General features: G+C 64.1%; 41 protein-coding genes (1 of these 41 running past the window's edge). 24 read left to right on the top strand and 17 right to left on the bottom strand.

The genetic code is table 11. From position 1 onward, the window contains the following. The first annotated feature begins 491 nt into the window (after positions 1 to 491). From HPY44_19155 to HPY44_19190, 8 genes are all read left to right on the top strand, one after another. Positions 492 to 2,423, top strand: a complete 1,932-nt coding sequence (locus HPY44_19155) for a hypothetical protein (GenBank protein ID NSW58130.1) — start codon at positions 492 to 494, stop codon at positions 2,421 to 2,423. Positions 2,424 to 2,799: 376 nt separating this feature from the next. Next, the gene (locus HPY44_19160) at positions 2,800 to 4,248 is read left to right on the top strand and encodes a glycosyltransferase family 39 protein (protein NSW58131.1); all 1,449 of its coding nucleotides are present in this window, start codon (positions 2,800 to 2,802) and stop codon (positions 4,246 to 4,248) included. 490 nt (positions 4,249 to 4,738) lie between these two features. After that, positions 4,739 to 5,734, top strand: a complete 996-nt coding sequence (locus HPY44_19165) for a zinc ribbon domain-containing protein (protein NSW58132.1) — start codon at positions 4,739 to 4,741, stop codon at positions 5,732 to 5,734. Between the two features lie 39 nt (positions 5,735 to 5,773). After that, positions 5,774 to 6,472 (top strand): YggS family pyridoxal phosphate-dependent enzyme, encoded by a 699-nt coding sequence (locus HPY44_19170; GenBank protein NSW58133.1) that lies wholly within the window; start codon positions 5,774 to 5,776, stop codon positions 6,470 to 6,472. A 138-nt stretch (positions 6,473 to 6,610) separates the two neighbouring features. Further along, positions 6,611 to 7,078: a cell division protein SepF gene (locus HPY44_19175; protein ID NSW58134.1), complete on the top strand. Its 468-nt coding sequence runs from the start codon at positions 6,611 to 6,613 to the stop codon at positions 7,076 to 7,078. 41 nt (positions 7,079 to 7,119) lie between these two features. Then, positions 7,120 to 7,935: a pyrroline-5-carboxylate reductase gene (gene proC / locus HPY44_19180; GenBank protein NSW58135.1), complete on the top strand. Its 816-nt coding sequence runs from the start codon at positions 7,120 to 7,122 to the stop codon at positions 7,933 to 7,935. Positions 7,936 to 8,007: 72 nt separating this feature from the next. Further along, positions 8,008 to 9,456 (top strand): CPBP family intramembrane metalloprotease, encoded by a 1,449-nt coding sequence (locus HPY44_19185; protein NSW58136.1) that lies wholly within the window; start codon positions 8,008 to 8,010, stop codon positions 9,454 to 9,456. Positions 9,457 to 9,490: 34 nt separating this feature from the next. Continuing rightward, complete coding sequence (locus HPY44_19190) at positions 9,491 to 9,754, top strand: YggU family protein (GenBank protein NSW58137.1); 264 nt, start codon at positions 9,491 to 9,493, stop codon at positions 9,752 to 9,754. Here HPY44_19190 and HPY44_19195 read toward each other — a convergent pair whose 3' ends face one another. The 10 genes from HPY44_19195 to HPY44_19240 form a co-directional block, all read right to left on the bottom strand. Then, positions 9,755 to 13,486 carry a PQQ-binding-like beta-propeller repeat protein gene (locus tag HPY44_19195; GenBank protein ID NSW58138.1) on the bottom strand — a complete coding sequence of 1,244 codons (3,732 nt, stop codon included), beginning with the start codon at positions 13,484 to 13,486 and terminating at the stop codon, positions 9,755 to 9,757. 33 nt (positions 13,487 to 13,519) lie between these two features. Next, the gene (locus tag HPY44_19200; protein NSW58139.1) at positions 13,520 to 15,115 is read right to left on the bottom strand and encodes a family 10 glycosylhydrolase; all 1,596 of its coding nucleotides are present in this window, start codon (positions 15,113 to 15,115) and stop codon (positions 13,520 to 13,522) included. A 99-nt stretch (positions 15,116 to 15,214) separates the two neighbouring features. Then, positions 15,215 to 15,904, bottom strand: coding sequence for a DNA alkylation repair protein (locus HPY44_19205; protein ID NSW58140.1), 690 nt, complete (start codon positions 15,902 to 15,904; stop codon positions 15,215 to 15,217). Further along, positions 15,901 to 18,285, bottom strand: a complete 2,385-nt coding sequence (locus HPY44_19210) for an FAD-dependent oxidoreductase (protein NSW58141.1) — start codon at positions 18,283 to 18,285, stop codon at positions 15,901 to 15,903. The genes HPY44_19205 and HPY44_19210 overlap by 4 nt, the downstream gene beginning before the upstream one ends. 51 nt (positions 18,286 to 18,336) lie before the next feature. Continuing rightward, on the bottom strand, positions 18,337 to 19,344 hold the full coding sequence (locus HPY44_19215; protein ID NSW58142.1) for a hypothetical protein: 1,008 nt from the start codon (positions 19,342 to 19,344) through the stop codon (positions 18,337 to 18,339). A gap of 198 nt (positions 19,345 to 19,542) precedes the next feature. Beyond that, a complete protein-coding gene (locus tag HPY44_19220; GenBank protein ID NSW58143.1) occupies positions 19,543 to 20,391 on the bottom strand; it encodes a family 43 glycosylhydrolase in 849 nt (282 codons plus the stop codon). Positions 20,392 to 20,415: 24 nt separating this feature from the next. Next, complete coding sequence (lepA, locus tag HPY44_19225) at positions 20,416 to 22,215, bottom strand: elongation factor 4 (protein ID NSW58144.1); 1,800 nt, start codon at positions 22,213 to 22,215, stop codon at positions 20,416 to 20,418. Between the two features lie 317 nt (positions 22,216 to 22,532). After that, positions 22,533 to 23,849, bottom strand: a complete 1,317-nt coding sequence (locus HPY44_19230; protein NSW58145.1) for an aspartate aminotransferase family protein — start codon at positions 23,847 to 23,849, stop codon at positions 22,533 to 22,535. A 223-nt stretch (positions 23,850 to 24,072) separates the two neighbouring features. Continuing rightward, complete coding sequence (locus HPY44_19235) at positions 24,073 to 25,098, bottom strand: C-terminal binding protein (protein NSW58146.1); 1,026 nt, start codon at positions 25,096 to 25,098, stop codon at positions 24,073 to 24,075. A 90-nt stretch (positions 25,099 to 25,188) separates the two neighbouring features. Beyond that, complete coding sequence (locus tag HPY44_19240; protein NSW58147.1) at positions 25,189 to 26,505, bottom strand: sulfatase-like hydrolase/transferase; 1,317 nt, start codon at positions 26,503 to 26,505, stop codon at positions 25,189 to 25,191. Positions 26,506 to 26,647: 142 nt separating this feature from the next. On the opposite strand from HPY44_19240, the gene HPY44_19245 reads away from it, so the two are divergent. Beyond that, positions 26,648 to 30,652 (top strand): hypothetical protein, encoded by a 4,005-nt coding sequence (locus HPY44_19245; protein ID NSW58148.1) that lies wholly within the window; start codon positions 26,648 to 26,650, stop codon positions 30,650 to 30,652. Between the two features lie 20 nt (positions 30,653 to 30,672). On the opposite strand, the gene HPY44_19250 is transcribed toward HPY44_19245, so the two are convergent. Beyond that, positions 30,673 to 32,085, bottom strand: a complete 1,413-nt coding sequence (locus tag HPY44_19250; protein ID NSW58149.1) for a hypothetical protein — start codon at positions 32,083 to 32,085, stop codon at positions 30,673 to 30,675. Positions 32,086 to 32,644: 559 nt separating this feature from the next. Here HPY44_19250 and ispH point away from each other — a divergent pair. Together ispH and HPY44_19260 are read left to right on the top strand one after the other, a co-directional pair. After that, the gene (gene ispH, locus HPY44_19255) at positions 32,645 to 33,490 is read left to right on the top strand and encodes a 4-hydroxy-3-methylbut-2-enyl diphosphate reductase (GenBank protein ID NSW58150.1); all 846 of its coding nucleotides are present in this window, start codon (positions 32,645 to 32,647) and stop codon (positions 33,488 to 33,490) included. A 227-nt stretch (positions 33,491 to 33,717) separates the two neighbouring features. Next, positions 33,718 to 34,059 (top strand): hypothetical protein, encoded by a 342-nt coding sequence (locus HPY44_19260; protein ID NSW58151.1) that lies wholly within the window; start codon positions 33,718 to 33,720, stop codon positions 34,057 to 34,059. Here HPY44_19260 and HPY44_19265 read toward each other — a convergent pair. Then, entirely contained in the window at positions 33,974 to 34,381 is a 408-nt protein-coding gene (locus HPY44_19265; protein ID NSW58152.1) for a DUF2235 domain-containing protein, read from the bottom strand. The genes HPY44_19260 and HPY44_19265 overlap by 86 nt on opposite strands. A gap of 639 nt (positions 34,382 to 35,020) precedes the next feature. Between HPY44_19265 and HPY44_19270 the strand changes: the two genes are divergently transcribed. Continuing rightward, complete coding sequence (locus HPY44_19270; protein NSW58153.1) at positions 35,021 to 37,537, top strand: leucine--tRNA ligase; 2,517 nt, start codon at positions 35,021 to 35,023, stop codon at positions 37,535 to 37,537. 198 nt (positions 37,538 to 37,735) lie between these two features. On the opposite strand, the gene HPY44_19275 is transcribed toward HPY44_19270, so the two are convergent. From HPY44_19275 to HPY44_19285, 3 genes are all read right to left on the bottom strand, one after another. Further along, positions 37,736 to 39,667 (bottom strand): carbohydrate binding domain-containing protein, encoded by a 1,932-nt coding sequence (locus HPY44_19275; GenBank protein ID NSW58154.1) that lies wholly within the window; start codon positions 39,665 to 39,667, stop codon positions 37,736 to 37,738. A gap of 234 nt (positions 39,668 to 39,901) precedes the next feature. Then, a complete protein-coding gene (locus HPY44_19280) occupies positions 39,902 to 40,816 on the bottom strand; it encodes an NAD-dependent epimerase/dehydratase family protein (GenBank protein ID NSW58155.1) in 915 nt (304 codons plus the stop codon). Beyond that, positions 40,813 to 41,742 (bottom strand): epoxyqueuosine reductase, encoded by a 930-nt coding sequence (locus HPY44_19285; GenBank protein NSW58156.1) that lies wholly within the window; start codon positions 41,740 to 41,742, stop codon positions 40,813 to 40,815. The genes HPY44_19280 and HPY44_19285 overlap by 4 nt, the downstream gene beginning before the upstream one ends. Before the next feature lie 549 nt (positions 41,743 to 42,291). Here HPY44_19285 and HPY44_19290 point away from each other — a divergent pair. From HPY44_19290 to HPY44_19305, 4 genes are all read left to right on the top strand, one after another. Next, positions 42,292 to 43,329 carry an N-acetyl-gamma-glutamyl-phosphate reductase gene (locus HPY44_19290; protein ID NSW58157.1) on the top strand — a complete coding sequence of 346 codons (1,038 nt, stop codon included), beginning with the start codon at positions 42,292 to 42,294 and terminating at the stop codon, positions 43,327 to 43,329. A gap of 39 nt (positions 43,330 to 43,368) precedes the next feature. Continuing rightward, positions 43,369 to 44,574, top strand: coding sequence for a bifunctional glutamate N-acetyltransferase/amino-acid acetyltransferase ArgJ (argJ, locus tag HPY44_19295; GenBank protein ID NSW58158.1), 1,206 nt, complete (start codon positions 43,369 to 43,371; stop codon positions 44,572 to 44,574). Between the two features lie 36 nt (positions 44,575 to 44,610). Then, entirely contained in the window at positions 44,611 to 45,495 is an 885-nt protein-coding gene (gene argB / locus HPY44_19300) for an acetylglutamate kinase (protein NSW58159.1), read from the top strand. Between the two features lie 197 nt (positions 45,496 to 45,692). Continuing rightward, complete coding sequence (locus HPY44_19305) at positions 45,693 to 46,889, top strand: aspartate aminotransferase family protein (GenBank protein ID NSW58160.1); 1,197 nt, start codon at positions 45,693 to 45,695, stop codon at positions 46,887 to 46,889. A gap of 135 nt (positions 46,890 to 47,024) precedes the next feature. Here HPY44_19305 and HPY44_19310 read toward each other — a convergent pair whose 3' ends face one another. Then, positions 47,025 to 47,552 carry an outer membrane beta-barrel protein gene (locus tag HPY44_19310; GenBank protein NSW58161.1) on the bottom strand — a complete coding sequence of 176 codons (528 nt, stop codon included), beginning with the start codon at positions 47,550 to 47,552 and terminating at the stop codon, positions 47,025 to 47,027. 124 nt (positions 47,553 to 47,676) lie between these two features. Then, positions 47,677 to 48,429, bottom strand: coding sequence for a YjbH domain-containing protein (locus tag HPY44_19315; protein ID NSW58162.1), 753 nt, complete (start codon positions 48,427 to 48,429; stop codon positions 47,677 to 47,679). A gap of 660 nt (positions 48,430 to 49,089) precedes the next feature. On the opposite strand from HPY44_19315, the gene HPY44_19320 reads away from it, so the two are divergent. From HPY44_19320 to HPY44_19355, 8 genes are all read left to right on the top strand, one after another. Then, entirely contained in the window at positions 49,090 to 50,682 is a 1,593-nt protein-coding gene (locus tag HPY44_19320) for an AAA family ATPase (protein NSW58163.1), read from the top strand. Continuing rightward, positions 50,679 to 51,308: a dTMP kinase gene (locus HPY44_19325; protein NSW58164.1), complete on the top strand. Its 630-nt coding sequence runs from the start codon at positions 50,679 to 50,681 to the stop codon at positions 51,306 to 51,308. The genes HPY44_19320 and HPY44_19325 overlap by 4 nt, the downstream gene beginning before the upstream one ends. Before the next feature lie 165 nt (positions 51,309 to 51,473). Next, positions 51,474 to 52,601, top strand: a complete 1,128-nt coding sequence (gene holB / locus HPY44_19330) for a DNA polymerase III subunit delta' (GenBank protein NSW58165.1) — start codon at positions 51,474 to 51,476, stop codon at positions 52,599 to 52,601. Between the two features lie 27 nt (positions 52,602 to 52,628). Beyond that, positions 52,629 to 52,946 carry a hypothetical protein gene (locus tag HPY44_19335; GenBank protein NSW58166.1) on the top strand — a complete coding sequence of 106 codons (318 nt, stop codon included), beginning with the start codon at positions 52,629 to 52,631 and terminating at the stop codon, positions 52,944 to 52,946. A gap of 207 nt (positions 52,947 to 53,153) precedes the next feature. After that, positions 53,154 to 55,562 carry an endonuclease MutS2 gene (locus HPY44_19340; protein NSW58167.1) on the top strand — a complete coding sequence of 803 codons (2,409 nt, stop codon included), beginning with the start codon at positions 53,154 to 53,156 and terminating at the stop codon, positions 55,560 to 55,562. 345 nt (positions 55,563 to 55,907) lie between these two features. Further along, positions 55,908 to 56,393: an IS200/IS605 family transposase gene (gene tnpA / locus HPY44_19345; GenBank protein ID NSW58168.1), complete on the top strand. Its 486-nt coding sequence runs from the start codon at positions 55,908 to 55,910 to the stop codon at positions 56,391 to 56,393. A gap of 318 nt (positions 56,394 to 56,711) precedes the next feature. Continuing rightward, positions 56,712 to 57,245, top strand: coding sequence for a ferredoxin (locus tag HPY44_19350; protein ID NSW58169.1), 534 nt, complete (start codon positions 56,712 to 56,714; stop codon positions 57,243 to 57,245). A 31-nt stretch (positions 57,246 to 57,276) separates the two neighbouring features. Then, positions 57,277 to 57,671, top strand: the 5' portion of a protein-coding gene (locus HPY44_19355) for a hypothetical protein (GenBank protein ID NSW58170.1). 595 nt of this gene lie beyond the right edge of the window; only the first 395 of its 990 coding nucleotides appear in the window; it begins with the start codon at positions 57,277 to 57,279; its stop codon lies off the right edge, out of view.

The raw sequence follows: 57,671 nt of genomic DNA on the forward strand, positions 1-57,671 counted from the left end.
CGCGCGGCGAACTATCCGGGATGGAACTACTCATGAGCGTAAAAGAGCGTGACTGTCTGAAGATCGTTTCGCAGTTGGCAGGACCCGGCGGTGGTGCCGGCAAGTTGACCCAGGCCCAGGCCGCGGTCAACTGCTGGCCAGCTCGCGCCTTAGTTGAACTGCTCTGAGCGCCAGGCATATTCCAGGCTCGCGGCCTATTGGTGCCAAGCTCTGGCGGCACCGGCTCGTGGCAGTTCTCGGTTCCGAACGTAGCGATCCTTACCGAGCAGTTCAACGGGATGAACGCCCGGCACGCAGAAGGCTAAATGAGGTTTCATTGGCGCCTCGCATTACCCACTCCTCGGCACTAATTGCGCCTGGGGCAGCAGGAGACTGGGGACCGGGAGCCGAATCTGTGTACCGTATGGGGGGCTGTACATGCTGGGTGGGGATGCTACCCGTTTCACACGGGAAACCCAGGTCGAGCCTGCTCGACCCACGAGGTGGTCGCCATGAGACACAACCGCCCCCTCCTCATGCCCCCGCTTGCTCTGTTGGTTGCGCTCGGACTGGCGGCAGATGTCTGCCACGCGCAGCAGACCCCGTCGCAGGCCGCCGGTCTCACCCTCCAGGCACTCACCGCCGAGGACCTTGACGCCATGGAGCGACATACGGGGTACCGCGTCGGGGTCCAGGTGGTCGCCGTGGCTCCGGGAAGCCCGGCCTCTGTGGGGCTGCGGGCCAATGATGTGATTTTCCTCGTGGGCGAAAGCCCGGTGGCTTCTCCCGAGGCGGTAGACCAGGCGCTTGTCGGCAGAACCGGCGAGATCATCATTGGCGGCATCCGCATGGGCGCGGACGGGAACGGAGAAGTGTTCGAAGCCCGTATCAACCTGTCTGTTCAGGCCGCTGTACCGCAGCAAGCAGCGCCCGCGTCAGACCCTCAGACCCAGGAGAAGCTGCGGGCGCTGGATGCGGCAAGGGCTGCGGGGATACTGTCCGATGCTGAGTACGCCCAGAAGCGGGCGGCCCTCATGAATGAGGCCGGCCCAGCGCCCGGCACGGTTCTTGTGACAGCCCCGGCGGACGGCCTGCTGACATATGCAGACCCGCAGGGCCGCTTCTATCTCCGTTACCCCCCAAGCTTCCAGGCGAGACTACGTGAGGACAACAACGGGGTCGATCTTGTCCGAGGTCAGGCCACCGGCTCGGTCTTCGCCTTCGCCGGGCAGGGCACGCCGCAGGAACTGCTGGCGGCTTTTCACGGGTCCGTGCGGCAGCAGACGCGGGACTACAGGGAACTCACCCAGGGCGAAGTGCCGGTGGGGGCCTTGCAGGGAGTCATGGTGGAGTACACAGGAATCAGCCCCAACGGCGTTGCGAGCCATGCGACTATGACGGCAGCGGTTGGGCAGGGCTTTGGTTACCTGTTCATGCTCACAGGACCCGAGGCGGACTTCGCTGCGTGTCGCGCAGATTGGGACGCGGTCCTTCGGAACTTCAGCCAGCAGCCCCCCGCTCCACCCAACGCAACGCCGGCCACCGGACCGGGCGCCGCGCTCCCCCCCGTGCCCAGCGCCGATCCGCTCAACGCCTACCTGGACATGCTGGATTTCATGCGAACGCAGGCCTTCGGGCGCCCGGTGAATACGCCGCCGGCAGACAGGCAGCGGCTGGCCGCGCTCCTTGAACAGGCCGATGCCCAGGCCCGACAGAACGTCATGCAGGCACTGCAGACGGTGCCCCAGGTCTGGGCAGAGCTCCAGCAGAAGTGGAATGCCGCGGATGAAGCAGCGCGCGCGGAACAGCGGCAGCACTGGGCGAGACAGATGCTCCTGCCCACCTTCGTCTACCCGCCACCCCTGGACGTGGAGACTTTCCGGGGGCGTAATGACCGCGTGGTCTTTGAGCATCCGAAGGGTTGGGTCGTGGCACAGACCGAGGCGGAAGACACCCAGTACCTGTATCTTGGTCCCGGGGGCACCGAGACCACCTGGAACCAGGTGCTGGACCCCGCCAGCAGCCCGCCGGGAGCGCTCTTTGTCGTGATGCCGACACCTGCCGAGGTCGCGGGCGTCAATTACATAGACGCCGCTCGCATGGCGGCCCAGCAGTACGTGGCGACCGCAGGCGCCAACATGACTGAGATCAACGCAGCCGATCTGACTGGAGGAGCCATCGTCACCCTGCGCGGACGCTACCCCGGCCAGGCCGAAGACAAGTTCTATTGGGTGGGGGTGGTCAAGTACGGACCCGACTACATTCTTGCGGGGCGCCTCGGCGGGCCTGTTTCTCAGGCAGAATCCCTGGTGCCGGCCTTTTCGCACATGGTGATGACCATGGAGCTGAACCCGCCCGAGGGAGACGCCGGCTATGGCGGCGCGATGGTGGACTACTACACATCAAGACTGGGGAACATCGTCGTGTCGTCTTCGTGGCATTGAGGCGGCCCGACCCGGCGCGAGGGGAACGGCCTGTCACCCCCGTTCGGGGGCTCAAGGTGCATCGTGGGGCGGCAATCCAGGGGCTTCAGCACCCGGCTACAGGCTGTCGCCCGATCCGCGGGATGCGAGGCAACGGCGCGGGGCCATAAGGGGACGTTGAACCTGAATTCGGCTCCAGCAGGCACGCATCCCACGAAACCGATGCTCCTGGGGCCCTTGCGCTTGACACCTGCAACGCGTTCCCACTACCATTCCTCAACCTGAATCTTCGAGGGAGTGTGGTCCCCTGTTCGTTCTGCTCGATGCCCACGATTACCGGCGGGCGCGCTGGATCTTCGCTGCCTTCCTTTGCCTGTATGTAACCACTGGGCACTTCTTGCTCGATATCACCGACTGGGAGATCACCTTCGAGAACATGGAGGGCATTCTCCGGGGGGAACTGCATCTGGACACGGAGATGATGCCGGACTTCGGGGGGATGAGCTACGGCGTTGACGGCAAGGTCTACTCCCCGTTCGGAATCGCGCAACCGATCCTGGCAATGCCCTTCTACCTCGCGGGTCTGGCTGCGGCGAAAGTCGTCCCTCAACTCCCTGAGCGGATCGTGACGCGCACCGCGGTGATGTTCTTCAATCTCGTGCTGGGAGCCCTGACGTGCGCGGTTCTCTACCTGATACTCCGATCGCTGAGCCTGCGCCCTACGGCCGGGTACGCGGGTGCGCTGCTCTATGGTATCGCGAGCCCGGCGTGGCCTTACGCGCGAACCTTCTACGCCAATCCTCTGGCCGGGTTCCTGCTGCTGATGATCGTCTGGTATCTTTACCGGGCGCGGTGGGAAGGTAACCTCAGGGCGGCGCTCTGGGCCGGGGCTTTCGCGGGACTGAGTCTGCTGGTGCGGCACCAGTTCACCATCGTGGCGGCCCTGGGCGGCCTGATACTCCTCATCCCCCGGGAAAACACTCGGGCTGCGTGGGTTGCGGCTCTTCGTCTTGTGGCTGCCTACGCGCCGTCGGTGTCCTTGGCGATGATACTCTGGGGATGGCATAACGACGTCCGCTATGGAAGCTGGATGCGGATGGCAGGGTCGGACTGGCAGCGTATCGGGGATACCCCTATCTGGCGAGGTCTCGCCACGCTCTTCATTAGTCCAGGCAAAGGCCTCGTCTGGTATGCCCCCGTGGTGCTGCTGGCGCCCCTGGGGCTCAGCCTGCTGTGGCGCAGGCACCGGGGCTTCGCCGCCTGTTGTCTGGTGATGATCGGGGCGCTGGTCCTGCTCTATTCCAGCATCACCGTTCCGGGCGGCCACTGGTGCTGGGGGCCGCGGTTCATGGTGGATATCCTTGCGCTCCTCGGTGTTGCGGTCGCTGTGGCCTTCGATCGCTGGGCGAATTGGGCGCGTGGGACAAGAGTGGCGGTGGGTTTGCTCATCGGGGCAAGTGTCGCGGTGCAGCTTCTGGGCTGTTCAGTGAACGTGATGCATACCTATCGGCGCATCAATGATACCGGCGCTTCCCCGCAGCACCATGAGTTTGAGTGGCGCTATTCCCCGTTGGTGAACGCCGCCATCGCGCTGGCCACTGAAATGCGGTGGACACCGTTGGATCTGTCTGTCTTGAGGTCCGGCAGCCCTCCGAAAGACTTCCGCCGCGACCTGCGTAGAACCCTGGATTACTGGCCCGCACTGGCCTGGCGCGTCGGAGTGCCGTGGCCGGTGCTCCTACTGTTCCCCATTCAGTTGCTGGTGACGGGCCTGGCCTTCAGACAAGCAGGACGGGTAGTACGCGCGGGACCGGTCACTCCTCCCGCTCAGGGAGCGGAGGGATAGGCCCGGTGTGCCACGCGGGCTCAAGGAGCGGCAGCAGCCTCGACCGGGGAACTGTGTCGGCCAGTGCAAGGCACCGCGCCGCGATCCGTTGCTCAAAACGGCCACCGGCCGTCTGCCACAGACCGATTTGGATTGCGCCGGTCAGTCGGTGGACCGAATTGCCATAGATGGTGAATCTGAGAACCCATATTCGGTGAGCTGCCACCCGCCTGGGGCAGCTGGCACGGCACGACGAGGGCGACGGTATCCTCCGTCCACCCGGGGAGACCACCGCCCTGCCTGCCCACTGCAACCGGTGGGTTTTTTCTGCTCAATGGGTTGCCCTTGGAAGTCTTGTGTTGGACCTAGATGTGTGCTATTGTCTTGAAGGGAATCTTCGTAGTTAGCTGGCTCCAAACCGCTGCGGCCCCGATCAGTCGGTGGCCCGGCCAAAACAGCGTCCGCGGCTCTCACATCCAGCGCGCCCGCAGGCTTCGGAGGTCTGTTGACCGTGGCAGAGAACTCCAGCGAATTTGAGACCTTGTCCCAGGCCGGCACCGCATCTGCAACTGAATCCGGCATTTACTGCACGCGCTGCGGATATCACAACCCTCCGGGCCGCGGCGCTTGCGTCATGTGCCTCAACTTCCTCCTCGACCACTCCGCGGGGGCCAACTGCCCGTCTTGCGGCGCCAGGAACCCGTCGGGCTCCCGCTTCTGCTCGCGGTGCGGGGCCCTGATCGATGCGACTGCGATTGCCGTTTTCAGCCGGCCCGAACTCGCCGCCAAGGTCCTCGATGCGGTCGGAGACCTGGGCATCGCGGAAGGTGTCGGTGAAGAGGCCTACGGTGACGAAGAGGCTTACATCGGCGAAGCCGTCGACCAGTATGACGAAGAGCCCGGCGTCTTCGAGGAGCTCGAAGAATATGCCGAGCCGATGACAGTTGAGGGTGCTAAGCCGGAAGCGGTGGTCGTGCCCGACGAGAGTGTTCCCGGGCCGATGATCGAGACCCCGGAGCCGGCGGACGAGATCGCGCCGGACGAGGACTTTTTCGCATCCGCTCCTGCCATCGTGGACACGAGTGAGGATGATTTCGCTCCGCCGCCTCCGCCGGGAGTCGTGGCTGAAGAGGACGAGTTTGCTCCGCCGCCTCCGCCGGGAGTCGTGGCTGAAGAGGACGAGTTTGCTCCGCCGCCTCCGCCGGGAGTCGTGGCTGAAGAAGACGACTTTGCTCCTCCACCGCCACCGGGCGTGGTGGAAGCGGAGGAAGACGAATTCGCCCCGCCGCCTGCTCCCGGTCTGATCGAGGAAGAGGACGAGTTTGCGCCGCCGCCGCCACCGACTTTCGACGAGATCAGTGACGAGCTTCCTCCACCGCCTCCGCCGGCGATCGACGAGGAGTTGCCGCCCCTGGAGCCTCCCGCCGCCGCACAAGAAGCCGACTTCGGAGGCTGGGAGCTTGAGAGCGAAGAAGACGAGGAAGAGGACGATCAGTCGTCTTCATAGATTTTGCACTTAGCGGACCGATCGCGCGCAGGCATTGCGATGAACCAGATCGAGACGGCCTTTCGCCAGGTGAGAGAGCAGATCGACGAAGCAGCCCGGCGCGCGGGTCGTCTGCCCGAACAGGTGACGCTGGTAGCGGTCACGAAGACCCGGTCGATTGATGAAATCCGCGAGGTCGTTGCAGCGGGAGCAGCCGATCTAGGCGAGAACTATGTGCAGGAGATGGTTGCTAAGCACGAGGCTCTCGCGGACTTGTCCGGTGTCCGGTGGCATGCGATCGGCCATCTTCAGCGCAACAAGATACGACAGATCGCAAGCTTCTGCAGCCTGATCCACTCAGTGGACAGTACGCGGCTTGCCGACGAGATACAAGCCAGGGCAGCAGGGGCCGGGCGCACTCAGCCGGTCCTGCTTGAAGTGAACATAGCAGGAGAAGACACTAAGTTCGGTCTCGCGCCCGGCGACGTGGAAGCCGTGGCGCAGCATGTCAGTTCGCTCAATCATCTTGAGCTGCGCGGCCTCATGGGCATGACGCCATATGCAGCAGATCCGGAGGAATCCAGGCGGTATTTCCAGGCCCTGCGGGAGCTGTCGGAAAAGCTGGCGGCGAACCTGCCCCCCGGCAGCATGACGGACCTGTCCATGGGCATGACGCAGGACTTCCAGATCGCCGTGGAAGAGGGCGCTACCCTCGTTCGAGTGGGGACGGCGATCTTCGGCAAGCGCCAGGAGGCCTGAGGGCTGACTGGCCTTACAACCGGGGCACTCTTGGTCGCATGCAAGTCATCACAGTATGCCGGCTTCGGCCGGCGCTCGAAGCAAACATCACATACTATTTCGCTGCAGCACTCTGGTTTCGCCAGGAGGGACCCCACTGTGAGTCAGACCGTCTGGGAGCGCGCGCTCGATTTCTTCGGCCTTGGTCTGGACGATGGATACCACCGTCACTCCGCGATGCGGTCGGAGACCGTACACGAAGAGGAGCGAGACGAAGGCGTCTACCACCTCAATCCACCGCGCCAGTCAACCGTCGCGGCGACCGTGCCCCTGGTACGGGCCGAACCCCGCAATATTGATGAGGCCACTATCGTCGCCGACGAGATCAAGCGACAAATCCCCGTGATCCTGAACCTCGAGGGCACCAATCCCGAAGAGGCGCGGCGGATCCGAGATTTTCTCGCAGGCGTCACCTATGGCCTCAACGGTTTCATGAAGAAACTCGGGAACTGGGTCTATGCCTGCTCTCCTTTCGATATGCCCATCGAGCGCCTGATCCTGGACGGCTCGCGCATAGGCGAATCCAGGTACGAGGATGACGAGTACGAGGACGAAGACACGTACTGAGCGCCCGGAATTGGGGCGATGGGCTTGCATGAGGTGTGATTGTGGCTGATTTCGCTTTTCAGCTCGGCGTTGTGGGTGCGGGGAAAATGGGGGGCGCACTCATTCGGGCTCTGGTGGCGCGTGAACAGATCGATCCAGCCCGGATCATCGCTGTGGACGCCGCCCCGGCCGCCCTCGAGCAACTGGCGGCTGACTGCCCGGACGTGGTCACAACATCGGACCTCGCGCGGGTTGCCGCGGAAAGCGAAGTCTTCCTGATCGCTCTCAAGCCTCAGGTCTTCGCTGATGCTCTTCAGCCCGTGAAATTCGCCCGGCCGGCGGGGCAGACGGTCCTGTCCATCATGGCAGGCGTCTCCATGAGCCGGATCGTGGAGTACTTCGGGCCAGAGACGCCGGTCATTCGGTGCATGCCCAACGTGTGCTGCGAGGTGGCACAGGGCGCCTTCGGCTACTCGGCCAATGAATACGTGCCGGACGATCACCGGGCGCTGGTGGGCAGCTGGTTCAATGCAATCGGCGCCGCGGAAGAGCTTCCTGAGAATCTCCTGGATGCTGTGACCGGGCTTTCCGGCAGCGGCCCGGCTTTCGTCGCCACTTTCATCGAGGCTCTCGCGGACGGGGGCGTTGCAGCCGGTCTCCCACGCGCCGTTGCCCAGAGACTGGCGGCGCAGACGGTGCTCGGCGCGGCCTCATGGGTTATGGAAAAGGGCGGCCCCGCACAGCTCAAGGACACGGTCTGCTCACCTGCCGGGACAACCATCACCGGATTGCGCGCGCTGGAGGCCCGGGGACTGCGCTCGGCAACCATCGAGGCCGTCGTCGCCGCCGCCGAGCGCTCGCGCCAACTTGGAGGATGAGCCGCCGGCCGACGCGGCGTCGCGAGGCTTGAGTTCTGCTCGCCACACCAGCCTCTGCGTCTGGCGCACTTCATGCTCCCCAGCAGCCCCCTGCAGAATCGCCCCCTCCGTGCATTGGCGCGGCCGGACTTGCTGCGTCTGGCGCTGGTCGTGGGTTTCGTCGCCGCGATCTTCGGCGTGGTTCACGGCCTGTCCGGAGCGCGTCGCTGGTACGTTCCCACCGCTTCCGTTCCCCTCCAGGGCGATGTGCTCTATCGTGCTGGGATGCTTCTCAAGTCGGTGCCGCTCGGAACCCTTCGCAAGCTGGCGCTGGATCCCGAAGACATCCTTCATTCCGGCATCGGCGCGTATGAGCGCCTCGCTCTGCGGGAGGACTCCCCGAACGCCTCGGCCATGTACCGGCTTGCGATCATCTACTCAAAGCGCGGTTTCCCTGAGCACGGCAGCTCGCTGTTCGACCGGCTCGTTACGCTGGACGGACAGAATGCAGACCTGTACTTCGCGGTCTCCAGTGTCTATGAGACGCGCGCGGTCGGGCGGGGTGAGCTGCTCAAGGCTCGCGATGTCATCGCTCCGCGGCGCGACTGGATTACACGTCTGGCACTGGTCGACTGCCTGCGCCGCGCAGGGGATGACAAGGCTGCGCAAGAAGTGATGCAGGAGATTGACCGGCGCACCCGCAGTTTCGCCTGGATTCTGGGGGCTGTGGCCCTGACCTACGTCGCTGTGCTCGTTGCGGGCGTCGGCTTCCTTGCGGTGGTGGCATACCGCAAGCTCTTCACAATCCAACCCGAACATGAGTTGCCTACGCCCCAGGTCTACTGGACGGTTCTTGAGGCCGTCGAGGCGACCGCTGTGCTCATCGCGGGCATGGTTCTGGCCGGGCTGCTCTCCGGGATACTCCTGGAGAAGCTGGACCTCGACAATCGCGCGACTTGGGCGGTGCCGGTGGCCGCGATTCTAACTTACCTACTCTTCGCCGCACCCGCACTGATCCTGATATTCCGCCGCACCGCCCGGCACACTATCCGCCCTCTGCGTGCGCTGGGCTTCCGCGGCCGGTTCCAGCTGACGCTGGCAACCACGGGTCTGCGCGCTTACTGCATGTTCGTGGCCGGCGCGGCGCTGGCCGCACTCGCCGCACGATGGCTGGGTGTCAGTCCCCTCGCGGCGAGGTCGCCCATCGAACTGCTCCAGTCCGCCCGAGGCCTGCCGGACATCGTCGCCTACTTCATCCTTATCTGCGTGCTTGCTCCGCTGGTGGAGGAGACGATCTTCCGCGGATACGTGTACGCCGGGCTGCGCACGCGTTTCGCCACGCCGGCGGCGGCTGTCCTGAGCGCGGGAATGTTCGCTCTCGCGCACCTGAACATGGCCCCTTCCGGGATGGCGGCGGTCGCTCTCGTCGGCGTCCTGCTGGCGTATCTTTACGAAAACACCCGGTCGCTGTGGCCCGGTGTGATTGTCCACGCATTCCACAACATGCTGGCGTTCCTACTGATTCTTGGGGCGGGGATCTGACCCCCTGCCCGGCCGCCGTTCTGCGAGCAGAACAATGCCCACCGCAACCCTGAGACTGCGCGTGATTCCCCGGGCCCGCAAGGATGAGATCGCCGGCGAGCGCGATGGCGCCTTGGTGGTTCGCCTGAAGGCCCCGCCTGTGGAGGGTGCGGCCAACAAGGCGCTGCTGAAGTTCCTCGCTTCCAGGATCGGGGTCAGGCCCGGCGATCTGGAGATCGTTTCCGGGCACCAGTCGCGGGACAAGGTTGTCCGGGTTGAAGGGCTCAGCCAGAGCCAGGTCGACGCCGCCGTGCGCTGATCAGCCGCGGGGCTGCATGCACCGCACCGTCCCCGACCGGTCCACGAGATATAGCCGCCCCGGAGTTGCCGCGATCCCGTTGAAAACCGGCGGCGAGGACAGCCTGTATTCCGCCCGCTTCTCTCCTGTATTGGCCTGCAGTGCCCAGAGGACCCCGCCAAGCCGTCCCTCGAAGGCAGCCAGAGGGTCGTCAGCAGGGACAACATCCGGCGGGCCGGCGGCAAACAGGGTGTCGCCAGCTTTGGCCAGGGCTTGCACCCGGACAGGTGCCCGTAGCTGCCAGCGGCCGCCCGACGTCCCTGCGAACCTGAACGCGCGCCCAACTTTCCCGGTTACAGGCTCCGCAGCGACGGAAGTACCGTGGTTCTGGTGGCCCGAGACGTCTTTCGCGTCGCCCTCGAATGGGAAGTGGAGAACAAGGGTCGGGTCTTTCGGGCGCTCCCTGCCCGGGTCAGCGTACTCGGCTGCGATCTCCTCCGGCGACAGCGCCCGATGGTAGACGCGTACCTCGTCAATCAGGCCTCGAAATGCGAAAGGCGATTCGTACTCACCCACGCCGCTGCCCGCGTCCGCGCCGACTTCGCTCGCCTGACCGGGGGCGTTGCTGAGCAGCTTGCCCTGTGGCAGCGTGGCCGCGCATTGACCGTTCACCCAGACCTCAAGCTGTCCGCCTTCTCGCGCAACTCCCGCCAGGTGCGTCCAGCCGCTTCCGACTGGCTCCGGGGCGGTGACAGTGTATGCTATGTCAGCAACCCGGGTAACGAAACACGGCTTCCCGTCACGCAAGTAGAGGGCATATCCCCAGTTGAGCCCGCCGCGCGCGAAGACCGCACCGTCGGGGCCCTCGGCCTTCACCCAGGCCTCGACTGTGAGAGGCTTATTGGCCGGAGACAGGCTCGGCGAGTTCGCTACCGACACCTGCGAGTGAGAGTGCTTCGATGCAGCTTGCAGCAAGTAGCCTTCTTTTCCGGGGGTGAAATACACCTCGGGGTCCAGCATCTTCAGGGAGTCAAACATGCGCACCAGGTACAGCGTGTTCTGGTCGTGCACCATGATGCGGCCCCAGACCCCGGGCCCGAAGGACCAGAACGCCCGCTTGAAGTACGTGTCGTCCAGCATTCCACTGTGGGTGCGGATACGTTGCACGCCTCCGGTGGTGGGCTGCAGGTCCGGGCCGAAGGTCATGCCCCGCATGTACACCCGCACACCGTCGCCCTGCATGATGTCGGTGAGCGCGCCCTGCGCCGGGTTCAGATTGTCCTTGAACTCTTCGAAGGGCGTCTCAGGGCCGTCAAGGCGCCGCTCATGCACGGGCTGCCCGGTTCGAATGTCAACAGCCAGCACCCGGATGCCCCCATCAAGATGAGACGACCGGCCAGCGGCGACATACGCCAGTTCCCGTCCCTCCGGGTCCTGCTGTACCAGTACGCTCCCGTGCAGAGGCCATACCGATTCCAGTTGGCCGAAGACTCCGATGCGCCGATCCTCAGGGGCAAGTCGCAGCTTCCAGGCGAGCGCCCCGTCATCGGCGCGCAGGCAATACAGGTAACCGTCCGCGGACCCGAACAGGAGCAGGCCGTCGTGCCATGTCGGCGGCGAGTCAATGCGCGCGCCGGCCGCGAAAACCCACGCGCGCGAGCCATCGCGGGCATTCAGGGCGACCACATGGTGCTGATCTACCTGGGCGACGAATACCTTATCCGCAGCCACGACTGGCGCAGTGAGCTTCCCCCCAATCTCCGCCGTCCAGGCATCCACCAGGTCAGGCGGAACCTTCGCCTCGGTGGTCCCGGAGCGCATATTGTCGCCCCGGAAAGTAGGCCAGTCAGTCTCGTGGGCGGGTTGTTGCGCCGTCTGTGCCCAGTCATACGCCGGGCCGCGCTCGAGCCAGGGGCCCGGTTGTCCTGCGGGGGGGCGCAACGCCTGGGGTATCTCGGGAGCCAGGGCGTTGAAGCCGTTGAGCTTCTCTTCGATGTAACAGACACAAGGGTGCGGTGGGGCATAGTAGATGCCATTCGCCGGCATCATACCCAGGTGACAGGTCCCGCGCACCCAGTTGTTCACCGAGTGCCGGCCATTCTCCAGGTCCAGGAACTCCGAGCCGCGCCGGCTGGTGATGACGTACCGCGTCGTGGCTTTGTTGCGGTAGCAGCGGTGGTGATGCGGGGCCGAATACACGTTACCAGTGGCCACCTGCTTTTCGATCTTTCCCGTCCGGAGGTTATAGCCGTTCAGCATGAGCGGCCAATTATTGCGGGCGGTCTTGCCCTGGCTGAGGAAGGATACCTGCCCGAAATCAGTCCCCCACGTCCAGACCAGGCCGTCGATAACGAATACATCCTCCCACTGGAACCAGAGCCAGCCGATGTCGCGCTTCGGCGTTGACCAAAGTCGCTCCCCCGTATCCGCCGAGAGCGCGATCAACTGGTCCCGTCGTCCGTGGAGCACTACTTCGTCCTTGATAATTACCGTCCCCACGGTCGTTGCAGTGCTCTTGTCTTCCACCTGCGCTCGCCAGAGTTCCGTCCCGGTCGCGAAGTCCAGGCAGACCAGCTCTCGCCCGTCAATCAGACAGATGCGCCTGCCGTCCGTAGCCGGGTTGAGGGCCGGGTCAACAGGGGTCTCGGGCTCCTGGCGCCACGTGGGGAAGTATTCCATGCTCGAGCCACGGTAAGTCACCGCCGACTGCCACAAATGCTTGCCCGATTTCGCCTCAATCGCCACCAGTCTCAGCCGCCCGTCCTCGAACACCGACAGCAGCAGCACGCCGTCCTGATAGAGAATCTCCCGTGTGTCTTCAGTACCCGGGTATGTCTGAATGACTTGGCCCGTAACCGCATCCAGCTGGCTCACCGCCGCGTGGTAGCCGAGGGTCACATAGACACAGTCGTCCGCTGCCACAAGGCGCCAGGGCAGGTTCACCGGGAGATTATCCGGGCGGTCGGTGAACCAGGAGTCCTTCCACTCGCGCCACCCCCAGCCCTCGATTCGCACTCGCCATAGAAACATGCCGTTGAAGGCATCCAACGCCACTAGCGACCACTTGTCAGGCAGGTCGTGCTGGCCGGTGAGGCTGATCGGCGCCTCGTCCACGATGTAGAACAGGCGGCCTTTGGCCGTGACGACGGAACTCACGCTGGAGTCAGTGTCATGTGACCGAAGCCACAGGGGCCCGTTGAGCCACTGGTAGTGTTTCGGAGGGCCCACGACCGTATCTTCCGCGACCGGGTTGCCGTCTGCTCCGTGCAGGAAATGGGTCCACTCGTCGATCTCGGCGGGCCAGGGCTTCACCAGCTTCCGCCAGGTAGGGCCCTCGCGGATATATGCGACCCCATTGGGGGCCAGCACGCGCAGCATCTCGGCGTCCTCAGGGGGCTGAGTGGCTTCCACCACGATCAGGTTCACCAGATTCTCGGCGTAAGGCAGTCTGCCGCCCGACCATTCATCCACCGACACAGGCCCGTATAACCCGAGGTCTCGGATGTGCTCACGCGCGGCCCGGACCTTGGCAGCATCACGCTCGAGCCCCTGAACGATGTAGCTCTCCTTAGCTCTGAGGGCTGCGGTCAGCTCGCCGGTGCCACAGCCTACATGCACGATGACCCCGCCACGAATACCGGTCTCATTGAGGATTCGGACCGCCAGTTCTTCCGGCTGCGCAGCAGCGGTGCAGGCAAGCAGGAGGAGGTTCAGGCTCCAGGCCTTTCGCAAATCACACGCTAGCCGGGCCATGCGGTGCTCCTTCCGGGACGTCCCGCCTCGCCCCTATCTGTATTTGAGGTGGATTTCCAGCTTCTCCAGCGCGATATTCTGTGCGCAATAGGGTATCCGATGAATGATGTACACGTCGGCCCGATTCTGCCCCAGGTTGCAGGCGCCCGGCGGGATCCGGAAATCCACTCGCAGCAGTTTCTGGTCCGGGTCCACCGGATAGCGCCCGGTGCCGCCCGATGCAGGCTGGGGAGCGGGGGAGAAGATCTGCGGGTCCTTCCAGTCGTGGTCCACCGTCACCGTCTCCAGTTCCACCCCATTGAATCTTGCGCCAAACTGGTCGCCCTCGCGTGCGCCGAAGATTATCGTGCGCAGGATTAGCTCCTCGACTGAATCCGCAACGTCGCGCACCGGGTCGCAGATATGCACATCCAGCGGGGCGGCGGCCCCGTCGTTCCTCAGCTGCAGGGGCAGCGGCGAGAAGGCATTGCGGTTGAAGTACCCCTCGGCCCAGGGATACCCGCCGCGCCGCTCCACCGCGAACACCTTGTCCTCGCTTGCGAGGGTATGCGGGCTGCCGACCTCGCAATACGCCTGTCCCTGGGCGTGGTGTTGGCCCTCGTTGAACTCAGCGCGTCCCCAGCGGTTGGCGATGTACTCGTGGCACATTTCCGGAGACGCATTGGCCCAGTTGAAGGTGGCTACACTGTGGGCGCCGCGGGCCCACCAGTTCCCGAACACGCCGCGCAGGAACTCGATGCTCTGAAAACGGTATCCGTCGGTGGCGTGGTGGTCGTCAAAACACGGCTGCAGCTTCACATTGCAGCCCGCTGTGGCTCGTGAGAAGCCCTCGATGTCCACGTTCATCGACCGAGAACCCAGGGTGAGAATATCCACCAGTCCCTCCTGCGCCCAGGTCTCGACGTCAAACCCGTCCGCGCGGCAGCCGTCCAGCGTCTCCGGGATGCGCGTGGCCAGCAGGTATGGCCTGCCACGCTGGAGCGCGGCGTCCTGCAGCATCTGACGCACCATGCGGACGAACTCGGTCACCTCGCCGCGCAGCTCCCACTGGCGCCCAGGCGGCAGGCAGGGGATATGCCGCGCAAAGTCGAGCTGGAAGCCGTCAAAGTCGTACTTCCCCGCAAGCTCGCGCAGGATGGCCAACTGGTACTCGCGCAACTCGGGGCACGCGTAGTTCCACAGGCCCTGCCACCACCAGGTCTTGATGACCCAGTCGGGGTGCTCTCGCTTCACCGGGTTCACTTGATCCATCATCAGGCCCATGCCGGGCTCGAGTTCTTCGGTGGGTGCGAGATCGACTTCGCTCACCCGGTGGTTCCAGAAAGCCTCCAGACCGCGCGAGTGAGTAGCCCTCAGCAACTCTGCGACCCAGTCGATTCCTTGGTCCCACCAGAGCCTGATTCCAGGGTGCTCCATCCGCGGGAGCACTTCGCTGGGGTACATCGCCCAGCTTCCGGCGCCGATGTCCCAGCAGAGGGTGTCCACCTGCGAACCGGGCTGGTCGAAGTAAGCGAAGCGGAACTCCAGCCACTCTTCGAAGGGGGCTCCCAGTTGCCCGTGGGCGTCATACTGGACGAAGATACGCCGTCGGCGATTGACGGCATCGGAATGAGCGGCTGACAGGTTCACCGGTACCGCCTCCCCGGGGATGGGTGATGGCGTGCGAATCCACCACTCAATGGTGGATCTTCCACCACTGAGTGGTTGATTTGCACAGATCGGCTCTCACTACAGCCCCAACCGGCGGCGGACTGCCTCCGACTCAAGCTCGCGAATGGCGTCCCGCGCGATCCAGCGGGCACTGCGCGTGCCTTGGTCCAGGATGCGCCGGGCGCACTCAATAGCGGCCGCGTTGAGCGCCGCATTGCGCTTGCCCGTGTTGCGCAGGGCCCAGTTGACTGCCTTCCACACGAAGTTCCGCTCATCCCAGGCCTCGCGCTCCATGATGTCCAACCAGCCGACAAAGACCTCATCCCCGGCCGTCTTGTCATGCACCGTCAGTCCCGCGATGAGTGCGAAAGCGGAGCGCTTCACGAACTCCTCCGGCCTGCCCGACCACTCCACCACTTTGCCATACGCATGCGGGGTGCGGTCGAACAGGTTACCGCAGCACTGGTCGCAGATATCCCAGGAATCGAAGTCCTCAGCCCAGCGATCCATTTGCGCAGGGGTTACCTGGGCGGGGTCATCCACCATCGAGGCCATCATGCGCGCTTCGTGGATCTCCGTGTCCCACAGGGCGAGCGCCAGTTCGTGGTCGTTGCGGTATGCCCGGGCGATCTTGCGCTGGACCGGGACCCTCACGCCCAGCGCCCGGTCAGTCCTGATGCCGAACCGCGCCATGCCCTCCAGGTCCTTCGGGTTCGCATTTGCCCGCAGTTCGCCGAGGGCCGCTTCCAGCCGTTCCGCACAGGTCATGGCGTGTCACCCCCTGGGCCGAGCACTACGATTTCCCGCAGGCGCACGATGTTGTCGGTCATGTTGGGTCGGGTAAAGAGGACCCGCATCGTCTTTGTGGTCACCGGCTCGAACTCCAGGCGAGGATTGACCTGGAGGACCCCCGGACTTGTCGCCACCGTCCGCCAGCCATCGCCTTCAGGAACCTGGATTTCGAAGCCCTGGGGGACATACTGGAGCTGGTCGCCGGAACCTTCGTGGCTGTAGAAGTACAGGCCCACTTTGGATATCGTGCGCGGTTCGGGGAAGTCCAGTTGAAGCCAGTGCTGTTCCGGTCCATCACCTGACAGCCAACGGCTCAGCTGGTCGCGGGTGATGAGGCCGTCGATGGCCCCGTGTGGAGCATAGCCACCCTTGCCGAAGTTCGAATCCGCGGATGCGATGGTTCCACTCTCCGCAGAGGCCAGGTTCGGCGGCACAAAGGTGCCATAGTCTGGAAGGCCGCCCAGTTGTTCCAGCATGGCCCGCACCCGTTCCCCGGCAAGCCGGCGTGGGGGCACTCCCTCCAGGAGGCACAGGGCCGCAGCACACCCGGCGGCTTCCCCAAGGGACATGGTGGTGCCCATGACTCGGACCGATCCGTGGGCGACGTGATCCACGCTGACTGGACGCCCGGCGACAAGCAGGTTCTCCACCTGCAACGGCACCAGGCATCCGTAAGGGATGTCATAGGGCCTGCCCGGGCGCGCGCCCGAAGCGTCGCCCGTTCCGTCGGGGGAGTGAATGTCAATGGGGTAGAAGCCTCGCGCGATGGCGTCCGGAAAAACCGCGCCGGACAAAGCCTCCTCACCCGTGAGTGTGTACTCGCCGATGATTCGTCGGCTCTCTCTCACACCGATGAACTCGGCGGTGCTGGCGAGATAGCACTCTTCACACCCGGGCACGTATTCGCGGAAGAAGGGCACGAGGTCCAGCGCCTCCCGCAGGGCCTCCACGTGGGAATAGGTGAGGTCTTCCACCTTGAGCCCGTCCACTTCCGGCACGTTGATCATGTTCACATTCACCGCACCGTGGGCGCCTATGACTATGGGCTGGATCGCGGCTCCCCCGGCGAAAGTGGCCTTATAGTTGCCTTCGCTTCGGGCCTTGCGGATCATCTCGGGGATGTCCTTTACCACCGGCATCAGACGCGCGGTGTCCACATTGGCCAGCAGGAAGACCAGGGTCTGGGTCTGGGTCTCGTCATCGCGGCCGCGGCCAATCTCGAAATGGGCGCCCGACCATGCCGCGACATCCCCGTCGCCAGTGCAATCGATCACCATCTTCGCACGGATCGCCTGGGGCCCGGACTTGTTCTCCACGATGATGCCACGGCAAGCCCCATTTTCCACGATCGCGCCCACGGCGAGGCTGTAAAGCATGAGTTTCGCGCCGGATTGTCGCATCATGTCCAGGAGCACATACTTGATGACCTCGGGGTTCCAGGTTTGATCCGGGCCACCGGTTGCCTTCAGCCGGTCCACGAACTCTTTCGTGATGCCTTGGGTCAGCCCCAGGTTCATTGCGGGTGGAACCAGCCCGAGAGTGGCCATGCCGCCGAGAGAGCCGGATCGTTCCACCAGGAGGACATCGGCGCCCATTCTCGCAGCCGTCACCGCCGCCGCGACGCCGGCCAACCCGCCGCCCACCACCAGGACTTCAGGCGTGGCAATCACGGGCGCGTCCACACAGCGCCGGATGGTTTCACCCGTGGGCTCAGGCCGCACGACCTGCAGCGCTGCCTCCGTGCGCACCCGCGGGCGTTCCGGGGCAGTGCGGTTGCGCTCGTCTCCTGCCTCCCGGGCCGTTCTGATGGCCTCTGAATCGGTGCCGATCAGTCTCGGGTTGTCCACGATCACCTCCGCCGGCCGGGGGCGCGTGAGTACCGGGATTTGCAGGCCCATGCGCCGCACGTCAGACAGGTCCACCCCCGCAGCCGCTGCATTGGCCAGGGCAACCTCAACCGTGGTCCACTTTCCCGGCTCCAGTGTGGCTGGTCGGAGGTACTCCGTATCCCGGTTGCCCACCACGAGATTGATCTCCACCGCGTCAGCGCCGGGGTTGAGCAGGTCCACGGCGAGGGTCTGGTAAGGGGTCCAGTTCCGGTAGCGCAAGCCATTGCGGGCATCGCGGGCCTCCACCATGCCCACGCCGTCCGCGGAAGGGTGGAGCATAAACCGGACGCGCATGGCCCCGTCGCCTTCAGTGCGGGGCTCGCGGACCGGCTCCACCAGGGCAAGGCGTACCCGGGAGGCGAACTGGTCAGCGTCCGCCCGGGTGTCCAGGGGAGACAGGAGGGTGACCTCCTGCGCGTGTGAGATGCAGAGACAAAGCAGGGCCAGCAGTGCGAGGGAGTGCTTCACGGCGACCTCCTCAGATGGCGCAGATGCGCGGGAGGAGGTTTCGCCGCGGGGTCACGGATTGCCTTCCGGCGGAGCCGTCGGGTGCTTCATCTCGAAGGTGCCCTCATCACCGAGAACGCCGGCAAACCCTTCGCCGGTCAGCCAGTCAAGCGCCCGCTGGTCGCCCTTGAGATAGGCGTCCCAGAAAGCCACCGAGCTCTGCAGAATGATGTCGTGGTGCACGGTATCCTTTGTCCCATCGCCGCGCCTGCGGGCACCGGAGAAGACCATGTGGTCGCCATCCTGCAGGATCAGAAGGTACTGATCGGCCCGGGTGATGTTGTCATACGGCACGCGACGGGCTTCGGGCTGGGTGTCGGTGACGATGGACGAGTCTGCGGTGCCGGTCATGTGAAAACAGGGGGTGGCGATTGCGCCGTACGCTTTGGCCGGATCGCTCTTCCCCATGGGAGCGGGGCTCATGGCAATGGCGGCCTTCACTCGCGCATCGCCGAAGCTGAACTCTCGGTTGCCAGGCAGTGGGAATACCTGACCGATGGCCATGAGGGTGGTGTGCGCACCGAAGGAATGCCCGGCGAAGCCGATGCGTTCCAGATCAAGCCTCCCGTGAAGCACGGGGTCAGCGGCCTGTAGTGCCTCGAGCTGGTCCAGCGCGAACTTGATGTCGAAGCCGCGTTGTATGGTGTTCTGCCCATTCGCAGCGGCTTTCATGCTCGCCATCGGGTCTGCCTGTCCACGCCACGCGGCGTCGTCACTGCCCGGATGCTGAATGTGGACGCACAGGTAACCCCAGCTCGCCCAGTGTCGGCCCAGGTACTCGTAGCCGCTGCGAGTTCCCCCGAGACCGTGGGAGAAGACGATCAGCGGAAGCGGGCCGGGCGCGCCTTCGGGGACATACAGGCGCACCGGCATGACGCGGTCGCGCGCGGTGTCGGTCCAGTCTTGCTCCATGACGCTGACGATGTACGGCCCTGGCTTCGAAGCGCAGGGAGTGGGTTCCGCGCAGGCGCAGCCGAGGCAGAATGTGAGGGCGATGAGGCCAGGCATCCAGCGGTGCATGGGTGAATACCCCTCAAAATCAAAGGCAGTTCCGGAGGATCTCACGCATACATGGACGGATCAAAGAAGATGAAGTTCAGGGCGACTGTACTCGGTGATGAGAGGGACGGCGGGTTGCGGGCCGCCTTCACGGTCCGCAGCACTCTTGGCTGGAGGCCTTCAACCGCGTGCTGCAGCGCGGGGCGACGTGTCTGGCGGTCATCTGCCCACGGGGCTTCCCAGCTTCCAGCCACCGTCCGCGTGCTCGATCTCCACGATCCAGACCCGCTCATTGGGCGTGGAGTTCGGCCTGTGGAAGCTGGTATACAGCTTGCCGTCGAATCCCCGAAATACGCAGTTGTGGCCACCGTCCTGGGCGATGACCGGCTCCGCCGACTGCTGGTAGGGTCCGGTGATGGTCGGCGCAGTGGCGAACCCGGTGCAGTAGCCGTCTCTGGCATTGAAGCTGGACCAGAACAGGTTGTACACCCCGTCGCGAAGAATCATCATCGGGCCGTCGATCACGTGATTGCACCAGGTGGCGGACTTGCCCCGGAACAGGAAGTGGGGCGTGCCAGTGAGTTCCGAGTAATCCGGGGCGATACGCTGGGCCCACATCTCGCCGATCTCGCACTGCACCCACTCGTGGACGTAGATGAACCACTCGGTTCCGTCGGCATCAGTGAACAGATGGCCGTCGAGGCACTCCCATTCCGGCGGGGTCAGGGGCCGGTCGGAGAGATTCACGAACGGGCCCAGTGGTGAGTCACTCACCGCCACGCCGGTGCCACGGCAGGTGGTGTCGGAGTTGCCGGAGTAGAAGAGCCAGAATCGCCCCTTGCGGTGTACCATCTCGGGGGCCCAGAACTGGTACGCGGCCCAGGCAGGGTTCTCCTGGCGCTGCAGGATGAACCCGTGGTCGGTCCAGTCGATGAGGTCCTGCGAGCTGTAGCAGCGGAACCCGCCGGTCTCCTTGCCCCAGAAGTCACCCGTGGAGCCGGTGAGGTAATAGGTGCCCTCGTGGGGCATGATCCACGGGTCGCGCATGTGAATTTCGCTGGCGAGCATCGGCGAAGCCCTCCCGTATGTCTCTCAGTCCAGCTGCAGCACCGCCATGAAGGCCTCCTGCGGAACCTCCACATGCCCCACTTGCTTCATCCGCTTCTTGCCTTCTTTCTGCTTCTCAAGAAGTTTGCGCTTGCGCGTGATGTCGCCGCCGTAGCATTTTTCCAAGACGTCCTTGCGTAGCGGCTGGACCCGGGTGGAGGAGATCACCCGCCCGCCAATAGAGGCCTGGATTCGCACCTCGAAGAGCTGCCGCGGGATGGTCTCTTTGAGCTTGCTGCAGATGCTCCGGCCGCGCCTGTCCGCGAACTGACGGTGGGTGATGACCGCAAGTGCGTCCACCGGGTCGCCGTTGATAGATATCTCCACTTTCACCAGGTCGGACTCCTGGTACCCCGCGAGCTCATAGTCCAGCGTTGCATAGCCCCGGGTCGCGGACTTTAGGGCGTCGTAATAGTCCACAATGATCTCGCCCAGGGGTAGTCGGTAATGGAGGGCCACACGGTCCCCGTACAGGTAGTCCATCCTGTCGAAGACACCCCGCCGGTCCTCGGAAAGCTGCATGCAGGCTCCGACATACTTCTGGGGGGACATAATGGTCGCGTTCACAACAGGTTCTTCAAACACCTCGATCTCGCCGGCGTCCGGAATCTGCGCAGGGTTCTCCACCTCCAAGACCTCTCCCCGCTTGTTCATGATCCGGTACACGACGCTGGGCGCGGTGGCCACGAGGTCCAGGTCGTACTCGCGTTCGAGACGCTCCTGCACGATCTCCATATGCAAGAGACCCAGGAATCCACAACGGAAACCGAAGCCCAGGGCCGCGGATGTCTCCGGCTCATACTTGAGCGAGGCGTCGTTCAAAGAGAGCTTGTCCAGCGCATCCTGCAGGTTCCGGTAGTCCGCATTGTCCGTCGGGTACAGCCCGCAGAAGACCATAGGCTTCGCGGGGCGGTACCCCGGAAAAGGCTCGGTCGCGGGGTTTTTCGCGTGGGTGATGGTATCGCCCACCCGGGCATCCTTGACTCCTTTGATGTTGGCCATGAGATATCCAACATGCCCGGCAGGCAGGGATTCCGTGCGGCTCATGGCGGGGCTGAATACCCCGACCTCGGTGACGTCGAACTCCTTACCCCCGGCCATCATGCGGATGCGGTCGCCGGGCTTCACGAGCCCGTCCTCTACCCGAATATAGGCGACCACGCCTCGGTGCTGGTCGAATTCAGAGTCAAAGATCAGTGCCCGCAGCGGGTCGTCATCCTTCCCCGATGGTGGCGGCACGCGGTCCACGATGGCCTGCAGGAGTTCCTCGACACCTTCCCCCGTCTTTCCGGAGGTGAAGACGATCTCATCGGCATCCAGGCCGAAGGTCTGCTCGATCTCCTCGCAGGCATGATCGCGGTCGAACAGCGGCAGATCGATCTTGTTCACGACCGGGATGATCTCGAGGCCCTCTTCCAGCGCGAGATAGGCGTTTGAAACCGTCTGCGCCTCCACGCCCTGGCTGACATCCACGAGGAGCACTGCGCCCTCGCACGCGCGCAGTGCCCGGGAGACCTCATACTGAAAGTCCACGTGGCCGGGTGTGTCGATGAGGTTGAGCAGGTATGTCTCGCCATCGGCGGCCTGCCAGCTCATACGAACCGCACTGGCCTTGATGGTAATGCCACGCTCGCGCTCGAGGTCCATGGAATCAAGAACCTGGTCCATCATTTCGCGCTGGCTGATAGCCCCGGTGCGCTCCAGCATGCGGTCGGCGAGAGTGCTCTTGCCGTGGTCGATGTGAGCGATGATGCAGAAGTTACGGATGCGTTCCTTGGGTGTCATCGAGTGCGTTGATCGTCTCCAGCCCTGCAGCCAGTTACGGAGGGGGACTTCACAGGGAATGATTGGTGGTGAGATTGTAGCCGAATCTGCGGATTCACGCCAGTGGGGGAAGGCGCGAGAATGGCAGGCATTGCATCAAATGCGGGGTCTGGGGCCAATTGCCCCAGCGGGGTGCAGGGGCAGCGCGCCTGCGAAGTGTCCCTCAGGTCCTTCCCGCCGTTCGCCGCATCTAGTGCGGGCGACGATTACCGACGATCTGCCGGCTCTCGTCGCCCGTTTGGATGCGATGCTGTCGCAGAAAGAATAACCCCCTCGCCCTACCCCTCCAGTTCCCCAATCACTTCCTCGAAGGCGTCTATGCTCTCGTCGGCCTGCTCCTTCGTGATCACAAGCGGCGGGGCGACCCGCAGCACATTGCCGTGGATGCCCACCTTGCCGCAGACAACGCCCTTCTCTGCCATCCTGCGGATCACCTGGTTGGTGATCTCCGGCGCGGGCTCCTTCGTCTGGCTGTCCTTCACGAACTCCAGGCCGATGACAAGGCCCTTGCCGCGCACGTCGCCCAGGATATTGCTGCGTTCCTTGATGTCCTCGAAGCGCTCGATCATGGACGCGCCGACCGTTGCCGCGTTCTCCGCCAGGTTCTCGGTCTCCATGATGTCCAGAACCGCGTGGCAGGCGGCGCAGGCGATGGGGTTGCCGCCGCTGGTACTGCTCATCTCGCCGGATTCGAGGATGTCGAACAGCCGCGCTTCAGCCATGAGCGCCGCGGTGGGCATACCGCTGCCGATTCCTTTGCCCAGGCAGAGCATGTTCGGTGTAAGGCCCTCATGTTCGATGCACAGGTACTTGCCGGTGCGTCCGAAGGACGCCTGGACTTCGTCCACGATGAACAGCGCACCCTGGTCCGCGGCCCACTGCTGCACTCTCGTCAGCCACCCCTCGGGTGGGAAAATGAAGCCCGCGCCGCCTTGGTACGGTTCCACAATGACCGCGGCGAGGTCCCCGGTGGAGGCGGTCTGCATGGCATGGTCCAGGAAGCTCAGGCAGTGGAACCCGCAGCTTTCGGGCTTCATAGCGAAGGGGCAGCGGTAGCAGTAGGCATAGGGCGCATAGATGTGCCCTGGCATCAGCGGGCCCCACTGCTTCTTGGTGCCGATGCTCCCGGCGGCGCTCATCGCGGTCCCAGTGCGGCCGTGGAACCCGCCCCAGAAGGAGAGGATCTCATGCCTGCCGGTGAAGCGTCTCGCGAGGCGCATGGCCGCCTCAGTGGCTTCGGAACCGGTGGTGAGCATGAAGCAGCGATCCAGGTTCTTCGCGCAGGCGGGCATTGACTCCACCAGGCGCTTCGAGACGGTGATGCGCTCGGGTGTGGGGTAGGCATAGGGGCACATGAGCTTCGCCACGGCGTCCTGGATCATCTGGACGTGGTGGGGGTGGCAATGGCCCACATTGGTCACGAGAACGCCGCTGGTCCAGTCGATGTAGGTGTTCCCATCGACGTCTGTGACGATGCAGCCGGAGGCGCTTTCCCAAACCAGCGGGGCATGCCCGGCGTAGCCTTTGCACTCATACTGCTCGCCGATCTTGAGCAGTTCGGCGGATCTGGGTCCGGGGAGGTTGTAGTTGGGCATGGGGGTCAACTCCTGCAGAATGCTGCTCTGAATCGTTGGAGGCGAAGGGTAGTCGCGGGCAAGCCCGCGCCCACAATGAGGCCGGATGGATGCGCAGATCTGAAGGTTGGAAGAGCACTCAGAGATGTTACCAGCGCCAACGACGACAGGCATCGGCGTTGCAGGCGCAACCGCTTGCTGGAGAGCGCCTGCTCGCGGCTGCCCTTCGCCGTCCGCCTGCCCATCACACCTCCCGATACACCTTTCCACCCAGCACCGCGTCGATCTCCGTGTTCACCGTATTGGCGGGCTCGCGGCCTTCCAGACACGCCTTGATGTCATTCACGATCTTGTAGCGGATATCCCAGCCGGCTTCCACCGAACACCAGCCCAGATGCGGTGCGAGGGTCGCGCCCGGCTGGCTGAACAGCTTCATATCCGCAGGAGGCGGCTCGACTTCGTACACGTCGATGCCCGCTCCCGCGATCCAGCCCTCATCCAGGGCCTTCTCCAATGCCTCGGTGCGGATCACGCCGCCCCTGGACGTGTTGATGAGATACGCGGTGGGCTTCATCATCTGAAGCTGAGGCTCGTCGATCATGTAACGCGTCTCGTCGTTCAGCGGCGTGTGCAGGGTGACGATGTCCGCCTCTTTCAGCACTGTCTCGAGATCGTAGGTCTCCTCAATGCCCAGGGCGCCTTTCTGCCGTTCGTCGATGTACGGGTCGCAGACCATGATTTTCATGCCCACCGCTTTCATAATGCGGTAGACCCGGCCGCCTATGCGCCCGCAGCCGATGATGCCCAGCGTCGAGCCGAAAAGGCGGTGGATGTCGCCCAAAGGCGAGAAGTCCCACATCTGCTTCGCGCTGGAGTCCTCCAGGATGCGCCGACCGGTGAACAGCTTCCGGGCGCAGGCGAAGATGAGCGCAACCGCCTGCTCGGCCACTTCGGTGCAGCAGTAGTCGGGCATGTACGCGAAGCGAATGCCGTGCTTCGTGCAGGCCGCCACGTCCACGTTGTCATAGCCGATGCCATGGCGGATGAGCAACTTGCACTTCTCGCAAGCCGCGATGACCTCTTCGTCGAACTTCGCCATGTTCACGACGATGATGTCCGCGTCCCTGATCTTCTCAATCAGCTCGGACTTCGGCGCCAGCTTGAGTTGGTAGGTCTCGAATTCCACGTCGGGCATCTGTGCGAACAGGTCGGCCTCCCAGTTGAGGTCTACCTCGATGTAATCGGTAACCACGACCTTGGTCTTCGCCACGTTGTCTCTCCTCGGGTTTTTTCTCACGCGGGCAGCCGCGATTATCCGCGGAGGGCATGATAGCCTCGCGGGCGCCTGCGGGCAAGCACATCAGGCGTAATACTTCGCGTCCTCGATCACCGGCTCGGCTTCGCCCGCGGCCACCATCTGGGCAATGAGCCGTCGCTTCAGGTCCTGGCGGACCGCGTCGTAGTCCTTGCGCCCCACGAGATTGATCTGTTCGTGGGGATCGGCGTGCAGGTCATACAGGTAGCGCTCCACGTACCGGTCGCTGTCCGGCACCTGCCAGCCGCTCTTGTCCGGCGCGAAGACGCTGTACTTCCAGCGTTCGGTGCGGATCGCCCGGCCTACTTCGGACTCGCTGATCTGGATGAACACCTCGTTGGCCCAGTTCGCGTTGTCTCCCCGGGTGAGAGGCATGGCGTCGCGGCCCTGCATGGTTTCGGGTATCGGCAGTCCTGCCGCGGACAGCAGTGTGGGCGGCATGTCCACCAGACTCACCAGCTCAGGGGCCACGCGGCCTCTCTCGATGCCCGGGCCCGCCAGTACGCAAGGCGTCCGCACACAGCCCTCGTGGCAACTGCGCTTGTACTCGGCGTTACGGGTGCGGAAATGGCAGCCGTGGTCGCTGGTGAAGAGGAGCACGGTATTGTCCAGTTGTCCTGTCTCTTCGAGGGCCTGCACGATGCGTCCGAGGGCGTCGTCCAGGGCCTTCACGCAGGCATAGTAACCCGGCAGGCTCTTGTACCAGTCGCCGGGGCGGTTCTGCAGGTCCGGCGGGACCCAGGGGTTGAGGTAAGACTTCGCGTATCGTTCGGGCCCCACGAACTCGTCCATGTCGTTCTGGTGGTGGGGTTCGAGGTACGAGATGAAGAAGAAGAAGGGCCGGTGCCGCCTGGGATTGCGGATGAACTCCACCGCACGGTCGGTCTGGGCATCGACCCGATAGCCCTCGTAATGCACTTCCTGATTGTTTTCGTCGAACCACCGGGCGTCCTCGGGATGGGAGGTGAACTCCAGAACATCGGCCCCTTCCCAGTAACCGGTGTATCCTCCGCGACGCTCCACGGGCACCGGCTTGTCCACATCGCAGGAGAGATGCCACTTGCCCAGGTACCCCAGGTCATATCCGGCATCTCCGAAACAGTGGGCGAGGGTACGCTCGGACGCAGGCAGTGCCAGGCCATTGCGCCAGACAGAATGTGCGGTGCCATGTTTCCCGGTCTGCAGGCTGCCGCGAGCGGGCGCGCAGACGGGCTGGCAGGTGAAGGAGTGCTCGAATCGCACGCCACGCGCCGCCAGGGCATCCAGATTCGGCGTGAGGTTCATGGGTCCGCCATAGCAGCCGCATGTGTCCCAGCGCTGCTGATCGGTGAAGAATACGAGCACGTTTGGGGTGTCGCTCACAGGCCGTGCACCTCCAGCGGTTCGCGCGGGCAGAGTCGCTTGTCAACCCGGTTTCATCGCACCACGGTAGGATAACAGGCCCCGATGGTGAATTCAACCACGTGCGCCGCATTCCGCCACTCTTGGATCGGAGCCTTTCAGCATGAAGACCCTCGCCCTCTTGCTTCTGTCCGTCACTACTGCAGCCATCGCCGCGCTCTCGCCCATCTGGCAGGACGATTTCGACGCCCCGCTGCGCTATGAAGTCCACGGGCCGCGCTGCTGGACCCTGGGTGACGGCGTCGCCCTTTTCCGGCTGGGCGATGCCGAGGCCCGCCTTGTGGCCCTCACGCCTGCGGTCAGCGACTGTGTGGTGGAAAGTGAGCTCAATCTCGCCGAACGCACCGCCGGCGGGTGGTCCTATGCCGGGATCGGTCTGCTGAAAGACCCGGTCAATCACTGGCAGCTTTTGCTGGTGGAAGGCCCAGACGGCCGGCGCTACCCGGAACTGGTTGAGAAACTGAATGGAGAGCACCAGGCCCAATTGGGCGTCGGGTCGATCCGCGCCCGTCTGGAATCCACAACCACCGGCGAACTCGCGACCTGGCAGTACGGGCGTCGATACTTGCTCAGACTGGCGCTGGATTCCGAAGGCATTGAGGGGACCATCACCGACGTTGAGAGCGGGCAACTCTGGCAGCGCAGGTACTCCTTCGCCCGGGGGATTGCCGTGAAGTCGGGCAGGCCCTGTTTGATCGCCCACGGAAAGCGGGGCAGTTACGCGTATCTGCGCGCGCAGGCAGACCTGACCGCCCAGCCCGATGCGCTGGCGATCAAGGCGGGTGAGCGCACCGCCGCAGTGGTCGAGGACAGCGCGGGCACCGTTTCCGGGCCTCTCGCTGCCGCCCTGGAACGTGCGGGGTTCACGGTGACCCTGGTGGACTGGCCCACCATCGAGACCCACACCCTCCCCGCGAAGGGCCTGGACCTTCTGGTGCTCGCGGATGCCCGGAGAGTGCCCGTGGGTGCGAAAACAGCGGTGATGACGGCGCTGCACACATCGGGCAAAGTCCTGGCCGTGGGAGCGCCGGCGTTCAGAGAACTGACGTTCCTCACGCCCGAGGGCTGGCGCGGACAGCGGGACTGGACCCAGGCGTTCGCCGCACGGCTCCAACGCATCCCCATGCGGACAGAACCGGGGGACTGGAGCCGCTCGGCAATGAATCCGGCGCGGGAAGCATCTTTCGCGCCGGACCCGTCCTCGGGGGAGGGTGCGTGGAAGTTCCAGACCGACCTGCAGGGCTGGGACACGTTCTACACCGAAGTTGGCGACGCTTTCGCAGAGGACCGCGAACTGCTGGTCTTCGACGCGAAGAGTGAGGGTGCGGCGGGGCAGATGGTGGTGGAGCTGGTGGAGGACGACAAGTCGCGCTGGATCACTTCGGTGGACATCACGGGGGACTGGCGGACCTACGTCCTGCGCCCGGCGGATTTCCCGTACTGGGAGGATTCGGCCGCCCGCGGGAGGGGTTTCGCGGGCGATAAGGTGCGGCCGGGTCACGTCCTGCGCATCAGTCTGGGCATCGCCAGCAGCCACAACAGCAAGGTAGAGCCCGGGCATAACGCCTTCTGGATCAGGAACCTGTCCACCGCGCAGGACCCGGGCCTCCCTGCCCCCGATTTCAGCCTTTCCGACGTCCAGGCGCTGTGCCCCTCTTATATGCTGTACCCGGTGAAAGACGCAGCGTTTCTGGCTCCAGCGGGCGATGCCGGCGCCGCGCGCACTGCTTGGACGGGGGCGTGTTTCTCTCCGGTCTGGCGGGAGAGCGGCCGGGGCCTGAACCGTGGACGATCCTGGCGCTGGGTGCCGGTCCTGGAGGCTTACGATGCATCGGGCAGGAAGCTGGGCGCGCCGCTGTCGTGTATGGTCGGAGACGGAACCTGCCCGAACGCGGTGTGGGCGAACGTGGCCGTCGCTGACCCCGCGCAGGCTCTGGACCCACGGATTCTCAAGCCAGTCACTGACCTCGCTGTGCGCATGGCCGACGGTCACTTCCTGCTGGAGGGTGGCGCGGAGCTCTTCTCATACCTGCCGGGCGAGACTGTTGAGCTCGGGGCACAGGCCCTCAATGTCGGCCGCGATCCTGCGGACCTGGATGTCGCTATTGCGGTCGTGGATGCCTCGGGAGCCCGGGTCTTCGAAGCCCGAGAGACGCTGGCAGTCGATGCCGGAACCGCGCGCAAGCTACAGCGCTCCTGGAAGCCGGATACCCTCGACCGGGCGGGGTATGAGGTCACGGTCCGCCTGCTGGACGGCGACCGCGAAGTGGACCGCATCAGCCATCGCATCGAAGCCCTGCGCTCCGAACCCGCCAGGCCGGAAGAGTTCGTGCGGGTGGAGGGCAGTCGGTTCATGCTGGGCGATAAGCCCTGGTACTTCAAGGGCATCAACTACCGCCCCGGTTTCATGGCCGGGTATCCTCACCTGAACCTGATCGCCCGTGAATGCTATGACCCGGAGATCATCGAGCGCGAACTGGACTGGATGCAGGAGGCGGGCATGAATGCCATCAGCGCCATTCACGCGCTGATCCCGCCCGACCCGGAGTCGCCTCTGGCTTACCGCGACCAGCTTGATTTCCTGGAGCGCTGCGACCGCCACGGGATGAAGCTCTTTTTCATCGTCCCTCACGGCCGCCCGTATCAGGGCGAGAACGTCAAGGCGCTTATGGATTACATTGAGAAGGCGGGCATCAAGGATCACCCGGCGATCATGTGCTGGGAGCTCGCCTGGGAGCCGATCGAGAGCCCCTGGCAGGGCAAGCTCGATTTCATCCTGGAGGACTGGAACCGCTGGATCGTGCAGCGTTACGGGAGCATCGCCGCCGCCGTCGCCGACTGGGGATTCGACCCGCGTGATGATAGAGCCGAGAAGGTACCCGTGCCCACCGTCGAACAGTGCCGCGCTCATGGAGATTGGGACGTCTACGTCGCCGCATTCCGCCGAGCCTTCAGCGATCTGATCAGCGCGCGGTACCGGGACATCGTGCGGCCCCTGCGGGAATGGGATCCAAAACACCTGATTTCCTTCCGCGGGGGAGCCTGTGGGATTCCCCACGCTGAGCGGTTCGCACACATCCACAGCGCCGGCGCATCAAAACACATGGATTTCCTGAATCCCGAGGGCTACAACCTGCAGACCGGCGGCTGGGCCAAGCCCACGCCACCCGACGACATTCGCAAGGGCGGTCTTGTTACGCTCTATTACCGGTACGTGTCCCGGGAGAAGCCCGTCGTCTGGATGGAGTTCGGCTTCACGGTCAACGGTTTCCACCGGGAGTGGCAGCCGGACGACCTGTTCATCGACCCGGAGAAGCTCCGGCTGCAGGAGCAGGAGTACGAGGCCTTCTACTCCATGTTCATTGAGTCCGGCGCGCGGGGGGCCGCTCCGTGGTGGCTCCCCGGGGGCTTCCGTCTCGGGGAAAACAGCGACTTCGGCATCCTCGAACCAGACGGCTCTGAGCGCCCGGCAGCCAAGGTGGTGCGCAAGTACCTGCCGCTGTTCGACACCGTGCAGCACCCGGCTGCAAATCGCATCCTCGAGATGGACCTGGACGGCACTTATCCGGATTCCTGGCCACTGCTATCCAGTGCCTATCTGACCGCGGTGAAGGCGGGGCAAGTTCCGGGGCTGACCACCGCAGGAAACGGGACCACATCCGCTGACTGTCCATTGGTCGCGGTGGGCAATGTTCCGTGCAATGGGCACAATCCGCCGATCCACCTGAACGCTGAGTTCAACGCGATCGAACTGAAGATCGGGGACGGAGACTGGCAGCGGGTGCGAGACGGCCAGGCCCTCGAAGCCCCGCGCGGCGCGAGTGTGATGTGCCGAGCCAGTGTGGGCAATCTCGGCGAAGCGAAGTGGCTATCGCCCGCGAATGCTCCCGATGTGGGTGGAGTGTACCTTGCCGGCCGGGAGGAGTACGGCATGCCTTTCGCGGCGCCGATTGTCTCGGACACGCCCTATCTGGCGGATGCGGGGGTGGCGCCCTTCCAGTTGATCCGGCAGGTGACAGGGGATCGGATGGTGTCTTTCGAGATGCTATCAGCGGGGAGGGTGTTCTTCGGCGAGCGCCTCACAGTGACGATCAAGCCGGGGGGATAGCGCAGGCGTGGTCGCCCGGCTCACTTTTCCGGCACGATCACTGCCGCTTCGGTCTGTGCGATGACCCCGCCCGACATGTCGCGCACGGTTACCCGGATCACGTGCTCGCCGGGTGACAGCGCGTCAGCGTTGAGCGGGAAGAACCAGGCGGGAGTCGTCGATGTCGCCCGGAAGCGGCCGTCCATCTCGAAGGTCACCCGGTCCGGCTGGAGATTCGGGTCGAGAATCGCTTCAACCGTCACTCGTCCTCTGAGCGCCCCCGGCTCGCCGCCTTTGACCACAATCGCCGCTCCGTTTCTGGGCGGGTTCGCGCCGCCCGAAAATGCCAGCGGCACGGATGTGGGCTTCGCGGGCATTGAGGCTCCCGGCGTCGGTGGGCCTCCGGGGAGAGGTTCCGAGGGACCAATCAGCGGCGGGAAAGGTTGCGAGGGCGCAAATGCCACCGGCGCCTCGGCGGTTCCGGGCAGCACCACTGATGGGCCGGGCGCGATGCCCCCGTCCACCTTGCTCAGGAAATGCGGGGACGACACCAGCGCGCGGTATGCCGCGAGTACCTGTTCATCCGTTGTCAGGGAGTAGTCGTTGTGTGCAAGTTCCTCGCGCACTGCGTCCACCGAGAACCAGTTGATCATTCGCACCCGGGGGAACCGGGTCTGAATGCTCTCGTACATGCGGCGCATTTCGCGGATCGCGAAATCCACGGTAGCGCTGGCCGCCGCCTGGCAGTAATGGGTAGCTGCATACTCGCCAATGGCGATGGGCTTGCGGTCGGCGTACAGGTTGTAGATGAACTCGAGATGCTGGACCGCGTTGTCCACCGCGCGCTTGGTCACATCCCCCGAGTGATAAACCACGCTGTAAACATTGACGCCCACCCAGTCCACGTATTCGTCGCCGGGATAATAGAGGGGGATGGTGCTTTTCGGGGTAGCGAAGGGGCACCAGATCAGGATCGCATTCGGCGCGCCCCGGTAGAAGGCCTCGTATACCATGCGCCACTTCTTCACGTACAGGTCGGGGTCGCCTGACCAGGCTTCCCAGTCCCCGTTCATCTCAGATGCGAACCGGATGAACACGGGCTCGCCGAAGTTCGCGCAGGCCTGCACCCAGCCGCGCAGGTATTCGTCGTCTTGCACCTTGTCCAGGCCTTCATTGGGCTCCCAGGCGATGTGCGGGGTGGCCCCGGCGCGCTTGAGCCTGTTCGCCCACTCGAAGGGGAAGGGCTGGCCATAGCCCACATATCGGAAGTAAGTGGCGTGCTTCTTGCCGGTGACGCGCTCGAAAGTCGCGATGTCATCCCGCGCCACGGGATCCATCTCGATGTAAGCACCGATGTAGCACCCGGTCACCGGTTCGCACGGTCCGAGTGCCTGGGCCGTGACGCTGCCCGGGATCAGCAGGCTGATGATCGTGATTAGCAGAAGTGGGATCATGTTCGGGTGTTGGGGCGTGTGAGCATTCGCCGCTCCCACAGGCAGGGATTATAGGCGGCGGCTTCTTGGGCCGTCAACAGGACCATACGGCTTTGTGGGACGTGTCCCGGCTGGAGCCGGCTACGCGCTCAGCGTGCCGCTCGCCGTGAGCCGTTGCCCCATAGCCCGCAGAGCGGGCGGCAGCCCCCGGATTCGCGCCCCACGATGCGCATTGAGCCCCCGAACGGCGGAGACAGGCCGTTCTCCGTGCAACGGATCGGCCGCCTCTCAGGGGCTTGGAGCCCTTTCCCCAGGGCCGGAATCCCCCGGCTTCCGCTGGGGGCTACAGGCGGACGGCTCCTGCCGGAGCCTCACAGCACACGGCGCGGCCCCAACACCATGGGCATCGGACGTTGCTCACACACGAGACCGGCACGCCTCTCACATAGCCGATGCCGCTGGGGTGTCAATCGCGGCCTTCCCCGGAGGTGGGCCGGGGAGTATGATACGTTGGTGAGTTTCAACCCGCCGGGTAGGTTGACGCATGCTCTGTGGGCGGGGTTCCGGGAGAGAGTATCCAATGGAGATCATCCTTGCCGAACACGCCGGGTTCTGCTTCGGCGTCCGGCGTGCGATTCACAGGGCTGTGGAAGAGACGCGCCAAAGGGGCCGCTTGTACTCGCAAGGGCCGCTGATCCACAACCGTCAGGTCGTCGACGGTCTGCGGGATGAGGGCCTCGAACCTGTGGAAAGCATCGAGGACGTGCCGCCGGGAGCCGCGGTGATGTTGCGCACTCACGGCGTGGGCCCAACGGTCTACCGGCGCGCTGAGGAGCGCGGGCTCGAAGTGATCGACGCCACGTGCCCCTTCGTCGCGCGTGCCCAGAAGGAGGCGTCGCGCCTGGATCAAGCCGGCTACCGGGTGCTGGTGCTGGGCGAGCCGGACCATCCCGAGGCCCAGGCAATCCGCGAGCATACCGGGGGGCGAGCGCACATCGTCCAGAGCCCGGGGGACGTGAACCCCTCCGCACTCACCAAACGGGTCGCCATCGTCTGCCAGACCACGCAACGGATCGAGGCCCTGCAGGAACTGGCCAGTGCCGTGCTGCCTCATGTGCAGGAGCTGGTGGTGGCGAATACCATCTGCGACGCCACTGCCCACCGCCAGGATGCCGCTCGGGCCATGGCGCAGCAGGTGGACGTCGTTGTAGTCATCGGCGGGCGGCACAGCGCGAACACCACGCGCCTCGCCCAGATCTGCGCGGACTCGGGCAAGCCTACCTACCATGTGGAGACTGCCGACGAGATCCAGTGCGCGTGGTTCGAGGGCGCCGGCAGGATAGGTATCACGGCCGGGGCGTCCACTCCCGACCAGGCGATTGAGGATGCGGTGCGGCGTATCCAACAGTGCGCGCCGGAATGCTGATCTCGGGGGAATATGCGTTCGAAATGGTCGCTTGACTCCGGTGAGGCGTTAGCTATAATGGCCGCAACATAGTCCCATCTACGGGCCCCCTCACCGCATCCGAACTGGTTATCACACTCCGCCGGGGCGCCCGTCGAGCGGTTGCGTGAGAGGCGGCTTCGAGGGATTCCCCAGGCGATGAATAAATGACCAGTGTGCAGCATGCGTGCGCCCGGAGTGTTCCAGCCATGGGCAGGCTGATTAGTGGTCTGAGGACGGCGTTGCTCGGCAGAGACACGCACCACGAGACGGCCAGTTGCCCGGCAATGCGGGTCACCGTCAAGTGCGCGAAGTGCGGCGAGATCATCTCCGTGCGTGTGGACAAGGCAAACGATCTCCTTGCCGAGTACGACGATACCAGCGATGCGGACGAACCCATTGCACCCAGCGGGTACGTGCTGCGCAAGGAAATGGTGGGACGCAAGTGCCAGAATCTCGTGCACTTCACCATGAGGTTTGACGGGCGCAGGCGCATCGTCGGCCATGAGATTCAGGGCGGGCAGTTCGTGGACTGGGAAGATACGGACTGATTTTTCGGCGATGAACGAACCCGCCGGCAACGGGTCGATGGCAGCCAGCAAAGACAACCGGGCTCCAGTCCTGCGACTGGGGCTCGTGTGCGTTATCGTCTACCTGTTCTTGATTGGCCTGCCCCTGGTCAAAGGCATCCCGCCGCTCATCGGCATCTTCGCGGGAAGCCTGATCCTTGCGGGACTGTCCCTGCTCCTCGTGGGCCTCGGTGCTTGCATCCCCACTACCGCCTGGACCGAGGCACTTCTTGGGGCGGCGTTCCTCGCCGCCTGGTTGGGGCTCACCCAGATCCCAGGCAAGGATCCCGCCCTTCGCTTGTATGTCGGCCCGGTGGGTACCCTCGCCTTCATCCTGACGTGTCTTTTCGTGGGCAAACTGTTAGCACGAATCGTCCGCGAGCGCGCCCTTGCGTTCCCGGTGGTGCTTGTGGCTGCGCTGGCTGATATCTTCACGGTCTTCTGGGGGCCAACCGGGCAGGCGCTGGAGAAGGCCCCGGCGTTGGTTCAGAAGCTCTCTCTGGCGATCCCCGCAGCAGGTTCCGCAGCGGGCGCCGAGGGAGCGCGGGGGCTTGCTTTCGTGGCATCCATGGGCCTGGGAGACTTCATCTTCCTGGCCTTCTTCCTCACAATCGCCGTGCGCTTCGGATTCCCGCTGGTGCCCACGCTGGTTGCGGTGATTCTGGGGGCCTGCATCGGAATCACCCTGGCCCTGGCGAATCCGTTCGGCCTGCCGGGAATGCCTCTGCTACCTTGGATGAGCGTGGCATTTCTTCTGGTGAACGCCCGCAATTTCCGCCTGTCGCCCATCGAAAAGCGGGACACAGCCATCGCAATCGGCCTGCTGGCGGTGCTGTTCGTAGTGGCAGCCCTCGCCTTGCGCTCGCAATAGCCCCGTGCTAATCTACACAGTCTGCGAATGACCGGCATCGGCGAGCTGCCGGTGCCATTGACTTACCCGAGGATGCGAAGGCGTCCCGCAAAGGAGCGGCGAACCGTGGCCGAACGCTACGAATTCTCCAGCATCGAGCCCCGTTGGCAGTCGTGGTGGGCTGAGAATGAGGTTTTCAAGTCCCACCGCGATCCCTCGCGCCCCAAGTACTACTGCCTGAACATGTACCCGTACCCCTCGGGCGACCTGCACATGGGGCATATGCGCAATTACATCATCGGTGACGTTTTGGCCCGTTTCCACATTCTGCAGGGCTACAGCGTCATGCACCCTATGGGCTGGGATGCTTTCGGTCTCCCTGCAGAGAATGCAGCTATCCTGCGGGGTATTCACCCGGCCGATTGGACCGCCGACTGCGTCGCAAAGATGAAGAAGCAGTTCGGCCAGCTCGGGATCAGCTACGACTGGGACCGCGAGGTAGACTGTTCTGCCCCGGACTATTACAAGTGGACCCAGTGGATATTCCTGAAGCTGTATGAGGCTGGGCTGGCATATACCGGCAAGGCCACGGTGAACTGGTGTCCGTCGTGCCAGACGGTACTGGCCAACGAGGAACTGGACGGCGATACCTGCGAGCGCTGCGGCTCCCTGGTGAACCCCGAGCAGGTGGACAACCAATGGTTCTTCCGAATCACCGACTACTCCGACCGCCTGCTGGATGACATCGAGCGCCTGGAGAACTGGCCTGAGCGCGTCCGGGCTATGCAGGCCAACTGGATCGGTCGCTCCTACGGGGTCTCCTTCCGGTTCGAGATCGAAGGGGACTTCGAGGACCTGGAGGTTTTCACCACCCGTATTGACACGCTGTACGGGGTCACCTACGTGGTGCTGGCGCCCGAGCATCCCATGGTGGCGGCCCTGACCGCGGGCACCGAACGCGAAGAACAAGTGCGCGAATTCGCCCGCAGCGCCATGCGCGAGGGTGAGGTTGCCCGAACCGCCGCGGACACGAAGAAACGCGGAATCTTCACCGGCGCCTACGCGATCCATCCCCTGACCGGCGAGCGGGTGCCCATCTGGGTGGGCAATTACGTGATCATGGGCTACGGTTCGGGTGCGATCATGGCGGTGCCGGCCCATGACCAGCGGGACCTGGAGTTCGCTCGCGAGTACGGTCTGCCCGTGCGCGTAGTCATACAGCCCGAGGGCGTCACGCTGGACCCGGACACCATGCCGGAAGCGTACGTCGAGCCGGGAATCCAGGTGAACAGCGCGCAGTTCGACGGCATGCCCTCGGAACAGGCCAAGGAAGCTATCGCCGACCATCTGGAAGCGCTGGGCAAGGGCAGACGTGTAGTGAACTACCGGCTGCGAGATTGGCTGATATCTCGCCAGCGCTACTGGGGCACGCCGATCCCAATTATCTGGTGCGATGACTGCGGCCCGGTGCCGGTACCCGAGGAAGATCTGCCGGTGCTGCTGCCGCCGGACGCGGACTTCCAGCCCACCGGCGACTCGCCGCTCAAGCGCCACCCGACTTTTTCCCAGACGACCTGTCCACGCTGCAATAAGCCTGCGCGGCGCGAGACCGATACCATGACCACTTATGTGGACTCATCGTGGTACTACCTGCGCTATTGCAGCCCGAAGCGCGACGACGTAGTCTTTGACCGCGACGACGTGGATTACTGGATGCCGGTTGATCAGTACGTGGGAGGCGTGGAGCACGCGGTGCGCCACCTCCTGTACAGCCGGTTCATCACCAAGTTCCTGAAGGATCAGGGCTACCTGAGCTTTGACGAACCCTTCTCGCGACTCTTCACCCAGGGCATGATCTACAAAGATGGGATGAAGATGAGCAAGTCCAAGGGGAACGTGGTGGGCATCGACGAGATGGTGCAGCGCTACGGTGCGGATACGGCGCGCGCGTTCATCCTGTTCGTCGGCCCGCCCGAACAGGATGCGGAATGGAGCGACAAAGGCGTCGAAGGTGCCCACCGGTTCCTCCAGCGGGTCTGGCGCTGCGCAGTGGATGGACCGCAATTCAACCCCGACTGGGCGAACTCACTGCCTGCCGAGCCGGATGATTCCGACCGGGCCATGCGCCGCAAGACCCACCAGACCATACAGAAGGTCACAGACGACATCCGCCGGATGGGTCTGAACACCATGGTCAGTGCGCTGATGGAGTTGACCAACGAGCTTCTGCCCTACAGCCAGTCGGCATCGGCGAGTGCTGCGAAGACCGCGATCTACTCCGAGGCGCTGGAGACCCTGGTGCTGCTTCTGTCGCCGGTCACTCCGCACCTGTGTGAGGAGCTCTGGGCGCGCATGGGCCGAGAGTCCAGTATCCTTCGCCAATCCTGGCCCGTCGCCGATCCCGCTCTGGCCGCGGCGGAGACAGTCACCGTGGTGGTTCAGGTGAACGGGAAGCTGCGGGACAAGTTCGAGGTGCCCGCAGGGTCGGACATGGAGGAGCTCAAGGCCCGAGCCCCCGAACTGGATGGGGTTCGCAAACACGTGGAAGGCAAGCAGGTCGTGAAGATCATCACGGTGCCCGACAAGCTGATCAACATCGTGGTGAGGTAGCCGGAGTATGCATTGGGGACTGGCGTCCGGCTCCGGGTTTCTCCCGGAGGCGAGGCCGGTCCCCCGTCCAGCCGTCCCCGGCGGGAATGCCACGGCTTCTGCATGCGGTGCTTGCAGCGGAGCACACCGCGCGTGGCTTAGGATGGCCCCCATCAGACGTGATGCGAGTTAGCCCGTCTCGGATTGTCTGCGCTCCGATCAGTTCCCCACGAACTCGTACGCCCCGATGTCCGGCGCTTTTCCCTGCGGCCGGGGGATGCCTGCGAAGTCCGCGTCCGTGTCTGTGTCACAGGCCGCATCGATGCAGACCGAGTCGGGCCTAAGGCGCAGGTCCAGGTTGGCCGCATCCAGTAGCCCCGGGTCTGCCGCGAGACTCCCCGGTTCCTTGCCGAACTCTTGCTGGTAGGCCCCGAACTGCTCCATGGTGTAGCTCTTTCCGGCGACGTTGATCATGACCCCCTGCGCCTGATACCACACGTTGCAGTCCATGATCAGGGCATCCACTTGCGGCCGGGTCCAGCTGGGCGCGTAGAAGGCGTTCTTCGTGGCTTCCAGGAATACGTTGTTGCTGACCACGATTCCGGTCGCGGGCGCAGGGCTGCCGTAGAAGCAGAGGTGCCGACCACTGGGATCAGGCCGCTGGGTATGTCCCCATCCGTGCCCGGCATTGATGCAGGTATTGTGAATGAACTGCACGTTCTCAGTGCGGGATGTCTCGGGCGCGTTCCAGTACTCGAAGGAGTACTCGCAGTTCCAGATGAGATTGTTGCGGTAGATGATGTTGGCATGCACCACGTTCGGTCCGTGGCTCTGGTTGGTGAGGGCCGCGTCGTATATCTCCCACAGCCGGCAGCGTTCTACAAGACAATCGTGGGCGTTGCCCCAGAACTCGATGCCGTTGCCGAAGCGCACGGTCCTTTCGCCACCCATCTGGTCCCCGCCGCCGATCCACCCGAAGTCGCAGTCGCGCACGACGATGTGGTGGGTGCTTCCTCCGCCGATCCCATGGGCTCCCCCGTACTTGAGTGCGAGATTCTCGTAGCACACGTACGACTTTCCACTCTGGTTGATCTGGTGGATTCTCAGGGCGCACTCGATCTTCGAATAATGAAGCCCTGGGTTCTCGGGGCAAACCATGAACACCCGGTGGGTACTTTCGTCGAACCAGTACTGGCCCTCCTGTCGCAGTTGGTCTCGCTCCCAGACCTTCACACCGCACAGTTGCTCGCCATTGAGGATGATGTTGCCCACATCGGCAGCAAACGTTGTTCCCTCGGCCTCGAGCAGGCTAAAGTCATCCAGGTGTAGGATGCTTCCGGCGGGCATCCGAGCGCCGAGGTATACGGTCAGCCTCGCGTGGTCGGTGGTCTCGGTGGCCGTGTAGAACTGCTCCACGGTGGTCCATTCGGTGCCGACGGCTTTGTCTCCCGGCATCTCGCGAGTGTATCGCGACCACGGCGGTCCCGGGCTCATGACCACGGGAGCCTGGACCTGGAAGGGAGCGCTGGCGCGGGCCTTGAAGGCCAGCCGATAGATCTTGCCCTGCTGGATGCTGAATGGCGAGAAAATGAGCTGGATGTGGTTTGCCGCTTCGCCCGGCGCCATGCACTCAATGCGCAGCGACTGCGGCGCGGATGCGAACTCCTCGCGGTCCAGAGAAGTGCGCACCTGGGCGCCCTGTTCGGTATGCACGCCCCAGCCGTCCATGCCCTCGGTGAAGCTTCCGTTGGGGAAGATGTCTTCCGCTGCGGTGGTCACCCGGGGTGGCCGGGTACCCCAGATTCCGCCGCCCTCATCCACCCAGTCTTCGGGACTGCTCTTGTCCACCGAGCCGATGAGCAGCGGCTTGTCACCCTCGCCATAGGCCGAGTAGGTGACGAAGCCGTCTTCGCTCCCGCTACAGGGGATGAGGGCCTCGCGCCAGGAGTCTCCCCGCTTCAACCGGATGATGTCGCCGGGCGCGAAGGCGTGGCCGTTCACCTTTGCAATGGTCTTCCAGGCTGTCCCAGGTGACAGGCCGTCGTTTTCATCGGACCCGGAGTTGGCCACGAAGTACTCGGTTCCCCAGGTCGCCGAGCCCAGCGCGAGCAGGGCCACAAAAGCCCCGATTGCAGAGAGTGATTGCTGCATGGAAGCCCTCCAGTCAGAAATAAGCGCTCACGGCGTGCAGAATAAGCAGGTCCTGAAGCGGGCGTGGCCAAATGCGTGTGCCACACTATGCCCCGCATGATGTTGTCTGTAGGGCCCATCGGGAGACTAGTACTCGGCTCCGAGCTCCATCAGGAGACGGTGCCTGTACCCAATGCACTCAGTGCTGCTTTGGTTTCGCCGAAAGCAGCGGCACCCGCTGCGCGGGGTCCTGGGTTACAGCAGGCTTTCCACGTGTGCCGCCAGACCATCCGCAATCGGCGTCGCGGGGACCTTCAGCCCCGCAAGACGCAGGGGCGAAAGGTCATAGATGCGGTGGCACAGGAAGGGCGCGAGTTCCGGCTGCTCCTGGAGGCTGCGGTCCACGGGCAGCTCCTCCACACTGATACGGCACCCCAGCACCTCGCCGATGATCTCATAGTAGCGCACCGACTCCAGGATGTCCGGGCCTGCGCTGCAGAAGATGCGGTTGCGGGCGAGGTCGCAGCCGCAGGCGCTCAGGATCAGTTCCGCAAGGTCGCGCGCGAAAACGGGCTGCTGCAAGAAATGCCCGCCACCGATGAGCCTGAGCGTTTCGCCTGCTCGGATGCGCTGGATCAGATCTGCCTTGCGGCCCTCCTGGGGCAGGCAACCCAGTTGCGAACCCGGACCGTAGATGTGGCAGGGGCGGAACACCGTCCAGGGCAGATCATCCCCGGCGTGTGCCAGCAGCTCCAGTTCGCACTGGCGCTTCAGGCCACCGTACCCGTCGGCCAGGAAATGCCCGTTATCGAAAGGTTGGGGGAAAGCCCGCTTCGCCGGGTCGAAAACGAAGTCGGTGGAAATAAACACGAAATGCCCCGCGCGTCCTGAGAAGGCCCGTATGTCCTGGCGCGCATCCTCGGGCTGGTACCCGATGCAGTCCACCACCAGGTCCCAGTCCTGCCTGCATCCGGCGATAGCGTCCTGGAATGCCGCGTCATTCTTGCGGTCCACGGTCACGGGCCGCACGCCCTGTGGCAGGGGCTTCTCGCCGCGGGTGACTATCCAGACGTTGTGCCCGCATTCCAGCGCTGTCCGCGCCAGAGTCCCGCTCACGAACCCACTCCCCCCAACAATCAGGGTGTCCAGCTTCCGGCTGAGCCCGCTCATGAGTTGGTACCGTCCTTCTTCTTTTGGGGTGGCTCATTGAGTTTCCACCGCGGGCGTTCGATGAAAGGATTGCGGAATCTCGCCTCGATGCGCCCGGTCTTCTCCAGGTGATCCAGACAGGCCCGGATGCACCCGCGCCCTACACAGACCGCCAGATGCCTGAACCGGTCCTTGCAGAATCTGTTATAGCTCGGCTCAGCGCCTTCGGCCTCGGAGCCGTTCCAGAAAGGCGAGAAGCGCGGGTCCATGCCTTGGTGGACTTTCGCGCAGGCTCCTGCATCGAAGCTCGCGTGACCGAAGGAGCGGCCCTCGATGGTGAAGCACTCATCGCGCGACCTGCCGATGGCGCAGGCCTCGCACTCCCGAGCACATGCGCCGCATTCGTCACAGACGCTGCCCGTGAACAGGGGCGTGGGCTCGAGTTCAGCGTCTGTGAACACCGCGAAGACCCTCTGGCGCGGTCCGAACTGGGGCGTGAGCAGGAGCTTGGACAGCCCGAGTTCCCCGAGACCCGCCGCGCAGCCGATCACCCGCAGCGAGACCATGCCGTCCGGCCCGTGTGGCTGATCCTCCCGCACCTGCCGCCCGGAATGTGAGTGGAAGGGGTTATGCACCGGGACGCTGGTATATCCCTCCCCCTCCAGTGTCATCACGATCCTGCGCAGCACCTGGGGCGCGAGTACCTCGTTGAGATACCAGTATGAGTCGCAGTTGTACGCCTGCCAGTATGCGCCCTCCTCGACCGCTTTGAGGGCTCCGCGCGGCTGGCGCAGGGCAATTGCGATGACTGTCTGCACCGGCGGGAAAACCGTGCGCGGGTGCAGCGATTCGGGGGCCTCGTCAAAGCGGCTGATGGGCGCGAAGCCCACCAGGTCCGCACCGGCTTCCAGGGCGGTGCGGCGGATGCTTTCGGTGAGACTGTCCACAGCTGCTCCTTCTTTGCTCTGCGGCGCGTTTCGCACACTACCGGGTCCGCGCGGTGCTCGGCGTCGCGGAGAGTATTCCCCGGGGGCAACCAGATTCCCTTGATGTCGCGGGTACGCGGAACGGATGGCTGTCCGTGGGCGGCTTCCCTGAGGTGGGCTTGCTGCCCTCACCGCCACTCGTGCGGTGTCGGCATCGTCCGGGCGACGGGGCCCCGAAGCCCCCGGCAGGCGTCACAGGGCCCCTCATGGCTACCGCAGACGTTCGCTTCTCGATGACACCCTTGACCCGATGTCTTACCTGCTTTCGCGGAATGCAGCCGCGCACTGCGTCTTGCATATTGACCCCGAAACGCCCCTGTGATATAGTCCGCGTATCATGACGATTGTTTTCCTCATCGCCAAGACCCGCGTCAGGCGCAGATAGCACAATCTGCGCGCGGTTTTTCAGGCATGATGGTTTTGATGCCGCCCGACGTTGGGGTGGCTTTTTTTATACCACCGAGCTTTGGAGTCTGCCGGGCCGGCCCGGCTTTGGGAGAGTGATGAGCAGTGACACGCGTGGGCATTTTCGGAGCCGCCGGCTACGGCGGGATCGATCTCATCCGTATGCTCCTCAACCACCCGGGCGTGGAAGTCACTTATCTCGGCGGGGCAAGCACCGTCGGCCAGACCATCGCCGACATCTACCCATTCCTCACGGGCACCTTCGAAATGCCCATCGAGGACAGCACCGTGGATGTCGCGGCGGAGAAGGCTGACGTGCTTTTCTTCGCTTTGCCCCATGCAACCGCGACCTCAATGGTCGCCCAAGCCCTTGAAATGGGGAAGAAGGTCATCGACTTTTCCGCCGACTACCGCCTCAAGGATGTCACCACCTATGAGTCGTATTACGAACCCCACCCCTGCCCCGAACTGATTGGCCGCGCGGTATACGGCCTGCCCGAGTTGCACCGGGCCGAGATACTCCAGACCGACCTGGTGGCTGTGCCCGGGTGCTATCCGACCAGCGCGATACTCGCTCTCGCACCCGCCGTGAAGAGCGGGATCATCGAAACTCAGGGCATCATCGTGGACAGCAAATCCGGGGTCAGTGGCGCGGGCCGCAGCAAGCTCACTCTCGGCACCCATTTCGCCGAGGTGAACGAGTCCGTACATGCATACTCGGTGGCCGCGCACCGGCACACGCCGGAGATTGAGCAGGAACTTGGGAGCCTGGGCGCCGATGTGTGCGTCACTTTCTCCCCGCACCTGATCCCCATGAACCGTGGAATCTTGAGCACCTGCTATGCCACTTTGAAGCAGCCGATGACCGCTGCCGAGGTCCTCGATCTTTACAATGAGTTCTACTCCGGCGAGCCCTTTATCCGCGTTCTGGCTGAAGGCAAGCTGCCGCGCACCAAGGACACTACGGGCTCCAACCGTTGCCATATTGGGATCGTGGTGGATGAGCGCAACCAGCGCCTGGTGGCGGTCTCCGCCATTGACAACCTCACCAAAGGCCTTGCCGGCGCGGCCCTGCAGTGCTTGAACCTGATCACGGGTCAGCCTGAGACCACCGGGCTGGAGTTCCCGGGTCTGTGGCCGTGATAGCTCACGTGGACAACAACGCGATTTCGGAGGCGCGCAATGTCTGATCTGAAGATTATCGACGGTGGCGTACTGGCAGCGAAGGATTTCGTCGCGGCGGCTATGAACTGCGGCATCAAGGAAGAGGGTGTTTTGGACCTGGTCCTGATCCACTCCCTGCGACCTGCCGCAGCCGCAGCGACACTCACCCAGAACCGCTTCCGCGCGGCGTCCACATACGTCACAGAAGAAGCCGTCGCAGACGGCAATGCGCAGACCATCGTGGCCAATTCGGGAAATGCGAACTGCGCTACCGGGCAGCAGGGCATGCTGGACGCCCGACGCATGGCTCAGCTGGCGGGTGAGGCAACCGGCGTGGAAGCCTCCGAGGTCATCGTCTGCTCTACCGGCTCCATCGGCAAACCACTGCCCATGGATAAGCTTGAAGCAGGGATCCCGGCTCTCGGCGCGCGACTCGGCCGCGAGGATCCCGAGACCATTGCGCGGGCGATCATGACCACCGACACCCGCCCGAAAATGTCCGCCGTGGAGTTCAGTGTGGGCGGCGTCCTCTGTCGCCTTGGAGGCATTGCCAAGGGTGCGGGAATGATCTGTCCAAACATGGCGACGATGCTCTGTTTCATCACCACCGACCTGGCCATCGACGCCAGCCTGCTCAAGGACACCCTCAAGTGGTGTGTGGAGCGCAGCTTCAACTGTATCAGCGTGGATGGCGACATGAGCACCAATGACACGGTGGCGATCCTGGCCAATGGCGTCGCTGAGAACCCCACTCTGGTGTACACTGAGGACCCCGGGTACGAGCATTTCAGGGCCGCCCTGGCCCACGTGACCCAGGACCTCGCGCGCCAGATCGCTTTCGACGGCGAGGGCGCATCCAAGTGGCTGACCATCCACGTCCAGGACGCCGAGAGTTTCGAACAAGCCCGCGAGATGGGCAAGGCCATCGCGAACTACAATCTGCTGAAGACCATGCTGTACGGCGAGAACTTCAACTGGGGCCGCATCGCCGCCGCAATGGGGGCAACATTGATAGACTTCGATCCGGCGAAGGCCTTCATTGAGATGCAGGGCATCACCGCGTGGCGCAATGGAGAGCGGATGCCCATTGACCGGGCCGCAGCGGATCAGACGCTGAAGGACCGCGAGATCGAGATCCGCGTGGGACTGGGCACTGGCGACAAGGAAGCAACGGTGTGGAGCTGCGATTTCACACCGGACTATGTTGAGCTCAACAAACACTAGGGCGGGATAGGAGCCCGTATTGCGATGGAGCGAACCATGGACGAGCTTCAGCACACAGCGAACACGCTGATCGAGGCGCTGCCGTACATCCGCAAGTGGTCCGGGAAGACCGTTGTCATAAAGTATGGCGGACACGCCATGACCGACGATGCCCTGAAGCGCAGCGTGGCTGAAGACATCGTTCTCTTGCACTATGTGGGCATCAATGTGGTGGTAGTGCATGGCGGCGGCCCCATGATCACCAGCATGATGGACCGCCTTGGCTGCGAGGCCAAGTTCGTGTGTGGCCTGCGCGTCACCGATGCCGAGACCATGGACGTGGCCCAGATGGTGCTGGTGGGTCTCATCAATCAGGAACTCGTGTCGCTCATCAATACCTGCGGCGGCAAAGCGGTGGGGCTGTCGGGCAAGGACGCCAATCTCCTGCGGGCCGAGAAGCTGATTCACCCCGAAGGCGACCTGGGGTTCGTGGGGAGGGTCGTCGCCATAGACCAGTCGGTGATCAATTCCCTCACACGCGATGGGCACGTAGTCGTGGTATCGTCAGTAGGTGTTGGAGCCGAGGGCGAGAGCTACAATATCAACGCCGACACAGTTGCGGGGGAACTCGCGGGTGCACTCCAGGCCGAGAAGCTCATTACCCTGAGCGATGTCAAGGGCATCTTGCGCGACGTGAACGATGAAAGCTCTCTCATCAGCCGCCTGGAACTGGACGAAGCGCGTGACCTGATGAAATCGGACATCATCAGCAAGGGCATGATCCCGAAAGTGGAAAGCTGCATCCTGGCCCTGGAGCGCGGGGTGAAACGTGCGCATATGATCGACGGGCGCATCCCGCACTCGATCCTGATGGAGCTTTTCACCGACCAGGGGATCGGAACCATGATCGAGGGCGACCCCTCGCTCTGGTGCAGGGAATAGCGCCTGCGGGCCGTCTTGGGTCGGCGCGAAAGGCAAGACTGGCCGTCCGGCCTTTTGCATTGGGCCACCGGCATCCGAGTTTGCGTCGTTGCGAAGTCAGTGCCTGTACCATGCGCCCTTTCCTTCATCGGTCCCCGAACCGGGCACAGGCACCCGGTCTCTTGCCGTTCCAGCCATCATGCCGTGGGGAGCAGACTATGGACACCCAGCAGATCATTGACCTGACCGACCGGTACATCATGCACACCTACGGCCGCCAGCCCGTGGCTTTCGTGAGGGGCCTCGGGGCGAAGCTCTGGGACGCCGAGGGCCGCGAATACCTGGATTTTGTGGCGGGAATTGCGGTGCTGGCCGTTGGGCATAGCCACCCAAAGATCGTTCAGGCTATCTGCGACCAGGCCGGGCAGATCATGCACACGTCCAACCTGTACCACGTGCCCCAGCAAGCCCTGCTTGCACGCCGACTGTCGGAGCTGTCCTTCGGTGGCAAGTGTTTCTTCTGCAATAGCGGCGCTGAGGCCAATGAGGCGGCTATCAAGCTCGCCCGCAAATGGGCCGGCATCAACCGCCCGGACATTGAGCCGGACCGTCGCACCATTCTCACAACACTCAAGTCCTTCCACGGCCGCAGCGTCACCACCGTCACCGCCACCGGACAGGAAAAGTATCAGAAGGGCTTCGAGCCGCTCGCGCCGGGCTTCGATTATTTCGAGTTCGGCAACCTGGCTGATCTGCGTGCCAAGCTCACGCCTCACGTCTGTGCCGTGATGATGGAGCCGATCCAGGCCGAAGGCGGCATGAACGTTCCGCCCGAGGGGTTCCTGGCAGCCGTGCGTGAGCTCTGCGACGAGACGGGCCGCCTGCTGATCTTCGACGAAGTGCAGACCGGGACCGGGCGCACCGGCAAGTGGTTCGCGTACCAGCACGAGGGTGTCGTCCCCGACATCATGACGGTCGCGAAGGCGCTTGGAAGCGGGTATCCCATCGGCTGCTGCATCGCCAAGCCCGACGTCGCCGACTGCTTCGAGCCCGGTAACCATGCATCCACTTTCGGCGGCAGCCACATGGCCTGCGCGGTGGCTCTCGCGACGCTGGACACCATGGAATCCGAGGGAATGCTGGAGAACGCCACTCAGATGGGGCAGTTGCTGGCGGAACTTCTCGCCCCCGGAACGCATCCGGCCATCGAGGAAGTGCGAGGCCGCGGATTGCTTCGGGCGGTGCGTTTCAAGGCCGGAACCGTGGATGCCCGGGATGTCCAGCGCACCTGCTTCGACAGGGGCTTGATCGTGAACGCACTGGGTGAGGACCGCCTGCGCCTTGCACCGCCTCTGAACGTGACCGCGGACGAAGTGCGCCAGGCTGCGAGCACTATCCGCGAGAGCCTGGGGTAGGAATAGGAATGGGCAGTTCCAAGGTCGACCGAGACGGTCGACCCGCGCGTGGGGTTCGTCATGCTCTCCGCACACAACAAAACGGCCCTCGGATAACCTTCCGAGGGCCGTGTGCGTATGCTCATCCCGGCTTCGCTACTTGATCCGCTTGTTGATCCCCAGCATAAACACGTCATCGCTCACGCTGTTGCTCTCAGTGTACATCCACTCGGCGAAGATGGACATGTCATTCTTGAGGAACAGCTTCGCGCCGAGGCCGCCGGCCCAGAGGAAGTCGTCATCCGCACCGCGAGCGCGCTCGGAGGCGCTGTCAATGAACCGGTAGCCAACACCCGCGGAAACATACGGGAAGGCCTCCCCCAGGGGGTCACCCAGGTGGTAGGCACCGTACGCGAAGAAATCCTGGGTATCCTCATCGCCGCGCCAGCGCAGGCCGAGTTCGGTCTCGTTAGTGATGAAGGTGCCATACCCCAGCATGAGCTGGAAGTCTTCCTGGATGGCGCCGTCATCGGGAAGATAGGCACCGGCGACGGTGATCATGCGTGCGCCTTTCTCGATCTTCGGCGCATCCTTGGCTGGGTCCATGTACCACTTTTCGGCGCAGGCGACACCGGCGAGAGACATCAGAAGGCCCAGAAGCATCACAGACAGCAGTACGCGCATGTGTCATGTCCTCCTTCGGGGTGGGGCGGCGTGGGTCGTCGCCCCGCCGCCGTCCTGGCTGCGATTCGGAACCGGCAGCCCGGTCCCGGCCGGTCTGCGCCGATCAGACGGCGCCCTATGTGCCCTAGAGCGGCGTCCGGGCCGATGCGCCGAAGCCCAGTTCGCCGTCGATCAGGCCGACCTCAAGCGCCACAAGCGGAGTCGGGAAATACCGCAGTGCGGCGTTGAAATCCTCAGTGTCGTACTCCACCTGCAGCAGGGCATTGCGGACCGGCACGAACTCGATGCCCGCGAAGAGGCCGTCCATGCCGCCGAGCTTGAGATCACCGTTCTTCGTGGCCCGCTCGCTCTCGGCAAAGCCGACGTGCGCCTTCAGCCCGGAGATCCCCGCGATCTTGGCCACGTCGAGGTCCATGCTGGCAACCAGATAGAAGGAGCGATTCACGGAATCCGCTACGTCCCAGACCCCCACCGCGATATCTGGCGCGGCCTTGATGCCACCCAGCCAGCGGGACAGATCCAGCGCGTACTTCCCGTTCACGATGGTCTCATTGGTGTAGACCTGATTGGTCGCACCAAAGGCGGGGGCCACGTCCTGGATGCGCGCCACACCAAGCTCGAGGTTGCTGGCCAGCGCTACATTGGCATTGTAGACGGTCTGGGTTTCGTCGAAGTCGATCCGGTGCACGCCCCCGTTGATCTTGAGCGGCGGAGTGATCATTGCCGACGGGGTGTACACGAGGCCGGTAGAACCATACCACGAGGGCTGCGACAGGGTCTCGGGACTGCTGACGCCCCAGTCCGCCAGGGGGATAGTCTGTGCGCCGGCTGCGGTTGCGAGTGCGAGTAAGATCAGGCAGCTGACATGCAAGCGCATCGAGTCCAACTCCTTTATTGCACCGAGGCGTCTCGAACTGTTGAGGGGCCATCAGACCCACGGCGAAAAGTATACCGCCGGGCAAGGACAGCGTCAAGCGCGCCCGGCACCGCACCAGGACCATCGATCTCGTGGGGTGCGTGCCGGCTAAGGCCGAATTCGCGTTCAGTGTGCCCTCCGCCCTGATCCGTTGCCCCACAGCCGGCGGAAAGGGCGACAGCCTGCAGCGGGGAGCGGAAGCCTTCAAATTGCGGCCCCCCCTTGGGCCTTGCGCCCCCGAAGGGTGGCGACAGGCCGTTCCCCGTGCACCGCGGCCTGTAGCACCACCGCACTGCCCCAAGATCGCGGGCATCCGTCGCCGGCCACACACGACGCAGGCATGCCTCTGACAAAGCCGAAGCTCCTGGCCACCGCACCTGATTAGACAGGCTGGCGGCCCGACTGTTGCCGCCTTCACCACGTCGTCCCAAACCTTCGCTTGCCTGCCCCCGCTTCATAATCTATACTTCAGTTCGGAAAGTGGCGAGCGCGCCAAACGGCCTTCCCGCAGGGAGACATGCCCTGGGTGCGCCGCCTGTCACGGAGGCATGAGGCCCCTCGCGGCCCCCAAGCAGCACCGGCGGGCCTCATGGGTGGGATAAGTCGCTGGTTGGGAGACCCATGAGCGAAGTTCACGAATCGATCACTGACGACATACAGCAGTTCCTCGAGATAGTTCCACCTCGCGCCCTGGACCGTCTCAAGGCCCATCCCCGTCTGCACGACCTCGTGGAGATCGTCGTCGACCTGGGCAGGCCGATTGAGGCCAGATTCTCGCAAGGGTTCGAGTACATCACCGACGACGCGGCCACGCTGGAAGACATCCGCTTTGTGGTGGACCGCGTGGGTGAGTTCGACCGCGACAATCGCGCCGGGATCGAGCGAACCCTTCATCGCATCGCCGCCATCCGCAATCGTCTGGGCCATGTAGTCGGGCTCACGTGCCGCGTGGGGCGCGCGGTGTTCGGCACAATCGACATTATCCGCGATATCGTGGATACGGGCCGCAACATTCTCCTGCTGGGCAAGCCCGGCGTGGGGAAGACTACGCGACTGCGCGAAGTCGCCCGGGTCCTTGCGGATGAAGCCCAGAAGCGGGTCATCGTGGTGGACACGAACAATGAGATTGCCGGCGACGGGGACATTCCTCACCCCGCCATCGGCCATGCGCGGCGCATGCAAGTGCCGAACAATCGCCAGCAGCACGATGTGATGATCGAGGCCGTGGAGAACCACATGCCCGAGGTCATCGTGATCGACGAAATCGGCACCGATGCCGACGCTGCCGCCGCCCGGACCATCGCCGAGCGCGGGGTCCAGCTTATCGGCACCGCACACGGGACTAGCATCACCAACCTCATGTCCAACCCGACCTTATGCGACCTGGTGGGCGGCATCCAGGCGGTGACCCTGGGAGACGAGGAAGCCCGGAAGCGCGGGACTCAGAAAACCGTACTTGAGCGCAAAGCGCCGCCGACCTTTGACACGGTCATTGAGATCGAGGACCTGAACAAGCTCGCGGTGCATTACGACGTGGCCACCGACGTGGACCGCTTACTCCTGTCCCAGCCGGTGAGTGTGGAGGTGCGGGAACGCGGGGCTAATGGGGAGACGCAGAAGAGCCGCCGCACGTCGGAATCAGCTATCCAGACCGAAGGCCCTTTCACCGATACGGACTTCATGGGCGCTATCTTCCCCGACCAGGAGTTCCGCATAACCGAGCGCGAGACGCCCGCGCGGGTGCTGGAGCGCAACCAGCCGCTGCGCCACGTGTACGCGGTGGGACTCGGTCGTCGCAAACTGCAGCGGGCCATTCACGAATGCAAGGCGCTCGCGGTGCTGGTCACGGAGCCCGCCGAAGCGGATATTATCTTCGCGCTGGAGGGCGACCGCGACACCCGGCATATCGTGGCGATGGCCGAAGACGCCGAGATCGTCATGGTGCGCAGTGACACGTACACCCAGATCTTCGAGGCCGTGCGGCAGGCTCTCGGCGAGCAGCAGGTCGGGCGCGAGGAATTGGCGATTCGCGAGGCCGAAGATGGCGCACGGCAAGCTCTTGTGCAGCAGCGCGTGGTGGAGTTGCTCCCGCAGAATCCTTACTTGCGCCGTCTGCAGCACGAGATAGCCAGCCGCCACCAGCTTGATTCGCGCTCTGTCGGCAAAGAACCCCGGCGCCGCGTGCGCATCTTCCCGCGACAGGTGGCCCAATGACCGGGCGCTTTGTCGTGATCGACGGGGGAGAGGGCTGCGGCAAGTCCACTCAGATCCAGCTTCTCGCCGAGCACCTGCGGGCTCTCGGCCATGTGGTCAGGGTTACTCGCGAGCCGGGGGGAACCCCGGTGGGCGAGCGCATCCGCGCCCTGCTCCTGGACCCAGCGCACCCGGAGATGGACCCGATTACCGAGGTCCTGCTGTTCTGTGCTTCGCGGGCCCAGCATTGCCGCGAACTGATCCTGCCGGCTCTGGAACGCGGCGAGATCGTGCTCTGTGACCGATTCTCCGAGTCTACCGCCGCATATCAGGGATTTGCGGGCGGGTTGGGCTTCGACATCGTGAGCCAGGTGAACGATGTTGCCACCGGCGGACTGGAGCCTGACCTGCTGGTGATCCTGGACCTCGACCCGATAGTCGGCCTGCGACGGAAGGCCGGCGAACATGCCCACAACGCCGACCGCATTGAGCAGCTGTCGCTGGACTTCCACCAGCGGGTCCGCGAGGGCTTCCTGGAATACGCGCGGATGTACCCCGGCTTCACACGTATTGTGGATGCCTCGGCGCCGGCGGACGTAGTACATGAGGTGCTACGGGGGTTGGTGGCTGAACTGCTGCAAAGTTGATTCGCCGTGAGTGAGCCGGGCAATCGGGCCTGGCAACCCTTTGTCCCTGCGCTTGCGTCGCTTCCAGCCGCGACCAAGGACAGGGCCTGGTCGCCCCCTATGGCGAGGCGGGGTGAAGCTCCCGCCCGTCATCACTACGCAATTGCCAGGCACCAACTGAGAGCCATGTCCTTCTCGAGCATCATCGGTCTCGAACAACCCATCGCCGTGCTGAGCCGGGCGATCCAGTCCGGGCGGGTCTCCCATGCCTACTTGTTCCACGGGCCGCCCAGCATCGGCAAGACTCTCCTGGCGCGGGAGTTCGCAAAGACCCTCAACTGTGAGGCCACGCTGGACGGTAGTGTGGATTGCTGCGACGTGTGCTCCAGCTGCACGCGCATCGACCGCGACGCCCATCCTGATGTGCATCTCGTCCGGCCCCTGGCGAAAGTGCAGGCCGATGAGGAGGACGGGGGTGCGGATGTGGTCATTGAGGGCGCGCTCATCACCACCGACCAGATCAAGGACGTCGTGGTGGACGCGAACCTCAAGGCGACCCAGGCGCGGCGCAAGGTGTTTATCATCAGTTGCGCCGAAGCAATGAACCCGCAAGCCGCCAACCGCCTGCTGAAGACCCTGGAGGAGCCGCCGCCGGGTACCACGTTGGTTCTGACCACCCAGAATCTGTCCACGCTTCTGCCCACGATTCTGTCGCGCTGCCAGATGATCAAATGCCAGCCTCCGGCGCTGTCCGAAGCCGGGATGGCGCTGATTGCGCGTTACCCGGAGCGCGATCCGGGGCTGATCCGTTCGGTGGTCGCCCTGTCCGGCGGGCGCATAGGTTGGGCGCTGAACCTGCTGCAGCACCCGGCGGCGCTGGAGTTACGGAATAACCTGCTGGACACCGCCGCTTCATTGCCCAAACGGGACTGGTTCGAAGGCATGGCGTTGGGAGAGAAATTGATCCAGGCCGCCGAAGAGTGGTGGCTTGCCACCGAAGAGTCGGAGTTCGCCGAGAAGGCCCTCAAAGCCAGCCGCGATCGGGTCTGCCGCACGCGCATGAACGAAGTGCTGAACATCCTGCTCACGTGGTTCCGCGACCTTGCCCTGCTCACGTCCGGCGGGCCCAACGACCTGCTCATCAACGCCGACCGGTCCGAACAGCTGGCCGCAGTTGCCTCCCGCAGCAGCCTGAGCCGGGTGAGCGAGGCCTGCCGGGACATTGAGCAGGCGCGCAGGGAGTTCCGGGGCAACGCGAACCTGCGCCTTACCGCCGAGGTACTCGCATTCAAGCTTATCCGCGCCTCCCGCTGATAGTGGAGGCGGTCAGGGGACAGTACCGTGACTTCGCGCAACCATGAACGCGGACTTACCGCGAGCCAGAAACGCACCTTGCTTTGGATGCCCGCCGTTGGCCTGTGGCTTGTGCTTTTTCTGGTCGCCAAGAACCCCGAAGGCGGGCGTGACTGGTCCAGCCTTCTGCTTCTTGGAGCATTCGGCACCGTTGCCTACGTGATCGTATGGGCCGGTCTGATGCGTCTTACAGATGCAAAGAAGAGAGCGGCGGAGAAAGGGACCGCACCGAAATCCCGCGCGGAAGCGATTTACGGCCCGAAGCACGCGGACGAGGCGGATGACTCGGGGGCATCGGACGAGTAGTCGTGGGCGTTGCTGGACTGACTGGCGACTGCGGGTGGTCGCGAAAGAGTGCCTGTACCCAGGCGCCGCCGGCGTGCCGATGCCCCGAACCGGGTACTGGCACGCATGTCGCAGACGGCAGCGAAGCGCCATGCCAGTCCCCGGGTTTATCCGCCTTCAGGCTTCGCACTCCCCAAGACCAATTCCGCCCCATGATGGGCATGTAAAATGGACGAACGAACCCTACGCGTACTGGAATACGACAAGATCAAGGCGATGCTGGCCGCCTGTGCGGCATCGTCCCTGGGCAAGCGCCGCGCCGAAGCCCTCCAGCCCCGCACTGACCTGCGCTGGATTGAAGACCGCCTCGCTGAAACCACCGAGATGCGCCGCCTCATGGAGCGCTTCGGACAGCCGCCTTTCGGCGGTCTGACTGACGTCAGCGAATTCATCGCCCGCGCCCGGGTTCAAGGGATCCTCGACCCCGAGGAACTCCTGCGAGTCAGCGACTTTCTGCGCTGCTCCCGCCGCATGCGCGAGTACCTGGAACGCGGAGCCGATCTTGCCCCACGCCTGGCACTGCTGGGCGACAGCTTGATCGCGCGCCCCGAGATTGAGGACGAGATTACCCGTTGCGTCGACGATAACGCCAACGTCCGCACCAGCGCTTCGCCCGAGCTTCAGCGCCTCAGCGCCCAGGCGGAGATACTCGAGCGCCGGGTGCGTGATCGCATCGAGAGCATCTTGCGCCGGGAGACCGACCGAGGCACGCTGCAGGAGCCGGTGATCGTCCAGCGCGAGGGCCGTTTCTGCCTGCCTGTCCAGTCCGGCGCGCAAGGGCGCTTCAAGGGCATCATCCACGACCGTTCCGACAGTGGCGCCACTGTGTTCATGGAGCCGCTGGAGGTCGTCGAGGTCGGCAACGAACTGCGCGAGACGTACCTGCGTATTGAGGACGAAGTCGAGCGCATACTGCGAGACATCACCGCGCGCATCGGGTCATTCGCGTCGGAGCTCGATGAGAACCTCCGGGCGCTGGGGGTCGTGGACTTCATCGGCGCACGGGCGTCCCTTGCCGCGAAGATGATGGCCAATCCCGCGAAGATCATCCCCACGGCACGGATGAACCTGCGCGGCGCGCGGCATCCCCTGATCCAGGGCAACGTGGTCCCGCTAGACATCTGGCTGGGCGACGAGTTCACGACCCTCATCATCACCGGCCCCAATACCGGCGGAAAGACCGTCACACTCAAGACCGTGGGCCTGTGCGCATTGATGACCCAAAGCGGCCTGCACATTCCTGCCGATCCGGGCTCGGTCATGCCGGTGTGGGAGTATGTCTATGCGGACATCGGCGATGAGCAGAGCATTGAGCAGTCCCTCTCCACTTTCAGCAGCCACATGACCCAGATCGTGAAGATCATCAACCGCATCCAGGCCCACAAACGCCGGACTAGTCGCGCACGCGCCGAGGAAAACGACGTGCGCGCCCTGGTGCTTCTCGATGAATTGGGAGCGGGCACCGACCCCACCGAAGGCGCTGCTTTGGCCAAAGCGATCCTCACGGAACTACACGAATCCGGCTGCCGCACCCTCGCAACCACGCACTACAATGAGCTGAAGGCCTTCGCCTACTCCACGGAGGGGATGCAGAACGCTTCCGTGGAGTTCGACGTGAAGACCCTGCGGCCCACGTATCGCCTGCGAATCGGTCACGCGGGCTCCAGCAATGCATTCGAGATCGCTCAGCGGCTTGGGCTTGCGCGGAGCATCGTCCGCCGGGGTCGCGCGTTTCTCACCGACGAGCAGTACCGGTTCGACCAGGCGGTCTCCGAAGTGGAGCGCCAGCGCCGGGCCCTCATGGACCAGACCCGCGAAGCGGCATCCACCCAGCGTGACCTGGAGCGATTGCGCGAACAGTACGAGAAGGACCTGGCGAAGCTTGAGGGCAGGCGGAGACAGGCACTCGAGGAGGGGTTCGCTGAAGCCGAGGCCATCATCCGCCGGGCCGAAGAGGACGCACGCCGGATCATCGCCGAACTCCAGAGGCAGACGCGGCAATCCAAGCTCACCCAGCAGGGGCGGGAGGAACTGGCCGAACTGCGCCGGGCTACCCAGCGCAAAGCAGCGGAGGCCCTGGAGCGCATGGCCCCTCAGAAGCCTGCGGAGGAAGAAGAACCGGGGCTGACGGAGGTCCTCATGGGGGATACGGTGCACGTGGCATCCCTGGGCAAGGACGGCGTGGTCACCGAGATCCCGAAGGACGGAGTGGCGCGGGTTCAGGTGGGCAATCTCAATATCGAGACGCCCTTCGCGAACCTGCGGCCTGCCCATCAGCCCCCGGATCGCGCAGCCGAGGAGCTTGCCCAGCGCATGCAGACCCGCAAGGTATTCTCGGTGCCCCGCGAGATCGACATCCGAGGAGCAACGGTAGACGAGGCGATCCTCGACCTGGAGCGGTATATTGACGACGCGGTGCTGGCGCGCTTCCCGATGGTGCGGATCGTGCACGGTAAAGGCACAGGAGCGTTGAGGCAGGGAGTTCACGAGTTTCTGAAGAAACACAAACAGGTGCGCAGCTTTCAGCTTGCGGACCACGAGTCAGGCGGCGAAGGCGCGACGGAAGTGTATTTTTGAGGCGCCCTGAATCCACCAGCTGACGCTGGTGGCAATCCGCTTCCGCCCCCTGCGGGGGCTGTACGGCGGAGACGGATGCCGCGACGAGTCGGCGGACGCTGGCAAAACGCGCCGGGCTTGTGTCGTTGACCGTGTCCTTCGAGCCCCGACAGGGGCGCGAGCCCTTTGCCACCAGCGTGAGCTGGTGGACACTGGTGAGTTGCGGCGCGGCTGCGGCCTGATCGTCGCCTTGCGCCTTCGAGCCCCGACAGGGGCGCGAGCCCTTTGCCACCAGCGTGAGCTGGTGGGTTCTGGCGTGATCAACTATCCTGACTAAGCCCCGACAGGGGCGACAGAGGGGCGAGTATGCCGGGGGCCTACTCCAGCCTCCACTACCATATCGTGTTCAGTACGAAGGACCGCCGTCCCTGGCTCGCAGACGCAGGCGCGCGGTCCCGTCTCTGGGACTACATTGGCGGCATCCTGAAGAACATCGGTTGCATTCCACTCCGCGTTGGCGGCACCGCAGATCACGTGCATGTTCTGTGCAGCATCCCGAGGACGAGAGCCGTCGCAGATGCAGTTCGCGACATCAAGGCAAACTCATCCCGATGGCTGCGAGAGGCGTCCCCCGAGCTATCCGGGTTTGGGTGGCAGGAAGCGTACGCGATCTTCACGGTAGGGATCAGCGGGCTTGAACGCAATGCCAGCTATATTGACCGCCAGGAGGAACATCACCGCGTGCGCAGCTTTGATGATGAACTGGCGGCATTTCTCCGGCGTCACGGGATCGAGATGGAGAGGTGGTCTGCCGCCCCTGACGGGGCTCATGAGGGTGATGAGGCGCCCTGAATCCACCAGCTGACGCTGGTGGCAATTCGCTTCCGCCCCCTGCGGGGGCTGTACGGCGGAGACGGATGCCGCGGTGCGTCTTGCGAATGCTGACAGGGAGGCACGGGGCCGTGCCCTTCGCCGTGGCCTTCGAGCCCCGACAGGGGCGCCAGCCCTTTGCCACCAGCGTGAGCTGGTGGACACTGGTGAGTTGCGGCGCGGCTGCGGCCTGATCGTCGCCTTGCGCCTTCGAGCCCCGACAGGGGCGCCAGCCCTTTGCCACCAGCGTGAGCTGGTGGATTGCGGCCCCTACCTCCAAACAAGGAGATGATGTCTTCTATGCTCACCATCGACCGGGACCACGAAGTCGACGCTGTACTCGAGGTCGCCCGCCGTATGTGCGCCGCTGCGCGAACCGCGCCCAAGGCACGCGGCGCTGACAACATCGTCACCGCGATCCTCACCGATGGGCCTGAGAAAGACCGCCTCATGGCCGAGATGAGACGCTATGGAGAGCAGATCGAAGCCCCGTTCTTCGCCAGGGACGCCGAAAACCTGGGCAATGCCGAGGCCTGCGTCATCATCGGCACACGCCTGCAGCGCCTGGGTATTCCGGGCTGCAATCTCTGCGGGTTCAATGGCTGCGAGGAGTGCGCAAAGGCCGAAGCACGGTGTTCGTACAATGCCGGGGACCTGGGCATCGCCCTGGGAAGCGCCGCCAGTGTTGCTGCGGACTGTCGCATTGATTGCAGAATCATGTACACTATCGGCATCAGCGCCGTGAACATCGGGCTGCTTGGGCCGGATGTGAAGATCGCCCACGGCATCCCGCTGTCTGTGAAGGGGAAGAACATTTTCTTCGACCGCAAGTAGGTCTCGCGAAAACCGGTCCGGCAGGTGCCAAATGACATCCAGGGAGATCGTCACTCGCGCCATCGAGTTCGGCCGACCCGAACGCATCCCCATCCGGTTCGGAACCCTCGGGTTGGATGACACCTTCGGTGTGGGCCTTCAGCCGGCTGCGGGCTGGGAACCCATTTGTCCGCGCGCCGACGAATGGGGCGTGGTCTGGACCCCGGCACCCGAGGGCATCACGAACATGGGCCAGCCCCACGGGCACAACCTCACCTCCTGGGACCTGCTGGACGAGGTCCCCTTCCCCGACCCCCACGACGACAACCGCTATGCCGCCATCGAACCGCGTCTCGCCGAGGCCGGGGACAAGTACGTCATGGTCGGCTGCGGGTTCACCTTCTTCGAGCGCATGCACTATATGCGGGGAATGTCCGAGCTTCTGGT

The sequence above is a fragment of the Armatimonadota bacterium genome, assembly GCA_013314775.1.
In the GTDB taxonomy this organism is placed as follows: Bacteria; Armatimonadota; Zipacnadia; order Zipacnadales; family JABUFB01; genus JABUFB01.

Bases quoted from the DNA above. Each gene is read 5' to 3' on its own strand.
- HPY44_19155 (NSW58130.1), top strand. From the start codon at position 492: ATGAGACACAACCGCCCCCTCCTCATGCCCCCGCTTGCTCTGTTGGTT.
- HPY44_19170 (NSW58133.1), top strand. From the start codon at position 5,774: ATGAACCAGATCGAGACGGCCTTTCGCCAGGTGAGAGAGCAGATCGAC.
- HPY44_19185 (NSW58136.1), top strand. From the start codon at position 8,008: ATGCTCCCCAGCAGCCCCCTGCAGAATCGCCCCCTCCGTGCATTGGCG.
- HPY44_19190 (NSW58137.1), top strand. From the start codon at position 9,491: ATGCCCACCGCAACCCTGAGACTGCGCGTGATTCCCCGGGCCCGCAAG.
- HPY44_19195 (NSW58138.1), bottom strand. From the start codon at position 13,486: ATGGCCCGGCTAGCGTGTGATTTGCGAAAGGCCTGGAGCCTGAACCTC.
- HPY44_19205 (NSW58140.1), bottom strand. From the start codon at position 15,904: ATGACCTGTGCGGAACGGCTGGAAGCGGCCCTCGGCGAACTGCGGGCA.
- HPY44_19215 (NSW58142.1), bottom strand. From the start codon at position 19,344: ATGCACCGCTGGATGCCTGGCCTCATCGCCCTCACATTCTGCCTCGGC.
- HPY44_19220 (NSW58143.1), bottom strand. From the start codon at position 20,391: ATGCTCGCCAGCGAAATTCACATGCGCGACCCGTGGATCATGCCCCAC.
- lepA (NSW58144.1), bottom strand. From the start codon at position 22,215: ATGACACCCAAGGAACGCATCCGTAACTTCTGCATCATCGCTCACATC.
- HPY44_19230 (NSW58145.1), bottom strand. From the start codon at position 23,849: ATGCCCAACTACAACCTCCCCGGACCCAGATCCGCCGAACTGCTCAAG.
- HPY44_19245 (NSW58148.1), top strand. From the start codon at position 26,648: ATGAAGACCCTCGCCCTCTTGCTTCTGTCCGTCACTACTGCAGCCATC.
- HPY44_19250 (NSW58149.1), bottom strand. From the start codon at position 32,085: ATGATCCCACTTCTGCTAATCACGATCATCAGCCTGCTGATCCCGGGC.
- ispH (NSW58150.1), top strand. From the start codon at position 32,645: ATGGAGATCATCCTTGCCGAACACGCCGGGTTCTGCTTCGGCGTCCGG.
- HPY44_19260 (NSW58151.1), top strand. From the start codon at position 33,718: ATGGGCAGGCTGATTAGTGGTCTGAGGACGGCGTTGCTCGGCAGAGAC.
- HPY44_19270 (NSW58153.1), top strand. From the start codon at position 35,021: ATGCGAAGGCGTCCCGCAAAGGAGCGGCGAACCGTGGCCGAACGCTAC.
- HPY44_19275 (NSW58154.1), bottom strand. From the start codon at position 39,667: ATGCAGCAATCACTCTCTGCAATCGGGGCTTTTGTGGCCCTGCTCGCG.
- HPY44_19280 (NSW58155.1), bottom strand. From the start codon at position 40,816: ATGAGCGGGCTCAGCCGGAAGCTGGACACCCTGATTGTTGGGGGGAGT.
- argJ (NSW58158.1), top strand. From the start codon at position 43,369: ATGTCTGATCTGAAGATTATCGACGGTGGCGTACTGGCAGCGAAGGAT.
- argB (NSW58159.1), top strand. From the start codon at position 44,611: ATGGACGAGCTTCAGCACACAGCGAACACGCTGATCGAGGCGCTGCCG.
- HPY44_19305 (NSW58160.1), top strand. From the start codon at position 45,693: ATGGACACCCAGCAGATCATTGACCTGACCGACCGGTACATCATGCAC.
- HPY44_19310 (NSW58161.1), bottom strand. From the start codon at position 47,552: ATGCGCGTACTGCTGTCTGTGATGCTTCTGGGCCTTCTGATGTCTCTC.
- HPY44_19315 (NSW58162.1), bottom strand. From the start codon at position 48,429: ATGCGCTTGCATGTCAGCTGCCTGATCTTACTCGCACTCGCAACCGCA.
- HPY44_19320 (NSW58163.1), top strand. From the start codon at position 49,090: ATGAGCGAAGTTCACGAATCGATCACTGACGACATACAGCAGTTCCTC.
- HPY44_19325 (NSW58164.1), top strand. From the start codon at position 50,679: ATGACCGGGCGCTTTGTCGTGATCGACGGGGGAGAGGGCTGCGGCAAG.
- holB (NSW58165.1), top strand. From the start codon at position 51,474: ATGTCCTTCTCGAGCATCATCGGTCTCGAACAACCCATCGCCGTGCTG.
- HPY44_19340 (NSW58167.1), top strand. From the start codon at position 53,154: ATGGACGAACGAACCCTACGCGTACTGGAATACGACAAGATCAAGGCG.
- tnpA (NSW58168.1), top strand. From the start codon at position 55,908: ATGCCGGGGGCCTACTCCAGCCTCCACTACCATATCGTGTTCAGTACG.
- HPY44_19350 (NSW58169.1), top strand. From the start codon at position 56,712: ATGCTCACCATCGACCGGGACCACGAAGTCGACGCTGTACTCGAGGTC.